The organism is Verminephrobacter eiseniae EF01-2 (assembly GCF_000015565.1).
In the GTDB taxonomy this organism is placed as follows: Bacteria; Pseudomonadota; Gammaproteobacteria; order Burkholderiales; family Burkholderiaceae_C; genus Acidovorax; species Acidovorax eiseniae.
The window spans coordinates 1,586,662-1,644,332 of sequence record NC_008786.1 but is presented as its reverse complement, the minus strand read 5'-3'; the positions used below and the strand labels follow the sequence as shown (position 1 = coordinate 1,644,332).

At 61.7% G+C, this 57,671-nt stretch carries 39 protein-coding genes, 3 pseudogenes and 2 CRISPR repeat arrays (2 of these 44 only partly in view); of the genes and pseudogenes, 22 read left to right on the top strand and 20 right to left on the bottom strand.

Annotation, left to right across the window (positions count from 1 at the left end; all coding sequences use genetic code 11):
• The 3 genes from VEIS_RS07155 to otsB all read left to right on the top strand — a co-directional run.
• Window positions 1-455 carry the 3' portion of a glutathione S-transferase family protein gene (locus VEIS_RS07155; protein WP_011809237.1) on the top strand. 235 nt of this gene lie to the left of the window's left edge, so only the last 455 of its 690 coding nucleotides appear in the window; its start codon lies beyond the left edge, outside the window; its stop codon occupies window positions 453-455.
• A gap of 9 nt (window positions 456-464) precedes the next feature.
• Window positions 465-1,706, top strand: coding sequence for a multifunctional CCA addition/repair protein (locus VEIS_RS07150; RefSeq protein ID WP_011809236.1), 1,242 nt, complete (start codon window positions 465-467; stop codon window positions 1,704-1,706).
• Between the two features lie 119 nt (window positions 1,707-1,825).
• Entirely contained in the window at window positions 1,826-2,563 is a 738-nt protein-coding gene (gene otsB / locus VEIS_RS07145; protein WP_011809235.1) for a trehalose-phosphatase, read from the top strand.
• A gap of 230 nt (window positions 2,564-2,793) precedes the next feature.
• Here otsB and VEIS_RS25755 read toward each other — a convergent pair whose 3' ends face one another.
• The 3 genes from VEIS_RS25755 to VEIS_RS07135 form a co-directional block, all read right to left on the bottom strand.
• On the bottom strand, window positions 2,794-2,952 hold the full coding sequence (locus VEIS_RS25755; RefSeq protein WP_157048429.1) for a hypothetical protein: 159 nt from the start codon (window positions 2,950-2,952) through the stop codon (window positions 2,794-2,796).
• Between the two features lie 132 nt (window positions 2,953-3,084).
• Window positions 3,085-3,279, bottom strand: coding sequence for a DUF2905 domain-containing protein (locus tag VEIS_RS07140; RefSeq protein WP_041949873.1), 195 nt, complete (start codon window positions 3,277-3,279; stop codon window positions 3,085-3,087).
• A 238-nt stretch (window positions 3,280-3,517) separates the two neighbouring features.
• Complete coding sequence (locus VEIS_RS07135) at window positions 3,518-4,636, bottom strand: class I SAM-dependent methyltransferase (RefSeq protein WP_041949872.1); 1,119 nt, start codon at window positions 4,634-4,636, stop codon at window positions 3,518-3,520.
• Between the two features lie 11 nt (window positions 4,637-4,647).
• Here VEIS_RS07135 and VEIS_RS07130 point away from each other — a divergent pair, with 11 nt between their 5' ends.
• The 12 genes from VEIS_RS07130 (at window position 4,648) to VEIS_RS31520 (ending at window position 33,056) form a co-directional block, all read left to right on the top strand.
• Window positions 4,648-5,520, top strand: coding sequence for an SDR family oxidoreductase (locus VEIS_RS07130; protein ID WP_011809232.1), 873 nt, complete (start codon window positions 4,648-4,650; stop codon window positions 5,518-5,520).
• 3 nt (window positions 5,521-5,523) lie between these two features.
• On the top strand, window positions 5,524-5,895 hold the full coding sequence (locus tag VEIS_RS07125) for a dihydroneopterin aldolase (RefSeq protein WP_011809231.1): 372 nt from the start codon (window positions 5,524-5,526) through the stop codon (window positions 5,893-5,895).
• Between the two features lie 4 nt (window positions 5,896-5,899).
• Entirely contained in the window at window positions 5,900-6,850 is a 951-nt protein-coding gene (ttcA, locus tag VEIS_RS07120) for a tRNA 2-thiocytidine(32) synthetase TtcA (RefSeq protein WP_011809230.1), read from the top strand.
• 57 nt (window positions 6,851-6,907) lie between these two features.
• A complete protein-coding gene (locus tag VEIS_RS07115) occupies window positions 6,908-7,516 on the top strand; it encodes a DUF4136 domain-containing protein (protein WP_011809229.1) in 609 nt (202 codons plus the stop codon).
• A 10-nt stretch (window positions 7,517-7,526) separates the two neighbouring features.
• On the top strand, window positions 7,527-8,165 hold the full coding sequence (locus VEIS_RS07110; RefSeq protein WP_011809228.1) for a histidine phosphatase family protein: 639 nt from the start codon (window positions 7,527-7,529) through the stop codon (window positions 8,163-8,165).
• Window positions 8,166-8,311: 146 nt separating this feature from the next.
• Window positions 8,312-9,301, top strand: a complete 990-nt coding sequence (gene cas1f, locus VEIS_RS07105) for a type I-F CRISPR-associated endonuclease Cas1f (protein ID WP_011809227.1) — start codon at window positions 8,312-8,314, stop codon at window positions 9,299-9,301.
• Window positions 9,298-12,801, top strand: a complete 3,504-nt coding sequence (gene cas3f, locus VEIS_RS07100; protein WP_011809226.1) for a type I-F CRISPR-associated helicase Cas3f — start codon at window positions 9,298-9,300, stop codon at window positions 12,799-12,801. Before cas1f ends, cas3f begins: the two co-directional genes overlap by 4 nt.
• Window positions 12,802-12,903: 102 nt before the next feature.
• Entirely contained in the window at window positions 12,904-14,256 is a 1,353-nt protein-coding gene (gene csy1, locus VEIS_RS07095; protein WP_011809225.1) for a type I-F CRISPR-associated protein Csy1, read from the top strand.
• Entirely contained in the window at window positions 14,256-15,299 is a 1,044-nt protein-coding gene (gene csy2, locus VEIS_RS07090; protein WP_011809224.1) for a type I-F CRISPR-associated protein Csy2, read from the top strand. The genes csy1 and csy2 overlap by 1 nt, the downstream gene beginning before the upstream one ends.
• Window positions 15,300-15,352: 53 nt before the next feature.
• Entirely contained in the window at window positions 15,353-16,375 is a 1,023-nt protein-coding gene (gene csy3, locus VEIS_RS07085) for a type I-F CRISPR-associated protein Csy3 (protein WP_011809223.1), read from the top strand.
• Window positions 16,376-16,383: 8 nt separating this feature from the next.
• The gene (gene cas6f / locus VEIS_RS07080; RefSeq protein ID WP_011809222.1) at window positions 16,384-16,956 is read left to right on the top strand and encodes a type I-F CRISPR-associated endoribonuclease Cas6/Csy4; all 573 of its coding nucleotides are present in this window, start codon (window positions 16,384-16,386) and stop codon (window positions 16,954-16,956) included.
• A 129-nt stretch (window positions 16,957-17,085) separates the two neighbouring features.
• A CRISPR array of direct repeats spans window positions 17,086-32,034; the repeat unit is 28 nt; unit sequence GTTCACTGCCGGATAGGCAGCTCAGAAA.
• 85 nt (window positions 32,035-32,119) lie between these two features.
• A protein-coding gene (locus tag VEIS_RS31520; protein WP_407831813.1) for an IS630 family transposase occupies window positions 32,120-33,056 on the top strand; the annotation gives its coding sequence in 2 pieces (ribosomal slippage) (window positions 32,120-32,446 and window positions 32,448-33,056; 936 coding nt in all).
• A gap of 30 nt (window positions 33,057-33,086) precedes the next feature.
• Window positions 33,087-35,759: direct repeats of the CRISPR family, unit length 28 nt; unit sequence GTTCACTGCCGGATAGGCAGCTCAGAAA.
• A gap of 34 nt (window positions 35,760-35,793) precedes the next feature.
• Here the strand turns inward: VEIS_RS31520 and VEIS_RS25745 are convergent.
• The 16 genes and pseudogenes from VEIS_RS25745 to rpsB all read right to left on the bottom strand — a co-directional run.
• Window positions 35,794-36,558: pseudogene (locus tag VEIS_RS25745) on the bottom strand (TrmH family RNA methyltransferase); the annotation flags it as partial.
• A complete protein-coding gene (gene rnhB / locus VEIS_RS07070) occupies window positions 36,555-37,184 on the bottom strand; it encodes a ribonuclease HII (RefSeq protein ID WP_011809220.1) in 630 nt (209 codons plus the stop codon). The gene rnhB and the pseudogene VEIS_RS25745, both read right to left, overlap by 4 nt.
• Window positions 37,156-38,313 (bottom strand): lipid-A-disaccharide synthase, encoded by a 1,158-nt coding sequence (gene lpxB / locus VEIS_RS07065; protein WP_041949870.1) that lies wholly within the window; start codon window positions 38,311-38,313, stop codon window positions 37,156-37,158. The genes rnhB and lpxB overlap by 29 nt, the downstream gene beginning before the upstream one ends.
• 21 nt (window positions 38,314-38,334) lie before the next feature.
• Window positions 38,335-39,123 carry an acyl-ACP--UDP-N-acetylglucosamine O-acyltransferase gene (lpxA, locus tag VEIS_RS07060; RefSeq protein WP_011809218.1) on the bottom strand — a complete coding sequence of 263 codons (789 nt, stop codon included), beginning with the start codon at window positions 39,121-39,123 and terminating at the stop codon, window positions 38,335-38,337.
• A gap of 15 nt (window positions 39,124-39,138) precedes the next feature.
• Window positions 39,139-39,594: a 3-hydroxyacyl-ACP dehydratase FabZ gene (gene fabZ, locus VEIS_RS07055; RefSeq protein ID WP_011809217.1), complete on the bottom strand. Its 456-nt coding sequence runs from the start codon at window positions 39,592-39,594 to the stop codon at window positions 39,139-39,141.
• 16 nt (window positions 39,595-39,610) lie between these two features.
• A complete protein-coding gene (lpxD, locus tag VEIS_RS07050) occupies window positions 39,611-40,591 on the bottom strand; it encodes a UDP-3-O-(3-hydroxymyristoyl)glucosamine N-acyltransferase (RefSeq protein WP_011809216.1) in 981 nt (326 codons plus the stop codon).
• Window positions 40,592-40,627: 36 nt separating this feature from the next.
• A complete protein-coding gene (locus VEIS_RS07045) occupies window positions 40,628-41,182 on the bottom strand; it encodes an OmpH family outer membrane protein (RefSeq protein ID WP_011809215.1) in 555 nt (184 codons plus the stop codon).
• Entirely contained in the window at window positions 41,182-43,479 is a 2,298-nt protein-coding gene (gene bamA, locus VEIS_RS07040) for an outer membrane protein assembly factor BamA (RefSeq protein ID WP_011809214.1), read from the bottom strand. The genes VEIS_RS07045 and bamA overlap by 1 nt, the downstream gene beginning before the upstream one ends.
• Before the next feature lie 57 nt (window positions 43,480-43,536).
• Window positions 43,537-44,916 carry an RIP metalloprotease RseP gene (gene rseP, locus VEIS_RS07035; protein ID WP_011809213.1) on the bottom strand — a complete coding sequence of 460 codons (1,380 nt, stop codon included), beginning with the start codon at window positions 44,914-44,916 and terminating at the stop codon, window positions 43,537-43,539.
• A 29-nt stretch (window positions 44,917-44,945) separates the two neighbouring features.
• Window positions 44,946-46,130 (bottom strand): 1-deoxy-D-xylulose-5-phosphate reductoisomerase, encoded by a 1,185-nt coding sequence (gene ispC, locus VEIS_RS07030; protein WP_011809212.1) that lies wholly within the window; start codon window positions 46,128-46,130, stop codon window positions 44,946-44,948.
• Complete coding sequence (locus VEIS_RS07025; RefSeq protein WP_011809211.1) at window positions 46,127-46,978, bottom strand: phosphatidate cytidylyltransferase; 852 nt, start codon at window positions 46,976-46,978, stop codon at window positions 46,127-46,129. Before VEIS_RS07025 ends, ispC begins: the two co-directional genes overlap by 4 nt.
• A 9-nt stretch (window positions 46,979-46,987) precedes the next feature.
• Window positions 46,988-47,719: a polyprenyl diphosphate synthase gene (gene uppS, locus VEIS_RS07020; RefSeq protein ID WP_011809210.1), complete on the bottom strand. Its 732-nt coding sequence runs from the start codon at window positions 47,717-47,719 to the stop codon at window positions 46,988-46,990.
• A 12-nt stretch (window positions 47,720-47,731) separates the two neighbouring features.
• Window positions 47,732-48,292: a ribosome recycling factor gene (gene frr / locus VEIS_RS07015; protein ID WP_011809209.1), complete on the bottom strand. Its 561-nt coding sequence runs from the start codon at window positions 48,290-48,292 to the stop codon at window positions 47,732-47,734.
• A gap of 33 nt (window positions 48,293-48,325) precedes the next feature.
• On the bottom strand, window positions 48,326-49,048 hold the full coding sequence (pyrH, locus tag VEIS_RS07010) for a UMP kinase (protein WP_011809208.1): 723 nt from the start codon (window positions 49,046-49,048) through the stop codon (window positions 48,326-48,328).
• Window positions 49,049-49,129: 81 nt separating this feature from the next.
• The gene (tsf, locus tag VEIS_RS07005; RefSeq protein ID WP_011809207.1) at window positions 49,130-50,056 is read right to left on the bottom strand and encodes a translation elongation factor Ts; all 927 of its coding nucleotides are present in this window, start codon (window positions 50,054-50,056) and stop codon (window positions 49,130-49,132) included.
• Window positions 50,057-50,177: 121 nt separating this feature from the next.
• The gene (rpsB, locus tag VEIS_RS07000; protein WP_011809206.1) at window positions 50,178-50,930 is read right to left on the bottom strand and encodes a 30S ribosomal protein S2; all 753 of its coding nucleotides are present in this window, start codon (window positions 50,928-50,930) and stop codon (window positions 50,178-50,180) included.
• A gap of 326 nt (window positions 50,931-51,256) precedes the next feature.
• Here rpsB and VEIS_RS06995 point away from each other — a divergent pair, with 326 nt between their 5' ends.
• The 3 genes and pseudogenes from VEIS_RS06995 to VEIS_RS06985 all read left to right on the top strand — a co-directional run.
• Window positions 51,257-52,630: an amidase gene (locus VEIS_RS06995; RefSeq protein WP_011809205.1), complete on the top strand. Its 1,374-nt coding sequence runs from the start codon at window positions 51,257-51,259 to the stop codon at window positions 52,628-52,630.
• Window positions 52,627-53,568 (top strand): LysR family transcriptional regulator, encoded by a 942-nt coding sequence (locus VEIS_RS06990; protein ID WP_011809204.1) that lies wholly within the window; start codon window positions 52,627-52,629, stop codon window positions 53,566-53,568. Before VEIS_RS06995 ends, VEIS_RS06990 begins: the two co-directional genes overlap by 4 nt.
• Before the next feature lie 123 nt (window positions 53,569-53,691).
• Window positions 53,692-54,030, top strand: a pseudogene (locus tag VEIS_RS06985) (RraA family protein); the annotation flags it as partial.
• Between the two features lie 13 nt (window positions 54,031-54,043).
• Here VEIS_RS06985 and VEIS_RS31515 read toward each other — a convergent pair.
• Window positions 54,044-54,980 (bottom strand): IS630 family transposase gene (locus tag VEIS_RS31515; RefSeq protein WP_407831813.1). Its coding sequence is split into 2 segments (ribosomal slippage): window positions 54,044-54,652 and window positions 54,654-54,980, totalling 936 coding nucleotides; the frame shifts between segments, so codons are not numbered across the junction.
• Window positions 54,981-55,048: 68 nt separating this feature from the next.
• On the opposite strand from VEIS_RS31515, the pseudogene VEIS_RS06975 reads away from it, so the two are divergent.
• The 4 genes and pseudogenes from VEIS_RS06975 to VEIS_RS06960 all read left to right on the top strand — a co-directional run.
• A pseudogene (locus tag VEIS_RS06975) lies at window positions 55,049-55,387 on the top strand (RraA family protein); the annotation flags it as partial.
• Window positions 55,388-55,460: 73 nt separating this feature from the next.
• Window positions 55,461-56,354, top strand: coding sequence for an NAD(P)-dependent oxidoreductase (locus VEIS_RS06970; protein WP_011809201.1), 894 nt, complete (start codon window positions 55,461-55,463; stop codon window positions 56,352-56,354).
• Between the two features lie 108 nt (window positions 56,355-56,462).
• The gene (locus tag VEIS_RS06965) at window positions 56,463-57,044 is read left to right on the top strand and encodes an amino acid synthesis family protein (RefSeq protein WP_011809200.1); all 582 of its coding nucleotides are present in this window, start codon (window positions 56,463-56,465) and stop codon (window positions 57,042-57,044) included.
• Between the two features lie 79 nt (window positions 57,045-57,123).
• Window positions 57,124-57,671, top strand: the 5' portion of a protein-coding gene (locus tag VEIS_RS06960; protein WP_232287870.1) for a tripartite tricarboxylate transporter substrate binding protein. It continues 439 nt past the right edge of the window; the window shows 548 of its 987 coding nt (coding positions 1-548); its start codon is at window positions 57,124-57,126; its stop codon lies off the right edge, out of view.

Sequence of the window (57,671 nt, the reverse complement as noted above, 5' to 3'; positions counted from 1 at the left end):
CAGAAACCCATGCCGACAAGCGACTGTGGCCCGGCGACCCCCACCAGCGCGCCCGGGCCCGCAGCATCTGCGCCGAAATGCACAGCGGCTTCACGGCGCTGCGCAGACACTGCCCGATGAACATCGAAGCCCGCCTGGCCGACACCGGCGCCCTGATCTGGCGCGACCAGGCTGCGGTGCGCTCCGACATGCAGCGCCTCGTGCAGATGTGGAGCGCGCTGCTGCAAGAGCATGGCGGGCCCCTGCTGTTTGGCGCGTTCTCGATCGCCGACGCCTACTTCGCCCCCATGTGCATGCGCCTGGCCAGCTACGCCCTGCCCGTGCCGCCGCCGATCGCCGACTATGTGCAGCGCGTGCAGGCATTGCCCGGCGTGCGGGCCTGGATCGACGGGGCGCTGGCCGAGAAGGACTTCCGCGATTTCGAGGAGCCTTACCGTCTGCGCCCCATCCCCTGAACGACCGGCATGCAGATCTACATGGTCGGAGGCGCCGTGCGCGACCGGCTGCTGGGTCGCCCGGTGCATGACCGCGACTGGGTGGTGGTGGGCGCAACACCCGAGCAGATGCGCGCGCAGGGCTATCTGCCCGTGGGGCGCGACTTTCCGGTCTTTCTGCACCCGGCAACGCGCGAGGAATACGCGCTGGCCCGCACCGAGCGCAAGAGTGGGCGCGGCTACCGGGGCTTCGTGGTGCACAGCGCGCCCGAGGTGACGCTGCAAGAAGACCTGTCGCGCCGCGACCTGACCATCAATGCCATCGCCACCAGCGCCGATGCATCCGGCGCCGGATGCCTCATCGACCCCCATCACGGCGCCCGGGACATCGCCGCGCGCGTGCTGCGCCATGTCAGCACTGCGTTCCGCGAAGACCCGGTGCGCATCCTGCGCGTGGCGCGCTTTGCCGCGCGCTTGCCCGATTTCACCGTGGCGCCCGAGACCCTGCAACTGATGCGCGAGATGGTCGCGCATGGCGAGACCGACCACCTGGTGGCCGAGCGCGTATGGCAGGAACTCGCGCGCGGGCTGATGGCCGAAAAGCCCTCGCGCATGTTCGAGGTGCTGCGCGCATGCGGCGCGCTCGAGCGGCTGCTGCCCGAGGTGGAGCGCCTGTGGGGCGTGCCCCAGAGCGCCGAGCACCACCCCGAGATCGACACCGGCGCACACCTGCTGCTGGTGCTGGACATGGCCGCGCGGCTGCAAGCCCCGCTGGCCGTGCGCTTTGCCTGCCTGGCGCATGACCTGGGCAAAGGCAGCACGCCCGCCGACATGCTGCCGCGCCATATCGGCCATGAGACGCGCGGCGCCGAACTGCTCAAACACCTGGCCGAGCGGCTGCGCGTGCCCGCAGACTGCCGCGCAACCGCCGACAAGGTGGCGCGCGAGCATGGCCACATCCATTGCAGCAACGCGCTGTCTGCCGCAGCGCTGGTGCGCCTGCTGGAGCGCTGCGATGCGCTGCGCCTGCCACAGCGCTTTGCCGACATCCTGCTGGCCTGCGAATGCGATGCGCGCGGGCGGCTCGGGTTTGCCGAATCGGCCTACCCGCAGCGCCCGCGCCTGACCGCCGCGCTGGCAGCAGCGCAATCCGTGCACAGCAGCGCCATTGCCGCGCAGGCCGCCGCCCGGGGCCTGGCCGGCCCGCAGGTCGGGGCGCTGATCCGCCAGGCGCGGGTGGCAGCGGTGGCGCAGTGGCTCGCCAGCCAATGACACCGCCACTGCCACTGCCACTGTCACTGTCAACACCAACACCAACACCAACACCAACATCAACATCAACATCAACATCAACACCACCGCCAGGCCGCCAGCGGCCTGGCGCCTGCCCGATGCCACAACTCCCACCTCTGACGAGCAGCCACGCGCTCTTTCTCGACTTCGACGGCACGCTCGCCGAACTGGCGCCGCGCCCCGATGCGGTGACCGTGGCCGCCGGGCTGATCGCCACCCTGTCAGCGCTGCACACCCATCTGGGCGGCGCGCTGGCCATCGTGACCGGGCGGCCCGAAGCCGACATCGATCATTTCCTGGCCCCGCTGCGTCTGCCGCTGGCCAGCGAGCATGGGGCCCAATACCGCCTGGCGCACCGCTGCCAGCCGGCCATTGCGCCACCCGGTCTGGCGTCCGTCGTGCGCGCCGCGCGCGAACTCGCGGTGCAGCATGACGGGCTGCTGCTGGAGCACAAAAACGCCGGCCTGGTGCTGCACTACCGGCAGGCGCCGCACCTGGAGCGCCTGTGCCATGACACCCTGGCGCGCGCGATACAGGCCGCCCAAGACCTGGAACTGCAACCGGGCAAATGCATGCTTGAAGTCAAACCCCGGGGCGTGCACAAAGGCCGGGCGATCACCGACTTCATGGCCTGGCCGCCGTTTGCCGGCCGCATGCCGGTGTTTGCCGGCGACGACCTCGCCGATGAAGCCGGCTTTGCCGCCGTACAGGCGCTGGGCGGCTGGGGCATCAAGATGGGCGCAGGAACCAGCATCGCGCAGCACCGCTGCATGACACCCGCTGCATTGCGCGGCTGGCTGTCGGCAGCGCGCAGCCACTGGGAGCGCGCCATCTGACGCCCGCGCAATGCGGCCCTGATGATGCCCCCGATGCCCTCGATGCCGTTGATGCCCGGCGCCGATGATGGCGCGCCGGGCCGCCGGGCCGTCGTCTCCCGCCGCTTGGCCGCAGCCAACCCGCAGCAAGCGGTTCGGCCGTGGCGCTGCGCCAGACCGATGGCCTGTGAACAGGGGCACTACAAGCACTACAGGCACTGCAATACCGCGTACAAAACGCTAGTGTCGCGTCACCGATCAGATGTCGTAGGCTGCGCGCAGCCATCGGAGCGCAGCGCAAGGCGCATCGCGCAGCCCATACCGAGCGTATTGGCAAGCGATGCAACGCCGCGATGCGCTTCGATGGCCAGCGCGGACCGACAGATGATCGGTGACGCGACGCCAGCCACACCACCGCCAACGGGGGATCATCCGCAAGCACGATCAGCACTGACGGCGCTGCACGATGCCGGCCCCGAGAGCCGGCCTGCGCCAGCGGGATCTGATGCCGATGGCCCCACTGGCCAGGTCCGGCATCAGGCTCAAAGCCATTTCGCCAACCCGCCGACCAGCAAACTCAGCAGCAAGGTGGATGCAAGCGGTATCTGCCACTCCCGCCCCAGCCAACGAAACCGCAGGTCTCCCGGCAACCGCCCGAACCCCAGGCGCCGCAGCAGCGGTGACAACCAGCCGATCAGCATCAGCGCCAAGAAGGTGACAAGCAGCCAGCGAATCATGGCCCCAGTGTAGGTGACCCCGCGCGCACGCAAGTACGGTCTGCGCTGGTGCGCTGGCGGGCCGCATGGATTGCCGCTACCACCACCGGCGGCGACCAGCATCGGACGTGCGGTCTTTGGTCTTGGACCTTTGACCTTGGGCGCGAACGGCCCTGACCCAAGCCCGCCCTTTGCGCTGCGGCGTTGCGCTGGCCGGTGTTGCCAGTGCGCGGCGATTCGGCGCAGCGCCGACCCCTCGTCACAGCCGGTGCGACCGGTCGCCGCGCACAAAGCCCAGCGGCTCCCAGGGCTGGCCTGCGCCCAGGGCCAGCACCTTGAACAGTTCGCCCATCTCATGCTCCAGCACCAGCAAGGCCGCGGGCGCGCGTTCTGCCTGTGGCCGCAGTTCCATTTTTGCCAGCAAGCCACAGTTGAGCAAAAAATGCGCCTGCGTGGTGTAGCCCAGCACATGCAGCCCGGCCTCCTGCGCGGTCAGCGCCAGCGCGCTGAAGTTGACGTGGGCCGTGATGTCCTTGCGGCCCAGCGCCAGCAGCGGGTCGCTATCGACCAGATGGCCCTGGTGGCACATCACGGTGCCCATATGGCGCTGGGGGTGGTAGTACTCGCTGGCGCCAAAGCCGTAGTCGAGCAAGAACACCGCGCCCCGCTCGAGCCGATCGGCCAGCGTGCGGATGAAGCCTTCGCCCTGGGTGTGGATTTCGGTCAGGTAGTCCTGCGGGCCTGCGATCCCGACCGGCGGGCGCAGCCCGGTGGGGCGGTCGGCCCAGGCCAGCGCGCCGTCAGCGCCCAGCGCCACGCCGCGCTCATGCCATACGCCGCCTTGCTCACCACCATGGCGGGCCAGCAGTTGCACCGGCATCGCGTCGAGCACCTCGTTGGCCAGCACCACGCCGCTGAACTTCTCGGGCAGCGCATCCACCCAGCGCAGTTTGTGCGCATGGGCCGCCAGCCGCGTTTGCTGGCGCGCGCGCAGATGGCCCGACAGATCGACGATGGTGTAGCGCTGCACCCGCGCGCCCAAGGCATCGAGCAGTTGCAGCGCCAGCGCGCCCGAGCCGGCGCCAAACTCCCACAGTTGCTGCGTGCCCGTGGCTTGCAGCGCCTGCTCCAGTTGCACGGCCAGCGTCTGGCCGAACAAGGGGGTCAGCTCGGGCGCGGTCACGAAGTCGCTGCCCGATGCGGGACTGCTGCCGAACTTGGCGCTGTCATTGGCGTAGTAGCCCAGGCCCGGGGTGTACAAGGCCAGTTCCATGAAGCGGTCGAAGCCGATCCAGCCACCCGCTGCGGCAATGGCCTGGCGGATATGCTGCTGCAGGGCGGTCGTTAAACTGTCAGGTCCTTGGCTCACGGCCTGCATTGTCCTCCCAGATGTCCTGTCCACCTGATTCACCCGCCGCGGTCTCTGCAATAGGCGCAGGTCAGGTGGACACGTCCTGCCCACCCGATTCACCCGCCGCCAGCACCCTGGCCGCCAAGGGGCGCACGGTGCTGGTCACCGGCGCCGCCCGGCGCCTGGGCCGCAGCATGGCGCTGGCGCTGGCGGCCGCCGGCTGGCAAGTGGCTGTGCACTACCGCTCGTCCGCCCAGGAGGCTACGGAAACAGTGGCTGAATGTGAAGGTCTTTCCGGCGCCAGCGCGTCATTTCGTGCAGATTTTCAGGACGAGGCAGCGGTGCGCGCGCTGGTGCCCCGGGTGGTCCGGCATTTCGGCCGGCTCGACGCGCTGGTCAACAGCGCCTCGGTCTTCGAGCATGACAGCGCCGCCAGCTTTGGCTTTGCCGCGCTGGAAAAACACCTGCGCAGCAACACCGGCGCGCCCGTGCTGCTGGCCCAGGCCCTGCACCAGCACATCCTGGCGCGCGCCGCCGCAGACGAGCAGGCGCAAGGCGTCGTGGTCAATCTGCTGGACCAAAAGCTCTGGAACACCAACCCCGACTTCATCAGCTACACCCTGTCCAAGGCCGCGCTCGAAGCCGCCGGCAACATGCTGGCGCTGGCCCTGGCACCGCGCGTGCGCGTGGTCGGCGTGGCCCCGGGCCTGACGCTCACCAGCGCGCTGCTCAGCGCGCAGAAGTTTGCGCAATTGCACCGGCTCAGCCCGCTGGGCCGCTCCTCGACCCCCGACGACGTGGCCGCAGCGGTGCTGTTCGCGCTGGAAAACCGCTCCATCACCGGCACCACGCTGCTGGTCGATGGCGGCCAGCATCTGATGCGCTTCGAGCGTGATTTTTCGATGATGTAACCCATGAACCACGCCGCAGGCACCCAGATCCTCACGCTCACCGGGTTGCGCTTCAACGCCAACCTGGGCATTCTCGATCGCGAAAAAGCGGCGCCCCAGCCGATCCGGATCGATGCCGAACTGAGCCTGGGCCTGCAACCCCTGGCCCCGCGCGACGACGACATCGGCCATGTGCTCGACTACCGCCGCGTGCGCCAGATCATCATTGACGAATGCACGTCCGGGCATGTCAACCTGCTCGAAAGCCTGATCGGCCAACTGGCCAACCGCCTGATGCAACTGCCCGGCGTGCGCGGCGTGCGCGTCAAACTGGCCAAGCTGGAGATTTTTGACGACTGCGAAGTGGCCATTCGCGTCGAGACAGGACAGTGGTGAACCCATGGGCGCAGTGATCGACGACTCCATGCCAGGCCCGGGGGCCGACGCAACCGGCACCGGCCCATCCGACGCCAGGACCGAACGCGAAACCCGCAAACTCGAAAAGCGCCTGTGCCGCGCAGTGGGCAAGGCCATCGACGACTTCCACATGATCGAAGCCGGCGACAAAGTCATGGTTTGCATGTCCGGCGGCAAGGACAGCTACACGCTGCTGGACATCCTGCTCAAGCTGCGCGCCCGCGCGCCCATCGCCTTCGACCTGGTGGCGGTGAACCTGGACCAAAAGCAACCGGGCTTTCCCGCGCATGTGCTGCCCGGGTACCTGGCCAGCGCCGGCGTGCCGTACCACATCGAAACCGAAGACACCTACGGCATCGTCAAAAGGCTGATCCCCGAAGGCAAGACCACCTGCAGCCTGTGCAGCCGCCTGCGCCGAGGCATTTTGTACCGCGTGGCCAGCGAACTCGGCTGCACCAAGATCGCACTGGGCCACCACCGCGACGACATCCTGCAAACGCTGCTGCTGAACATGTTCTTCGGCGGCAAGATGAAAAGCATGCCGCCCAAACTGGTCAGCGACGACGGCCAACATGTGGTGATCCGCCCGCTGGCCTACGTGGCCGAAAAAGACACGGCCCGCTGGGCGGCCCAGCGCAACTTCCCCATCATCGCCTGCAACCTGTGCGGCAGCCAGCAGAACCTGCAACGCCAGCAGGTCGGCCAAATGCTGCGCGAATGGGAGAAAAAACTCCCCGGCCGGGTGGAAAACATGTTCAACGCGCTGCAAAACATCGTGCCCTCGCACCTGCTCGACGCCCGCCTGTACGACTTCAAAAACGCCAGGGCCACGGGCCTGGCCAGCGCGGACGGCGACAAGGCATTCGACCCGCAAGAGCTTGCAACCCCGGCGGAACAAGTGGTGCAAATCGTGCCAACGCGGCGGTCGTCGTGAACCACGGACGGTCTGCAGCACTCACACGGGGACCACTTCTCAGGGAGCACCCTTGCCATGCTGCGCCGATCCACTCTCCCCTTCGCCCTGCTCCTGGGCCTTGCCGCCGCCCTCGCAGGCTGCAGCAGCACACGCCTGGTCGATGGCCAGGTACAAAGCTTTTCCACATTGGCAGCCATGCCCGCGCCGGCCACCTACCGCATCGAGCGCCTGCCCTCGCAGCAAACCCCCGCGTTCGACACACTCGCCGCGCTGGCCGAGCAGTCACTGGCGCGCGCGGGCCTGCAACGCGACGACGCAGCGCCCCGGCTGCTGGTGCAAATCGGCATACAGGCCGACAGCGTGCCGCGCTACGACTCCTTGCGCGGCCCCGGTTTTTACGGCTTTTACGGCCCGCCGCCCTGGGCCTGGCGTGACGGCTGGGGCCTGCACGGCTTTTGGCGCATGGCCGAACCCACACCGCTGTACCGCCGCGCAGTAAGCCTGGTGTTGCGCGATGCCACCACGCAGGCCATCGTCTACGAAACCTCGGCCGTGCATGAAGACACATGGGTCAGCGACCCTGCCGTCTACGGCGTGCTGTTCGACGCCGCACTGAACGGCTTTCCCCAACCCCCCGGTGGCGCGCGCCAAGTGCGCCTGCCGCTGACGCCAACCACCCCCTGACGCCGCCCACATGCAAGCCACCCACATCGTTGCCATCCGCCACGGCGAAACCGCCTGGAACGTGGACACCCGCATCCAGGGCCACCTGGACATCCCGCTGAACGACACCGGCCTGTGGCAGGCCGAGCAACTGGCGCGCGCCCTGGCCGGTGAACCGATAGCCGCCATCTACACCAGCGACCTGCAACGGGCACATGCCACAGCGCAGGCCGTGGCACGGGCCACCGGCGCACCACTGACCGCCGAACCCGGGCTGCGCGAGCGCAGCTTCGGCCGTTTCCAGGGCCGCACCTTCGCGCAGATCGAAGCCGAGCTACCCGCCGACGCGCTGCGCTGGCGCAAGCGCGACCCGCACTATGCGCCCGAGGGCGGCGAGTCACTGCTGACGCTGCACGCGCGCATCGAACGCACCATCGCCACCTTGGCGCAGCCGCACCTGGACGAACAAATCGTGCTGGTGGCCCACGGCGGCGTGCTCGACGCACTCTACCGCCTGGCCACCCGCCAGGACATACAAGCGCCCCGCACCTGGCAACTGTCCAACGCCGCCATCAACCGCCTGCTATGGACCCCCGACGGCCTGAACCTGATCGGCTGGGCCGACACCCGGCACCTGGATGACGCAGTGCGCGATGAACCCAATGCCTGAGGTCTTCAAGACCATCGCCGAACGGCCAGGTGGGCTTGCGCGGCGCACTTCCTGATCGGCCCTGCCCTGCGCTGCCACACATGACGCCATGGGCGACAAACACTGTATGATCATACAGTTGTCCGCCGCACCCCCGCCCCGACGCCATGGACCCCATCGTCTCCTCTGACCTGAAAACCATCCTCCACTCCAAGCGCGCCAACCTCTACTATCTGGAACATTGCCGTGTGCTCGTCAATGGCGGGCGGGTGGAGTATGTGACGGATGCGGGCAAGCGCAGTCTGTACTGGAACATTCCCATCGCCAACACCACCAGCATCCTGCTGGGCACGGGCACCTCCGTCACTCAGGCGGCCATGCGCGAGTTGGCCAAGGCCGGGGTGCTGGTCGGGTTTGCCGGCGGTGGCGGCACGCCCTTGTTCAGTGCCAATGAGGTGGATATCGAGGTGGCGTGGTTCGCCCCGCAATCGGAATACCGGCCTACCGAATATCTGCAAGCCTGGGTGCGCTTCTGGTTTGATGATGCGTTGCGCCTCATGGCGGCCAAAGCCTTGCAGACGCAGCGCTTGCAGCGGCTGCACTCGCAATGGACGGCGCGGCCGTTGCGCGATGCCGGCTTTGTCGTCGATGCGCAGCGTCTGCACGAACTGGTCGCGCAGTTCACCCGGCAGATTGCCATGGCGCCCGATGTCACCGCCTTGCTCACCGACGAGGCGCGGCTGACCAAGGCCCTTTTCAAACTGGCCGTCGAGGCCACCGGCTACGGCGAGTTCACCCGCACCAAGCGCGGCGCCGGCACAGACCCCGCCAACCGTTTTCTCGACCATGGCAATTACCTGGCTTATGGGCTGGGGGCCACGGCCACCTGGGTGTTGGGGCTGCCGCACGGCTTGGCGGTGCTGCATGGAAAAACGCGCCGCGGCGGCCTCGTCTTCGATGCCGCTGATTTGGTCAAGGATGCTGCCATCCTGCCGCAGTCCTTTCTTTCTGCCATGCGGGGCGATGACGAACGGCAGTTTCGACAGCACTGCATCCAGACGCTTGCCAGCAGCGAGTCGCTGGACTTCATGATCGACATGCTCAAGACCATTGCGCTGGATACCGCGCAGCACACCGCGCAAGGTGCGACGCAATGAATGTGCTGTTCGTCTCGCAATGCAGCAAACGCGCCTTGACGGAAACCCGCCGCATCCTCGATCAGTTTGCCGAGCGGCACGGCGACCGCACTTGGCAAACCCCGATCACCGCCCATGGGCTGGACACGGTGCGCAGGCTGCTGCGCAAGACGGCGCGCAAAAACACGGCGGTTGCCTGCCACTGGATTCGCGGCAAGAACCACAGCGAACTACTGTGGGTCGTGGGCGATGGCCGGCAGTTCAATACCGAGGGTGCCGTGCCCACCAACACCACCACCAACGACATACTGCGCGCCGAGGATGAGAACACTTGGCACCACCTGCCGCTGATGTCGGCGCTGACCGCCCTGGCGGCGCTGATGCACGATTTGGGCAAGGCCACGCAAGCGTTTCAGGAGCGGCTGCACAACCCTGGCCGCAGCGAGCGCAACCACTACCGGCACGAATGGGTGTCGGTGCGCCTGTTCCAGGCCTTTGTCGGCAAGGATGACGATGCGACCTGGCTGGCCCGCCTGGCCGACGGCGACGGTCTGGATGGCGCCGCGTTTGCCGCCCAGTGGCTGGATCACTCCGGCGGGCGCTTGCTGCGGGATGGTCTGGATGTTGAGACGGCGAAGGCGTGCCCGCCTTTTGCGCAACTCCCACCGCTCGCGCAGGCCGTGGCATGGCTGGTGCTCACGCACCATCGCCTGCCCTGTCAGCCAGTCAGAAGCAAACACAGTGCGTCCGACGATGACACGCCCGGTGCGAAATGGCGTCGCTTTGGCGCATGCCCCTCGTCCGTCAACATCGGTGCGTTGGAGAACTTGCTGGCCCGAATCGACGCCGACTGGAACGAGCCACGCGAAAACCTGGCGCTCGCGCAGATAAAAGCCTACTGGCACTTCCCGCATGGCCTGCCCGTGGCCCTGCCGCCCTGGCGCAAGCAAGCTGCGCGTTACGCCCGCAAACTGCAAGCGCTGGCCACGGCTGGCGCTGCCCCCTGCGCGCTGCACGACCCGTTCACCATGCATGTCTCGCGCCTGTGCCTGATGCTGGCCGACCATCATTACTCCAGCATCGATATCAATGACGAGGCGCGCCGCGCGCCGTACCTCAATGAGAGCTACCCGCTGTATGCCAACACCCGCGAGGGCAAGCCCAACCAAACCCTGGACGAACACCTGCTCGGCGTGCAAGCCCATGCAACGCTGATTACCCGCTCCCTGCCCACGCTGGCGCGCAGCCTGCCGGCGCTGCAAAACCACCGCCGCCTGAAAAAGCGCAGCAGCGACCCCCGCTTCCAGTGGCAAGACAAGGCCGCCGACCTGGCCGCCAGCGTGCGCCACCGGGCCGAGACCCAAGGCGCCTTCATCGTCAACATGGCCTCCACCGGCTGCGGCAAGACGCTGGGCAATGCGCGCATCATGAATGCCCTGTCCGACCCGGCCACCGGCCTGCGCTGCGCCTTCGCCATCGGCCTGCGCACGCTCACCCTGCAAACCGGCCGCAGCTTTCGAGACGAATTGGGGCTATCGGACGAGCAACTCGCCATCAGAGTCGGCGGCAGCGCCAGCCGCGCACTGTTTGACTATTGGGAGCAGCAGGCCGAAGCCACCGGCTCTGCCTCGCACCAGGCGCTGCTGGACGAAGACGGGCAGGTGCTATTCGAGGGCAATGACCAGCACCCGCTGCTGCAACGCCTGACCAGCGACCCGCAAGTACGCAGCCTGCTGACCGCGCCCGTGCTGGCCTGCACCGTAGACCACCTGACCCCCGCCACGGAAAGCCTGCGCGGCGGCCGCCAGATCGCACCCATGCTGCGCCTGATGAGCGGCGACCTGGTGCTCGACGAGCCGGACGACTTCGACATGGCCGACCTGCCCGCGCTGACCCGCCTGGTGCATTGGGCCGGGCTGCTGGGCGCGCGCCTGCTGCTGTCATCGGCCACGCTGCCGCCCGCGCTGGTCCAGGGCCTGTACCTGGCCTACCGGGACGGACGCCAGGCTTTCCAGCGCCACCGCAGCCAGCGCCCCGACGAGCCAGTCAACATCTGCTGCCTGTGGATCGACGAATTCCACCAGAGCGCCCAGGACTGCCCGGACAAGGAAGCCTTCCGCAGCGCCCACGCCAGCTTCGTCGACAAGCGCCTGGCCCAATTGGCCAAAACCGAAGTGCGCCGCCTTGCCCGCATCGTCGCGCTACCTGAAGAATGGCGCGGGATGGACGAAGCCGGTCGGCGCAAGGATTTCGCCCGTCTTGCGCTGGAGTGCGCATGGACACTGCACCAAGACCCACAAAACCACAGCATCGACTGCGCCAACGGCAAGCCGGAGAAGCGGATCAGCCTGGGCCTGATCCGCATGGCCAACATCGGCCCGCTGTTTGACGTGGCACAGGCCATGTACCGGCAAGGCGCGCCCGCGCCGGGTGTGCGCGTGCACCTGTGCGTGTACCACTCGCAGTTTCCCATGCTGGTGCGCTCGGCCATGGAACAACAACTCGACGCCCTGCTCGACCGCCGCCCGAAGCCGGACGGCACAGACCCGGTGCTGGGCCGGTCTGCGATGCGCGCACTGCTGGACAAGCATCCCGAACCAGACCAGTTATTCATCGTGCTCGGCAGCCCGGTCACCGAAGTCGGGCGCGACCATGACTACGACTGGGCCGTGGTGGAACCCTCGTCGATGCGCTCGCTGATACAACTGGCAGGCCGTGTGCGCCGCCACCGCCCTGGGGCTGTCAGTGCGGTGAATATGCAGGTGCTGGACAGTAATCTGCGCCATTACGAGCGCAAGCATTCTGGTGAGGCGGCGTTTTGCTGGCCGGGGTTTGAGATGGAGCGCGTCGATCCCAGGGCAGACAAACCAACCGGACAGGGGCCGCACGAATCAGGCTGGCTCTTTCACTTGGAACAGCATGAATTGATCCCGTTGCTGGAGTTGCCGAATCCGGAAATTTTCCGCATCGACGCCAGCCCCCGTATCTCTGCCGCTGAGAAGCTCAAGCCAAGACAAAGGTGGATTGATCTGGAGCATGCCCGCATGCGCGACACCATGCTGGTCCGATCAAAAACCAACGAGTTCTTCACGCCCGTGAAACGCAATGCAACGCTGCATTGGAGCGGCGACCGCTATTTGTGGCTCACGGGATTGCTGCCCCAGTTCCAGCGCTTTCGTGATGATTCGGCAGCGCCACGGGTGGATGTGGCCTGGTTGCCGGATGAGGACAACGAAAACCGCTTGATTCTGCACATGATCAAAGATGACCACAACAGAGAAGGAAAACTCTATGTGGAGGCAGAAACAAGGCTGGAAAGACTGGAGATTCCCATGGGATCAGGCATTGGCCCATGGCTGCAAATCTGTCTGTTGGACGAGTTGGCGGCCTTGGCCGATTCCAAGGGAATGTCATTGCGCAAGTGCGCGGAAAGATTTGCCGTAGCCAGCTTGCCCAGACACAACGAGCACTTGGGGTGGTACCATCACGATGTTCTGGGTTTTGCCAAGCAGAAAAAATAATCAGATTGGTATCTTGCATCAGACAGTTTCACAATATATAATCAAGTCATTCTTCGTAAAGAGGTTGATAATTTTCACAATCACCAAAAAAGAAAGAACTTCATGGCAAAGACCGACACCCCATCGCATGACAGCTTCAAAGCGGCAGTGCAAGCGTTCCTTCAGGAGCGCTTGGAGGCAAAGCTCGACAAGCTCAAGGATGACGACCCCAAGCGCGAGGAAGAGCGCAACAAATACCGGCCAACGGTCTGGATTGAAGATGCTGCGCGGCGCGTGCAGCAAATCCAGGCTGTCACCCATTCCCTCAAACCCATCCATCCCGACGCCAGAGGCACCAATCTGTATGTGGAGCCGGATAGCCTGCCCATGCTGACCGAGTTGGGCAGCCACGCACTGGGCAAAGACTTTGCACCTGATGTAACAGGCAATGCAGCAGCGTTGGACGTGTACAAATTCCTGAAACTGCAAGTGGGCGAACGCAGCCTGCTCACCGCCTTGCAGGAAGAAGACCCGGCGGCCATGCAGGTGCTGCATGACGACGCGGCGCAAGCCAAGGCATTGCGCGACAAGTTGGTCGGCTTGACGCAGCCCGGTTCTGGCGGAGCCAGTTCGCACAGCCGGGCCAAGCAGTTGTATTGGCTGACCGGCAGCGATGCTGCTGCCGACGACGACTACGAACTACTGGCCCCCTTGTTTGCCACGTCGCTGGCCCACCGCGTATATGCCGATGTGCAAGAGGTCCGCTTTGGCGAAGCCAACAAGGCCGCTCGTCAGGCATGGCGCGAACGCAAGGCGCATGACGGCGTGTTGGTGGACTATCCCGGGCTAGCCATGCAAAAGATGGGCGGAACAAAGCCACAAAACATCAGCCAATTGAATAGTGAGCGCGGCGGGGTGAACTATTTGCTGGCCTCGTTGCCGCCCATTTGGAAGGTGACCGAGCGGCGCCTGCCGGTCAATACCGACTCGGTGTTCAAGCACCTGTACCCGCAGCGGCCCGACGTACAAAAAACAGTGCGTGAATTGCGCCGCTTCCTGGAAGAAGACCCCGAGCCGAACCTGGCTACACGCGAACGCCGCGCAGCCTATGTCGAAACGCTGGTGAATGAACTGCTCAATCTGGCAGGCGAGTTGCAACAAGGCTTGCCTGCAGGCTGGACGCTGAACGACAAGCGTTTCCAGCAATTGGCGCCTGTGGAACAACTGTGGCTGGACCCACGGCGCGCCACACTGCCCGATGAGGACGACTTTGCCAAAGAATGGTTATGGCAGGACTGGCCCGCCGCCATCGCCAAGCGCTTTGGCAACTGGCTCAACGACAAACTGGCAGGCCGACTGCTGGTAGGCGATGTCGAGGCCCGCGAATGGCAGCGTGCGCTGATCGGTGAGGACGATGGCTGGCGCGAAGCGCTGACCGAACAACGCAAACACATTCATCAACAAAGGGGCCAGTGATGACAACACCTCCACCCAAAGCCATCCTGGTTCTGCCGCATCTGCGCGTGCAAAACGCCAACGCCATCTCCAGCCCGCTGACCCACGGTTTCCCATCCATCACCGCCTTCATGGGCCTCATGTGGGCGCTGGAGCGCAAACTGGCGCAAGAGAAGATTGCGCTGCACTTGCAAGCCGTGGGCGTGATCTGCCACCACCATCAGGAGCAGGTGACACAAGGCTTTGTGCGCACCTTCAACCTGACCCGTAATCCGGTGGATGAACATGGCGACACTGCCGCCATCGTGGAAGAAGGGCGCATCCACCTCGACATCACACTGCTCTTCGTCGTGACTGAAAAGCGCACGGCGGGCGAATCAGCGCGCTTGGGCAATGAAGAGCAGATGCAGGAATGGGCCAGTGCCGCAGGCGCCATCCTCGCGCAAATGCGTGTGGCCGGCGGCACGCTGCTGCCATCACGCCCGGCACCCGGCAAACGCCGACGGCCCTGGATGGCCATGCTGGACGAGGAAGGTCAAGCACGAGCCAAGCAATTTCGCCTGTGGCGTCGCCAATGGTTGCCTGGTTTTGCCCTCGTCGGGCGGGACCATCTCTTATCTGACCGCCTAGCCGCGCTGCGCGTGACAAAACCCGAAACGACACTGCTCGATGCTTGGCTGCATGCGGCGCGTCGCAACCGCCAGCCAGTGCCGCCCAAGGAAGGCGAAGTCATCCCCGCAGACCAACTCTGGGAAGACCCGTGGCGCAGAAAAGGCGGCGGCTGGACGGTGCCTATCCCCGTGGGATATGCCGCCCTCGCACCCGGCCATCAGGCAGGCACGGTGCAAAACGCCCGCGACATGAGCACGCCGTTGCGCTTTGTGGAATCAGTCTATTCATTTGGCGAGTGGATCAGCCCCCACCGCTTAAGCCAGCCTGAAGAACTGTGGTGGTATCCCGAGTCCGACCAAGCCAAGGGCTTGTACCGCTGCCGCAACGGTCATGCGACCGCCTCTGAAAACAACAACCAGGACTGGGACATCGACAGTGATGACGACTATTGAGCCCCGCCTCCCACCATTTACACCCCACCATTCACCACATAAGGATTGAAACCATGTCAAACAACCTCAAGACCGCCTCTGTTCTGGCTTTCGAGCGCAAGCTGGACCCCTCTGACGCCACCCTCCACGCCGGGAACTGGGATAACCGCAACAATACGTCCGGTTGGAATGCCGTCAGCATTCGCCCCAAGTCCGTGCGCGGCACCATCTCCAACCGCCTCAAAACCAAGGACCAGGATCCCGCAAAACTGGACGCCGCCATTGAAAACCCCAACCTGCAGACGGTGGATGTAGCCATGCTGCCGTCCGGCGCGGACACCTTGAAAATCCAGTTCACGCTGCGCGTATTGGCTGGCACAGGCACACCGTCGGCCTGCAACAACGCCGAATACCAAGCCAAGTTGAAGCACACGGTGCAAGGCTATGTAGCAAAAGAAGGTTTTACCGAACTGGCCAAGCGCTATGCCGCAAACTTGGCCAATGGCCGCTTCTTGTGGCGCAATCGCCTTGGCGCAGAAAACGTGCAGGTGGAAGTGGCACTGCTCCAGGATGGCAAGGAAGAGCAATCCTGGTCCTTTGATGCCCTGACACTTGATCTGCGCAAGCCGGATGTCACCAATGACGACGTTCTCGCCTTGGGCGCCGTGATCGCCAGCGGTCTGGCGGGCGAGCGCCGTGTGCTGCTGCAAGTGACCGCTTTTGTGCGCCAGGGTGCCGGGCAAGAAGTATTCCCATCGCAGGAACTGATCCTTGACAAAGGCAGCAACGGCAAAAGCAAGACGCTCTATCACGTCAACGGCGTGGCCGCCATCCACTCCCAAAAAATCGGCAACGCCTTGCGCACCATCGACACTTGGTACGAAGGCGCCAGCGACCTGGATTTGGGACCCATTGCCGTGGAGCCCTACGGCTCGGTCACGACGCAAGGCAAAGCCTATCGCCAGCCCAAGCAGAAACAGGACTTCTACACCTTGCTGGACAACTGGTTGCTCAAAGACCAGGAGCCACCCATGGAACAGCAGCACTTCGTCATGGCCGTGCTGATCCGTGGCGGTGTGTTTGGCGATGCGAGTTGAGCTTAGCCATGAGCACACACTACATTGACATCACACTGCGACCGGACCCGGAGTTCAGCCCCGCGCATCTGCTCAATGCCCTGCACGCCCAACTGCACCTCGCCTTGGTGCAACTGGGCACGGGCGATGTAGGGGTGAGCTTTCCCGGCTTCATCCTCCGGGGAGAGCACTCACACCTGGGCACCACACTGCGACTGCACGGCGCTACGTCCGCGCTGCAACGCCTGCAAGCCTTGTCGTGGCTGCGCGGCATGCGCGACCATGTAAAGACCAGCGAAGTGGCACCCGTTCCCACACACACGCAGCACCGCGTAGTGCGCCGCGTGCAAGCCAAAAGCAGCCCCGAACGCTCGCGCCGACGCCTGATGCGCCGCCTTGAAATCGACGAAGCCCAGGCGCTCCAGCGAATTCCAGACCAAGAAGGACGGCGATTGGCATTGCCCTATCTGCGCTTGCAAAGCGCCAGCAAAGGGCAAGTCTTCCGCCTGTTCATCGAACACGGCCCCTTGCTGGACACGCCATCCCCGGGCAGCTTCGGCACCTACGGCCTCAGCACACAAGCCACGATCCCGTGGTTTTGACCCTTTTTTCCTGCGTGTGCCAGTTTTCCAATAAAATCAACGACTTGCAGGTTCCCCTCAGAAATGGGGGCGCCGGGAAGCGTCTGTTTTTTTGTTTGAGAATCAATGGGTTATGGTGGTTTTGGGATAGTTCACTGCCGGATAGGCAGCTCAGAAACGCGCAGCAGATTTCTCCAGCCGCTTTGGCATGTTCACTGCCGGATAGGCAGCTCAGAAATTATAATAGAATGTCCTGATAATGATAATCGGGTTCACTGCCGGATAGGCAGCTCAGAAAATAATCTCCGCCGCTGATCAATGAATATCCGCGTTCACTGCCGGATAGGCAGCTCAGAAATCGTTGGAAAGCCAGGGCAAGATTGCCGCACGGTTCACTGCCGGATAGGCAGCTCAGAAATTTGCCGATAGATTGCTGCGCAGATTGCGAATGTTCACTGCCGGATAGGCAGCTCAGAAATAGGGTCAGGGTCAGGGTCAGGGTCAGGGCTGCGTTCACTGCCGGATAGGCAGCTCAGAAAACTCAGCGAAGAAAATGCGCGTGATTTTATCGGTTCACTGCCGGATAGGCAGCTCAGAAACGCGCAGGGCGGGCTGGATGTCATGTCATGTCGTTCACTGCCGGATAGGCAGCTCAGAAAAGGTGCCGTGGCCGGGGATGCGGCCCACGGTTGTTCACTGCCGGATAGGCAGCTCAGAAACTATAGACGTGACGTTTTTGGGGTGCTACAGTGTTCACTGCCGGATAGGCAGCTCAGAAAACCCGGCGGCGGTGGAAACGTGGCGTACATTCGTTCACTGCCGGATAGGCAGCTCAGAAATTGATACGATCTACGCCTTTCAACGAAGGAACGTTCACTGCCGGATAGGCAGCTCAGAAACCTCGAAGCCGGCGATGAAAAGGCCGGCCGAAGGTTCACTGCCGGATAGGCAGCTCAGAAAAGGGGAAAATCATGCTCACTAATCAAGAAATCGTTCACTGCCGGATAGGCAGCTCAGAAATTCGTTGTCGCTGAAGTGATCTTCATAATACGTGTTCACTGCCGGATAGGCAGCTCAGAAAGTGCCGAACCCCAGGGCCAAGCCCATCGCCATGTTCACTGCCGGATAGGCAGCTCAGAAAACAGGATGATCACTTAGGAAAGCCTAGCAAAACGTTCACTGCCGGATAGGCAGCTCAGAAATTCACGTACACCCACCGCCCGAACTGCCCCGCGTTCACTGCCGGATAGGCAGCTCAGAAAAACGAGGCCCGGCACGCTAGGGCCATTTGCAGCGTTCACTGCCGGATAGGCAGCTCAGAAAATTGCCGGGCCGAAGCCCGGCATTATCTCATAGTTCACTGCCGGATAGGCAGCTCAGAAAACCGCGTCGGTGGCGCGCCGGGGGTTCCAACTGTTCACTGCCGGATAGGCAGCTCAGAAAGCGTTGAGCATGCGCACCAAGGTCGACCGGCAGTTCACTGCCGGATAGGCAGCTCAGAAAAGGGCATCGGTGCAGCGCGCGGCATCGGTGCGGTTCACTGCCGGATAGGCAGCTCAGAAACCATCCGCCGCCGCCTCTGATCGAGCCGTTGCGTTCACTGCCGGATAGGCAGCTCAGAAAAAACGTGCCCGCTTTGCAAAAAGCGCCGCCGGCGTTCACTGCCGGATAGGCAGCTCAGAAAACTATCGCTAGCCCCCGGCGGTCATGCCAGATGTTCACTGCCGGATAGGCAGCTCAGAAAGATCGCAATTCTTGCAGCGCAAGATCATCCCAGTTCACTGCCGGATAGGCAGCTCAGAAAGATAGCTTTCGATAGCGAAGCTGTCATTAATCGTTCACTGCCGGATAGGCAGCTCAGAAACGCGCATTCATATAAAGAAACGCTCGGCTGCGTGTTCACTGCCGGATAGGCAGCTCAGAAATGCACGCACGCACGCACGCACGCACGTGAGCGCACGGTTCACTGCCGGATAGGCAGCTCAGAAATACGATCTGCTGTCAGACTAGCACGAATCATCGTTCACTGCCGGATAGGCAGCTCAGAAAGATGCATGTGCTTGTGTCGATATTATCAGTTAGTTCACTGCCGGATAGGCAGCTCAGAAACATGCGCCGCCCGCCGATGCGGCCCTTAGCGCGTTCACTGCCGGATAGGCAGCTCAGAAAAAAATCCCGTCGAGAAAGAAGATACAGACTGCGTTCACTGCCGGATAGGCAGCTCAGAAACCGGCAGTGGCGGCTACTGCATGGCACATATTGGTTCACTGCCGGATAGGCAGCTCAGAAATCGTTGCGTGCAGCACGTACGTGACTGATGCCGTTCACTGCCGGATAGGCAGCTCAGAAAAAGTATTCAGCTTGTCGAATATTGCAATCAAGGTTCACTGCCGGATAGGCAGCTCAGAAAACCGCGTCGGTGGCGCGCCGGGGGTTCCAACTGTTCACTGCCGGATAGGCAGCTCAGAAAATCTTCATGGCCGAAAAGATCACTTTGATATTGTTCACTGCCGGATAGGCAGCTCAGAAAGAACTCGGGTTCGATGCGGAATGGGGCTGTCTGTTCACTGCCGGATAGGCAGCTCAGAAACTGGTGCTGAACGAGGCCCGCAAAAACCGGCCAGTTCACTGCCGGATAGGCAGCTCAGAAAATTCGTCGTCTCCGTATTTCCATTTGAAAACTGTTCACTGCCGGATAGGCAGCTCAGAAATCGGCGCAGCGCGCGGCCTCGGTGCGTGCAGCGTTCACTGCCGGATAGGCAGCTCAGAAAGAACCGAATGCGGGTTGAGGCCCGCATTCTGGGTTCACTGCCGGATAGGCAGCTCAGAAAAGATCGTGAATGCATCAGACTGCGCGCCAGTGGTTCACTGCCGGATAGGCAGCTCAGAAATCTTTGCCCACGAACTGGGCAATCCAGATCGTGTTCACTGCCGGATAGGCAGCTCAGAAAGCGATGGCGATGGGCTTGGCCCTGGGGTTCGGCGTTCACTGCCGGATAGGCAGCTCAGAAAAATTTGGGATGACGTGCGGACTTTTGACGGAAGTTCACTGCCGGATAGGCAGCTCAGAAAAGCCTGCGCGGTACAGAATTGACCAATATATCGTTCACTGCCGGATAGGCAGCTCAGAAAACTGATACGCGACGAAGTAGAAATCGCAGCCGGGTTCACTGCCGGATAGGCAGCTCAGAAAGGTCAGATGCGTGATCGGACAATTGCCGGCCTGTTCACTGCCGGATAGGCAGCTCAGAAAACAACGCGGGGCACGCCGTAGTACTTGCTGGCGTTCACTGCCGGATAGGCAGCTCAGAAAAGCTGCATATCTCTGTGACTTTCGCGCAGCGCGTTCACTGCCGGATAGGCAGCTCAGAAAAACATGGCGGTTTGGCCGATTTCAACGTAAAAGTTCACTGCCGGATAGGCAGCTCAGAAATTCTCATGATGTGCGATGTGGCATCTGCTGCAGTTCACTGCCGGATAGGCAGCTCAGAAATCACGATGGGGAAACGCAAGACCGGTTGCACGGTTCACTGCCGGATAGGCAGCTCAGAAAACGTCGGGCCGCAGCTAGCGGGCGGCGAGCAGGTTCACTGCCGGATAGGCAGCTCAGAAAATCGCGGGTGATTATGGGATAAGCCCTGATTTGTTCACTGCCGGATAGGCAGCTCAGAAACGGTACCGAGCCACCTGCGCGGCGGTGGTCGCCGTTCACTGCCGGATAGGCAGCTCAGAAAATCTGCACCTGGTATTGAAGCGGCAGGTCACTGTTCACTGCCGGATAGGCAGCTCAGAAAATCCGAGCAGGTCGGCAGAAAGAATGCCTCCAGTTCACTGCCGGATAGGCAGCTCAGAAATGCGCCGCCCGCCGATGCGGCCCTGGGCGCGCGTTCACTGCCGGATAGGCAGCTCAGAAAACCGCCCGACAGAGCGAACAGCGTTGCTTATTGTTCACTGCCGGATAGGCAGCTCAGAAAGATGCCCTGGCGCTGCTGGGCAGCAAATGGCGGTTCACTGCCGGATAGGCAGCTCAGAAAACTTTGTACGAATCGAAATCCGCATTTTCCCCGTTCACTGCCGGATAGGCAGCTCAGAAAGCTCACATATTCGCTCATGATTTTACTCCTTCGTTCACTGCCGGATAGGCAGCTCAGAAACGATGCTGACCCGCTGCGGGTCGCTGCGGCTTGTTCACTGCCGGATAGGCAGCTCAGAAACTGGCGGAAAAGGCTGATCGGCATGTGATCGACGTTCACTGCCGGATAGGCAGCTCAGAAAAAGCGTTTGGGTATACGGCGAATCGGCTTGGTGTTCACTGCCGGATAGGCAGCTCAGAAACTCGATCAACGCAAGCCCGACCTGAATCACCGCGTTCACTGCCGGATAGGCAGCTCAGAAAAATGATGCGGGCCATGTGTTTCCACAGCCCGCGTTCACTGCCGGATAGGCAGCTCAGAAATCCTTGGCGGCAAGCGCCGCGCGGGCATCATTGTTCACTGCCGGATAGGCAGCTCAGAAAGAATGCGGGTTGCGGCCCGCATTCTGGACGATGTTCACTGCCGGATAGGCAGCTCAGAAAACGCATATCGCGACGCTGTCGCGAAACACATTGTTCACTGCCGGATAGGCAGCTCAGAAATTGACCTTGACCTGCATCTGCACGTGCGTGCGGTTCACTGCCGGATAGGCAGCTCAGAAAGGTTGCCGCGCCAGCGCCTTTGCAGCAGCCCGGTTCACTGCCGGATAGGCAGCTCAGAAAGCCCCGTCAAAATGCGAAGCGTGCCAGCATTCGTTCACTGCCGGATAGGCAGCTCAGAAAGCAAGCCCCTAAAGTGTAAAACTTCGCAACCTGTTCACTGCCGGATAGGCAGCTCAGAAATTGTCGCTGAAGATTATGCCGATGGCGCGGGCGTTCACTGCCGGATAGGCAGCTCAGAAAATACATGTCCCGGTGGACTTGCAAGCCCCGGGGTTCACTGCCGGATAGGCAGCTCAGAAACTATGGCGTGGACAATGAATACGCCCGGGCTAGTTCACTGCCGGATAGGCAGCTCAGAAATTCGCGAATCAGATTCTGCGTGCTTACCCGCCGTTCACTGCCGGATAGGCAGCTCAGAAACGCGGCATAATCTTCAGCGACGAGTCGCAGCGGTTCACTGCCGGATAGGCAGCTCAGAAAAAGACGCATACTGTCGTCGTCTTTTGACACTTGTTCACTGCCGGATAGGCAGCTCAGAAAGATCAAGACGAGCGCAACAGCAAGAACCGGCGGTTCACTGCCGGATAGGCAGCTCAGAAAATATCCAAAGCCCACGCGATTATGAGTAGCACGTTCACTGCCGGATAGGCAGCTCAGAAAGGCCCTTCTACCTGCCACGGGCCGCTAGAAAGGTTCACTGCCGGATAGGCAGCTCAGAAAGCTCATGGCGACCTGGTCAGCGATTGCGCACCGTTCACTGCCGGATAGGCAGCTCAGAAAACCAGCGGCGCCCATTCAGCGCCCAGCAGCGCGTTCACTGCCGGATAGGCAGCTCAGAAAGCGCACCGCGCATGCCGCGAGGCCGTCGCCGCGTTCACTGCCGGATAGGCAGCTCAGAAATATCCGCCCGGTGTATGGGGGAATATGGCGTAGTTCACTGCCGGATAGGCAGCTCAGAAATCGTCGCTGAAGATTATGCCGATGGCGCGGGCGTTCACTGCCGGATAGGCAGCTCAGAAAGAATGAATACGGCTGATATATGAGTGATATACGTTCACTGCCGGATAGGCAGCTCAGAAATTCCTACGGCCTCCTGGCGGCGATAGGGCCGTGTTCACTGCCGGATAGGCAGCTCAGAAAACAGGATGATCACTTCGGAAAGCCTAGTAAAAGTTCACTGCCGGATAGGCAGCTCAGAAAAGATTTCGATTCGTACAAAGTAGTCTGTAGAAGTTCACTGCCGGATAGGCAGCTCAGAAAAGATTACAAGCGTGTCGCCTTCTTTCAATTCCGTTCACTGCCGGATAGGCAGCTCAGAAACAGGCGGCGCTGCGCGACGATCTTGCGCGCAGCGTTCACTGCCGGATAGGCAGCTCAGAAAGGGGTGCTGTCTTCAAACGACGGGGAGGTGCCGTTCACTGCCGGATAGGCAGCTCAGAAAACATACCCAAACGCTTGGCTCTAACACATCCCGTTCACTGCCGGATAGGCAGCTCAGAAAAGCAGCAGCACGGCGCGGCAGCTTGCCGGTCAGTTCACTGCCGGATAGGCAGCTCAGAAAAGCTTGCACGTCGGTCAGCTCATCGCGCAGCTGTTCACTGCCGGATAGGCAGCTCAGAAACTATAGACATGACGTTTTTGGGAGTGCTACATGTTCACTGCCGGATAGGCAGCTCAGAAATTGATTCTTTCGAGGTTACCAATGAATTTTTGCGTTCACTGCCGGATAGGCAGCTCAGAAAGGTGTCCAGACCGCTGACCAGGCGCGGCAGCTGTTCACTGCCGGATAGGCAGCTCAGAAAAGGCGGCGCTGCGCTGACCCTGACCCTGACCCGTTCACTGCCGGATAGGCAGCTCAGAAAGAAATTGCTGCTAGTTCATAATGACATGACATGTTCACTGCCGGATAGGCAGCTCAGAAAAAGCGTTTGGGTATTCGGCGAACCGGCTTGGTGTTCACTGCCGGATAGGCAGCTCAGAAAGTACGCGCCAATTTCTGTAGTTTCTGTGTATGGTTCACTGCCGGATAGGCAGCTCAGAAAACAACGGAGCGGCGGAAAAGTATAAACGAGAGGTTCACTGCCGGATAGGCAGCTCAGAAAGATGCAGGTGCTGGTGTCGATATTCTCAGTTAGTTCACTGCCGGATAGGCAGCTCAGAAAAAGCGTTTGGGTATTCGGCGAACCGGCTTGGTGTTCACTGCCGGATAGGCAGCTCAGAAATCATTCATGACCATGCGCCGCCCGCCGATGCGGTTCACTGCCGGATAGGCAGCTCAGAAAACCGACCCCTTCAAAAGAATCAACATCGGCACGTTCACTGCCGGATAGGCAGCTCAGAAATGACCCGGGGCCGGGGCCGGGGCCGGGGCCGGGGGATGGTTCACTGCCGGATAGGCAGCTCAGAAACGGAGGCCGGCTCGGGTTGGTTAGTTGGCTGTGTTCACTGCCGGATAGGCAGCTCAGAAAACACGGCCCGGGCGATGCCGGGGAATGGCGGCGTTCACTGCCGGATAGGCAGCTCAGAAAGCACCCGCAGGCACCAGGTGGGATCACCAACAGTTCACTGCCGGATAGGCAGCTCAGAAATCTTTCAACCGCCTTCCGCGCGCGGAGACATTGTTCACTGCCGGATAGGCAGCTCAGAAATGCCCTGCCGCGCCAGAAGGCCCTAGAAGGCCGTTCACTGCCGGATAGGCAGCTCAGAAACTGCACGCTCCCGACTTTGCTGCGCGTGCTGATGTTCACTGCCGGATAGGCAGCTCAGAAAGGTTTTTGCGCTACTGCTCATTCTGCGCTTAGTGTTCACTGCCGGATAGGCAGCTCAGAAAACTACTCGCTTCGACAAACAAGCGAACAATCGGTTCACTGCCGGATAGGCAGCTCAGAAAAGAAGCGCAAAAACCTGCACCGTCATCGCAATGTTCACTGCCGGATAGGCAGCTCAGAAAGCGACGCAGATACATACAGGCCGGGCGTATTAGTTCACTGCCGGATAGGCAGCTCAGAAACGGCGCTCGACAAAATGTGGGACGATTATCTGGTTCACTGCCGGATAGGCAGCTCAGAAAAGCCCCCGCTTTCTGCCGCAGCGAATATAGCCGTTCACTGCCGGATAGGCAGCTCAGAAACCGGCGCGGCGGTTATTGCTGATAATCTGCAAGTTCACTGCCGGATAGGCAGCTCAGAAAATCATGAACCGCACCGACCCCTTCGAAAGAATGTTCACTGCCGGATAGGCAGCTCAGAAAGAACGGTCGAAAGCGGCGCTACGGCCTTCCTAGTTCACTGCCGGATAGGCAGCTCAGAAACGATGAGCGCGGGAAGTGTCAAGAGCCGCCGGGTTCACTGCCGGATAGGCAGCTCAGAAAGACGCGGCCCTGGGCGCGCGCAGCGGCCAGGCGTTCACTGCCGGATAGGCAGCTCAGAAACCTAAATTTTCGATTGATCAACACGTCAATCGGTTCACTGCCGGATAGGCAGCTCAGAAATGGCGGAGGTGGAAACGTGGCGTACATTCAAAGTTCACTGCCGGATAGGCAGCTCAGAAAAGATTACGAGCGTGTCGCCTTCTTTCAATTCCGTTCACTGCCGGATAGGCAGCTCAGAAAGCGATGTCGGTGTAGGTGCGATTGACCCTGCCGTTCACTGCCGGATAGGCAGCTCAGAAAATGCGCCGCCCGCCGACGCGGCCCTGGGCGCGGTTCACTGCCGGATAGGCAGCTCAGAAAGATGGTTACTAGTGGCATGTCATGCCCCTTGCGTTCACTGCCGGATAGGCAGCTCAGAAACGGGTGCGCGTCCCTCATAATAGCGGCGCGATAGTTCACTGCCGGATAGGCAGCTCAGAAAAACGAGATTGTGAGTAGCCCGGTGGCGGGACTGTTCACTGCCGGATAGGCAGCTCAGAAACTACGGCGGACGGGGTGGCGCAAGGCGCATTTGTTCACTGCCGGATAGGCAGCTCAGAAATGATGGCCTTCCCTGGCCTTCTAGGGCCTTCTGTTCACTGCCGGATAGGCAGCTCAGAAAAAGCGAAAATGCTTGAATATGCCCACCGATTAGTTCACTGCCGGATAGGCAGCTCAGAAATACCTGGAGCGCCGGCCTTGCCGCTTCCCGAGGTTCACTGCCGGATAGGCAGCTCAGAAATACTAGGGGAAAACCCGGTGCAGGGAAAACCCGTTCACTGCCGGATAGGCAGCTCAGAAAAGTATGAGCGCGAAGGGATAGACGCCCATCGAGTTCACTGCCGGATAGGCAGCTCAGAAAGTCATCGTGATCTTCACGCAACATAATCAGCTGTTCACTGCCGGATAGGCAGCTCAGAAAAGTTTCTGAATACCAGAATTTGTACATGATTATGTTCACTGCCGGATAGGCAGCTCAGAAATGATCACGCATGACGACGATGGTATGATGCTGGTTCACTGCCGGATAGGCAGCTCAGAAACACGCCTGCATCAGATTCTGAAGGTCGATCACAGTTCACTGCCGGATAGGCAGCTCAGAAAAGCCCGCGCACTGGGCGCCCCTTCACGTACACGTTCACTGCCGGATAGGCAGCTCAGAAAATCATATGAGAGACGGATTATACGGGTTTACCGTTCACTGCCGGATAGGCAGCTCAGAAAGTCCCGAAGTCTTGGAGCAAGGCCAAGCAACTGTTCACTGCCGGATAGGCAGCTCAGAAAGGTCTTCGGGTCGACGTACTTGGGCGCGACCTTGTTCACTGCCGGATAGGCAGCTCAGAAATGAAACCGCCGCCTACGAGCGCCTGGTGGCGGGTTCACTGCCGGATAGGCAGCTCAGAAATGCCCGTAGGCCGGATGTCGCCTTCGACGGCCGTTCACTGCCGGATAGGCAGCTCAGAAAGTTGGCAGCAGATTCTATTGTGTGGTATTGACGTTCACTGCCGGATAGGCAGCTCAGAAAGCGCTTGATCAGCATCGTTTTTATCAACGGACGTTCACTGCCGGATAGGCAGCTCAGAAAATGCCGTGGCACGATCACGCCCCTGACGCTGCGTTCACTGCCGGATAGGCAGCTCAGAAAAGAACCGAAACATAATCAATCTCCGGCTTCGTGTTCACTGCCGGATAGGCAGCTCAGAAAATCAGACTACTATCCCCTACCTTCGCCCTGATGTTCACTGCCGGATAGGCAGCTCAGAAAGCAACATAATCAGATCGCTTCCGCTGTTCGCTTGTTCACTGCCGGATAGGCAGCTCAGAAAGCTGCCGCGCATGTGCTTGCAGATAATCTGCGGTTCACTGCCGGATAGGCAGCTCAGAAAGCGCTCATCGAGAGCGCTGCGCTGGCGCTTGAGTTCACTGCCGGATAGGCAGCTCAGAAAAGAAAGCCAGGCAAGGCCATCAGACTACTATCGTTCACTGCCGGATAGGCAGCTCAGAAACCGACGGCCCCAGTTTCACTGCATCAGAAAGTGTTCACTGCCGGATAGGCAGCTCAGAAAGAGATGCAGCACGATTCGCCGGTCACCGCAAAGTTCACTGCCGGATAGGCAGCTCAGAAATGCGCGCAGGCGCTGCGTGAGCGGGAATCTGAGTTCACTGCCGGATAGGCAGCTCAGAAAGTGGCGCCAAAGTTGGTGCTGCCGGCGCCGCCGTGTTCACTGCCGGATAGGCAGCTCAGAAAGGCGTGCATCACCATTGCCGCCGGCACCACGCGTTCACTGCCGGATAGGCAGCTCAGAAAAGGGAAATGCTGGCGAGCGGCGCGACACTGAAGTTCACTGCCGGATAGGCAGCTCAGAAAATGCAGGTGCTGGTGTCGATATTCTCAGTGAGAGTTCACTGCCGGATAGGCAGCTCAGAAAGAATGAATACGGCTGATATATGAGTGATATACGTTCACTGCCGGATAGGCAGCTCAGAAAAGCCCGCTGCGCGACGATCTTGCGCGCAGCCCGTTCACTGCCGGATAGGCAGCTCAGAAACTCGATCAACGCAAGCCCGTCCTGCATCACCGGTTCACTGCCGGATAGGCAGCTCAGAAAAGGTCGAGCCGGTCGTAGCCCTGGTCGTTGTTGTTCACTGCCGGATAGGCAGCTCAGAAAATCTGCTTGTAGCCGTCGTCGCGCTCGGCGCGGTTCACTGCCGGATAGGCAGCTCAGAAAGCTCAGTCACGTTTTGTACACGCCAGTATCCAGTTCACTGCCGGATAGGCAGCTCAGAAAATCATATGAGGGACGGATTATACGGGTTTACCGTTCACTGCCGGATAGGCAGCTCAGAAAGCGTGCGATCTGTTCTTCATTCATGACCATGCGTTCACTGCCGGATAGGCAGCTCAGAAAGTCCAGGTGGCGCCGGTCTTCGGGTCGACGTAGTTCACTGCCGGATAGGCAGCTCAGAAAATTCCGAATCGCCGCAAACTATTACCTCCGGCGTTCACTGCCGGATAGGCAGCTCAGAAAGTAGGAAGGCCGTAGCGCGGCTTTCGACCATTGTTCACTGCCGGATAGGCAGCTCAGAAAGGCTACTTGATAATGAAACTTTTGGAGAAAATGTTCACTGCCGGATAGGCAGCTCAGAAAAATTTGAAAGCCCCCGCCTCCGGTGTACCGCAGTTCACTGCCGGATAGGCAGCTCAGAAAGAGTGAATTTCTTGTCGAGCAAGATCATCCCAGTTCACTGCCGGATAGGCAGCTCAGAAAGAACCGAATGCGGGTTGAGGCCCGCATTCTGGGTTCACTGCCGGATAGGCAGCTCAGAAAATCCGGGAATCTTGATCTTTTCTCCGTCGATTGTTCACTGCCGGATAGGCAGCTCAGAAAGACCAGCTGACGGGGTCTGCTAAGTCATTGATGTTCACTGCCGGATAGGCAGCTCAGAAAGAATCGAAGACATCCACGGCGCAGGTATGTGAGTTCACTGCCGGATAGGCAGCTCAGAAACGCAAGAGTGGACGGCGTTGCTTATTTGAGGTGTTCACTGCCGGATAGGCAGCTCAGAAAAATCCTTTGGTTATTCGAACAATATCGTCCAGGTTCACTGCCGGATAGGCAGCTCAGAAAATATTCAGCCCAGGACGGTCCAGCTTCGTGCCGTTCACTGCCGGATAGGCAGCTCAGAAAACTGCCGCTGTCGATCTGTCAAACCGTGGGCCGTTCACTGCCGGATAGGCAGCTCAGAAAGGGTCGGTCTCGTCAGTCGCGTGAATGCAGAAGTTCACTGCCGGATAGGCAGCTCAGAAATGAATGGTCGAAAGCCGCGCTACGGCCTTCCTGTTCACTGCCGGATAGGCAGCTCAGAAAATAGTCTCCGCCGCTGATCAATGCATATCCGCGTTCACTGCCGGATAGGCAGCTCAGAAAATCCTGGAATCTTGATCTTTTCTCCGTCGATTGTTCACTGCCGGATAGGCAGCTCAGAAACACCAGGTGGCGCTGCGCGACGATCTTGCGCGGTTCACTGCCGGATAGGCAGCTCAGAAAAATGCCCAATTTAGTCGCCATTGAAGCGATAATGTTCACTGCCGGATAGGCAGCTCAGAAATCGAAAGAATCAAGGCACCAAAGTGCATCATTGTTCACTGCCGGATAGGCAGCTCAGAAAGTCCGGGGCCTTGCACGCGAATTCGGATTTCGGTTCACTGCCGGATAGGCAGCTCAGAAAATATTGACATTTTGGCGGCAAAAATTGGTTGCGTTCACTGCCGGATAGGCAGCTCAGAAAAATACCAGACGCGAAACGCTCTCCTGAAACAAGTTCACTGCCGGATAGGCAGCTCAGAAAGAAGCGGACGATGAACCGCTGCTGCTCAGCACGTTCACTGCCGGATAGGCAGCTCAGAAAATGTCATCAGGGTTTCTACTTAGATTCGGCAAGTTCACTGCCGGATAGGCAGCTCAGAAACTCCTGGCGGCGATAGGGCCGTGATGCCAAGTGTTCACTGCCGGATAGGCAGCTCAGAAATAGCGGATTCGCTGGAAAGAGAAAAAAAGATCGTTCACTGCCGGATAGGCAGCTCAGAAAGAACCGAATGCGGGTTGAGGCCCGCATTCTGGTTCACTGCCGGATAGGCAGCTCAGAAATAAAAAAAGTTGGTTTCGATTGATCAACACGTGTTCACTGCCGGATAGGCAGCTCAGAAAACTGGGTGAAATGCAAAGTGATCGGGTTTTGGGTTCACTGCCGGATAGGCAGCTCAGAAAATATTCAGACCAGGACGGTCCATCTTCGTGCCGTTCACTGCCGGATAGGCAGCTCAGAAAGCGTACGATCTGTTCTTCATTCATGACCATGCGTTCACTGCCGGATAGGCAGCTCAGAAACGGCGCGCTCACGTGCGTGCACGTGCGTGTGCGTTCACTGCCGGATAGGCAGCTCAGAAAACCAAAAACGTCATGTCTATAGGGTTTCTACTGTTCACTGCCGGATAGGCAGCTCAGAAAGAAAAAGAAACTTCCGACAATTCGCGAAATAAGTTCACTGCCGGATAGGCAGCTCAGAAAGAACCGAATGCGGGTTGAGGCCCGCATTCTGGGTTCACTGCCGGATAGGCAGCTCAGAAACCCTCCCGCAAGAGTGGACAGCGTTGCTTATTGTTCACTGCCGGATAGGCAGCTCAGAAAGAAACGCGGGGGTCGCTGTCGTACATGCTCATGGTTCACTGCCGGATAGGCAGCTCAGAAAACGCGCACGCATCCACGCCCATCCGCTGGCGTGTTCACTGCCGGATAGGCAGCTCAGAAAGTTGCTTTCAGTGTCGCGCCGCTCGCCAGCATTGTTCACTGCCGGATAGGCAGCTCAGAAAGGGTTCGTCATGGGCTTTGGTGTGTCCTGGTTGTTCACTGCCGGATAGGCAGCTCAGAAAATCGCGGCCGTGGATGCCGTGCAGCGCTTCTAGTTCACTGCCGGATAGGCAGCTCAGAAAGAGCAAGATCATCCCAGTTCAGCAACAACCCTGTTCACTGCCGGATAGGCAGCTCAGAAAATTTTTGGGAGATTGACATGAATGTTATCTACGTTCACTGCCGGATAGGCAGCTCAGAAAACACGCTCGTAATCTGGAAACTCGACCGGCTCGTTCACTGCCGGATAGGCAGCTCAGAAACACCAGGTGGCGCTGCGCGACGATCTTGCGCGGTTCACTGCCGGATAGGCAGCTCAGAAAGCGTGCGATCTGTTCTTCATTCATGACCATGCGTTCACTGCCGGATAGGCAGCTCAGAAATTTGTTTGTCGATTGATCAACACGTCAATCAAGTTCACTGCCGGATAGGCAGCTCAGAAATGCAGGGCCGCTGTCGCTGCGCATATTGATGAGTTCACTGCCGGATAGGCAGCTCAGAAAATCATCGCTGCTTCGCAACGTGCGGCATCGGTGTTCACTGCCGGATAGGCAGCTCAGAAACGTCACCGGATACAGTTCGACGCCGGTGATTTGTTCACTGCCGGATAGGCAGCTCAGAAATTCGGCCATGATGGCGCGCAGCGTGGCGTTCATGTTCACTGCCGGATAGGCAGCTCAGAAATTGACGAAAAGGACGTTATTCAAGTACGAATCGTTCACTGCCGGATAGGCAGCTCAGAAAAAAACCCACAGATTATCTGCAAGAACGTGCGCGTTCACTGCCGGATAGGCAGCTCAGAAAGGCAGGGCAGGTAGGCGCGAGACACGTACTGCGTTCACTGCCGGATAGGCAGCTCAGAAAACCCCAATCCCTTGATCAGCCCAACCGAGGAAGTTCACTGCCGGATAGGCAGCTCAGAAAAAGCCAAGATTGCGGCTCGCCCAGCGGCCAGTGTTCACTGCCGGATAGGCAGCTCAGAAACCAAAAGTGTAAAACTTTGTATCCTGCCATGTGTTCACTGCCGGATAGGCAGCTCAGAAAGAGTACGCGCAGATTATCAGCAAGCACGTGCGCGTTCACTGCCGGATAGGCAGCTCAGAAAGCGGCACTGTCTTTCGCTTGTTCGTCGAATCTGTTCACTGCCGGATAGGCAGCTCAGAAAATGCTGGTTCGCCAACAACCCATACACTCGGCGTTCACTGCCGGATAGGCAGCTCAGAAAGAGCAAATCACCGGCGTCGAACTGTATCCGGTGTTCACTGCCGGATAGGCAGCTCAGAAATGTCCCGTCTTTCGATAGATTATCGCTCAACAGTTCACTGCCGGATAGGCAGCTCAGAAAATGGTAATGATACCTGAATCTGCTCAGGAATAGGTTCACTGCCGGATAGGCAGCTCAGAAATTCGGAAAGATGGTCGCCAACAGCGATTTTGCGTTCACTGCCGGATAGGCAGCTCAGAAAAGCCCGCGCACTGGGCGCCCCTTCACATTCACGTTCACTGCCGGATAGGCAGCTCAGAAAATATCTGACGGATCAGGGCGCGGCATTCAGTCGTTCACTGCCGGATAGGCAGCTCAGAAATGCACAGCGGGCTTTAGAGCATATTTGACTTAAAACCAAACAATTCATGATATGATGCGGCGTCTTTTTTCTGAAGGAGTATGCAATGCAAGCGTATTCGCAGGATTTGCGAGATAGGGTGCTGAAGGCGATAGAACAAGGAGATCGTCCTACCGATATTGCCAAGCGTTTTGAAGTCAGTCGAGTATGGGTGTACCAAGTCAAGACGCGTCTTGAAGAAGGTATTCGACATAGTTTCCAGATTGGCGGACATCGGAAATCTTGCCTTGCTCCAGTGGAGCCTATGTTGCGGGAATGGATTAAAGACAGAGCGGATTTGACACTGCGCGAGATGTGCGAACGGCTGGCCGAGCATGGGATAACGATCAAAGCCCCAGCCCTATGGCACCAACTGAATAAATGGGGTTTGAGCTTTAAAAAAAACTCTGCACGCCAGCGAGCAAGAGCGTAAGGATGTGCAAGCGGATCGGGTTGCATGGAAGGAAAGCCAGCCAGCACTTGACGCAACAAAGCTTGTGTTCCTTGATGAGACGGGCACATCCACCAACATGACCCGCACACGAGGCCGTTCGCCGAAGGGACAGCGTTGCATAGCCAGTGTTCCACATGGTCACCGGAAAATCACCACCTTCATTGCCGGCTTGCGGGTAAACGCCGTGACCGCCCCAATGGTCTTGGATGGCCCTATGGATGGCGAAGCATTCCTGGCCTATATACAGCAATTTCTGTGTCCTACGCTGCACCCTGGTGATATCGTGATCGCTGATAATTTGTCCAGCCATAAAGTCTCTGGTGTGCGTGAGGCCATTGAGGGGGTTGGTGCAACATTGCGTTATCTTCCGCCTTACTCACCAGATTTGAACCCTATCGAAAAATTCTTTTCCAAACTGAAAGCCCTGCTCAGGCAAGCTGAACAGCGTACTGTCGATGGACTTTGGAATACCATCGGGCACCTGCTTGATTGTTTTACACCACAGGAATTGTCCAACTACTTTTCATCTTCTGGATATGTTTCTACTTAAATCAAAAATTCTCTAGTATCCCCCCGGGCAGGTTCACTGCCGGATAGGCAGCTCAGAAAAGGAAAGATTGATGATGATATCCCCCTCATGGGTTCACTGCCGGATAGGCAGCTCAGAAAGATACCGTCGTTGCGCACGTCGGGAAAGAAGCGTTCACTGCCGGATAGGCAGCTCAGAAAAAACAGGAACAGGAACAGGAATCAGAACAGCCGTTCACTGCCGGATAGGCAGCTCAGAAATTGATGATGTTGTCCAGATCTGGCCTGCCCGTGTTCACTGCCGGATAGGCAGCTCAGAAACGTCGCCTGGCTTGCTCAAGCGCCGCCGTTCGGTTCACTGCCGGATAGGCAGCTCAGAAAAATCGGCTGGTCGATCGAGAAAAAACGGGACTGTTCACTGCCGGATAGGCAGCTCAGAAAATGGCTTCGTAGTGCAGCACGTAGTTCAGGCCGTTCACTGCCGGATAGGCAGCTCAGAAACAATCCCCAAAGCGTTCCAGAATCCCGGCATCGTTCACTGCCGGATAGGCAGCTCAGAAAGGATGAATCGTGCCGTGTGCGCACTGTGTGGGGTTCACTGCCGGATAGGCAGCTCAGAAAAATGAAGTTGGGAGCCACGGTGCTTTCCTTCGCGTTCACTGCCGGATAGGCAGCTCAGAAAAAGCAAGAACAGGAATTGTGGTTGGAGAGGCTGTTCACTGCCGGATAGGCAGCTCAGAAAATTACAGCACCAATGGGCGGATATGTTATCTCGTTCACTGCCGGATAGGCAGCTCAGAAAAATCACCTGATGAACCCGATGTTTGACGATTAGTTCACTGCCGGATAGGCAGCTCAGAAATGCCCCGGATATCTGCGACCGCAATGGCGACCGTTCACTGCCGGATAGGCAGCTCAGAAAACGCCAACAAAGTGCCCGGCGCCGCGTCAGAGTTCACTGCCGGATAGGCAGCTCAGAAAAATTTGCTTTCCGGATCGTCCCGCACCCGCAAGTTCACTGCCGGATAGGCAGCTCAGAAAGAAAAGACGCACGCTACTTGATCACGCACGATGTTCACTGCCGGATAGGCAGCTCAGAAAAATTGGGGGATATGTTATCTCCACAATCTCCAGTTCACTGCCGGATAGGCAGCTCAGAAAATCGGGAACGCAGCAGCAGGGCGCGCACAATAGTTCACTGCCGGATAGGCAGCTCAGAAAACACGGCCCGGACGATGCCGGGATGGCGGCTAGTTCACTGCCGGATAGGCAGCTCAGAAAACCAAGCGATACTTCGGGGTATCGATATCGACGTTCACTGCCGGATAGGCAGCTCAGAAAGTTCAAAGTCAGCGGCGACCGGATTTCCCTGTGTTCACTGCCGGATAGGCAGCTCAGAAACGGGTGTATGGGGAAACATGGCGTACATTCAAGGTTCACTGCCGGATAGGCAGCTCAGAAAAATTACCACCTAGGGCCAGTAACACGTCCGGCGTTCACTGCCGGATAGGCAGCTCAGAAAAACCTAGGAACCGTTATGAACGTAATCCACGCGTTCACTGCCGGATAGGCAGCTCAGAAAAGTCTGGTGCTTACGGGTGCGGGATGACCCGGGTTCACTGCCGGATAGGCAGCTCAGAAAGATGAAGTTTGGAGACACGATGCTTTCCTTTGGTTCACTGCCGGATAGGCAGCTCAGAAACGGACGATCTACGTGCCCTGATGTGTGCAGGCGTTCACTGCCGGATAGGCAGCTCAGAAAGTATGGCGTGGCGTGAAGCATCAAGCCGTCGGGTTCACTGCCGGATAGGCAGCTCAGAAAATCATGAACGTCATTCACGCAATCACCGAAGCGTTCACTGCCGGATAGGCAGCTCAGAAATTCAAAAGAATCAACATCGGCACGGCGCCGTCGTTCACTGCCGGATAGGCAGCTCAGAAAAAGCAAGTGCACGCTGCCGGCCCTGATTCGTATGTTCACTGCCGGATAGGCAGCTCAGAAAACGGTGGTTCCTTTGCGCTGCGTGCAAAATGCGTTCACTGCCGGATAGGCAGCTCAGAAAGTAGTTGCCCGATGCGAAGCGCCCGGGCGTGTAGTTCACTGCCGGATAGGCAGCTCAGAAAGATTCCAGGCTCTCCAGCGTGCGCTTGCCTTTGTTCACTGCCGGATAGGCAGCTCAGAAATGACGGCGCCGGAATACTTCGGCCCGATCGTGGTTCACTGCCGGATAGGCAGCTCAGAAAGAGGAGGCTGCGCGGTTGCAGGCCGCCGAAGCGTTCACTGCCGGATAGGTAGCTCAGAAAAGGATGTACCGGGCGTAATACGCGCCGTCCAAGTTCACTGCCGGATAGGCAGCTCAGAAAGCGTAGACGGCAAGATGAGCAAGGCCGGCGGCGTTCACTGCCGGATAGGCAGCTCAGAAAGAGTGGTGCAGCGTTGCGCGCGCGCAGTGGATGTTCACTGCCGGATAGGCAGCTCAGAAATTTTCACGCGCCAATCGGCGGCCGATGGTCGCGTTCACTGCCGGATAGGCAGCTCAGAAAGTCAGTGGCGCATTGGGGGACGCCATGCAACCGTTCACTGCCGGATAGGCAGCTCAGAAACGCGTACCGATGATGAAGTAGGCACAGCGCTAAGTTCACTGCCGAATAGGCAGTTCAGAAATTTTCAAAAGATACCTTGCCGCATTTCAACTCGCTCACCGCCGAACAGGCAACTCAGAAACCCCCTCCATGCCCTCGCCAGCACCTGCGGCCAGCGCGCTGCTGGCGTGCAGGCAGATGGCCGCTGCTGCTGCGACGTTCAGCGACTCCTGGCCTCCGGGCTGGGCGATGCGGATGCGTAGTGCGGCCTTGGCGGTCAGCGCGGGGGTTACGCCTTGTCCTTCATGGCCCATGATCCAGGCGCAGGGCCAGGGCAATGTGGCGCGGTGCAGGTATTCGCCGGCATGTGGACTGGTCACGAGCATGGGCAGTTGCAGCGCCTGCAGTTCTGCCGGCCCGGCGGCCTCGATCAGATTCAGCGCGAAATGTGCGCCCATCCCGGCGCGCAGCACTTTCGGCGACCAGAGTGCGGCGCTGCCTTTGAGTGCCAGCACCTGCCGGAATCCGAAGGCTGCTGCACTGCGCAGGATCGAGCCCATGTTGCCGGCATCCTGCACCCGGTCCAGTACCACGGTGGCGGCGCCCGGTTGCAGGCTGGCGGGCGCGGGCAGGTCCAGAATGAAGCCCATGCGCGCAGGCGATTCCAGGGCGCTGATGCCGGCAAACAGTGGCTCGGCAAGAACCATTATCTTGCTTGCGTCCTGCGCATATTCGGCCTGTGCCTGCGGCCAGAAAGACTCGGCAAATACGGCGATCGATGGGCGCAGTTGGCGCGCCAGTGCCGCGCGGCACAGGTGCTCGCCTTCCAGCCACAGCCGGCCCTGTCTGCGGTAGGCGGTGCTGTCTTGGGCCAGCCGGCGCAGTTCCTTGACGAAGGCGTTGTCGCGCGCGTGGATGGTGCTCACGGGGGCGGCGCTCATCGGCAAGCCCCGGGCAGGCTTCGGGCTACCGGGGCGAACGAGCGCCGGTGGTGGATGCAGGCGCCATGCGCGCGCAGTGCCGCCAGGTGCATGGCCGTGCCATAGCCTTTGTGCCCGGCAAAGCCGTATTGCGGAAACTCCGCGTGCACCTGCACGCACCAGTGGTCGCGCTGCACCTTGGCAAGGATCGAGGCCGCCGAGATGGCGGGCTGCAGCGCGTCGCCTTTGACGATGGCTTGCGCCGGTATGTCGAGCCGGGGCAGGCGGTTGCCATCGACCAGCACCAGCGCCGGCCTGAGCCGCAGGCCCTGCACGGCGCGGCGCATCGCCAGCAGCGTGGCTTGCAGGATGTTGAGCGCGTCGATCTCTTGCACGCTGGCCTGGGCAATGCTGTAGCACAGCGCCTTGGCCCGGATTTCGTCAAACAGCGATGCGCGCCTGGCCGGCGTGAGTTTTTTCGAGTCGGCCAGGCCCATGATCGGTTGCCGCTCGTCCAGCATGACGGCGGCGGCCATGACCGGCCCGGCCAGCGGGCCTCGGCCGGCCTCATCGACGCCGGCGACCAGGCCCGATGGATGCCAGGGCAGGCTGGCCGGTTCAGTGCGCGAGGATTGTCCGGAGCGCATCGGCGGCCAATTGCGGGGTGTTGCGCTGCAGGCTGTGGTGCAGCGCGGTAAAGCGTCGTTCCAGGGCGGTGATGGTTGGCGGATGCTGGCGCCGCGCGTCCAGCCAGTGCTGCGTGGCAGCGCACAGTGCCTGCGGCGTGGCGGCATCTTGCAGCAGTTCGGGCACCACGAATTCACGGCACAGGATGTTGGGCAGGCCCACCCAGGGCTGCAATTGCTGGCGGCGCATCAGCGACCAGTTCAACGGGTGCATGCGGTAAGCGATCACCATCGGGCGTTTGAACAGCGCGGCTTCGAGTGTGGCGGTGCCGCTGGCGATCAGCGTGGCATCGCAGGCCGCGAGCACGGTGTGCGACTGCCCGGCAATGATTTGTACCTGCTCGCCCATACCTGCGGCCTGGGCCGCCTGCACGATGCGCTCGCGCAGGGGTAGCACGGCGGGCACCAGCAATTTGAGCGCGGGCCGGGTTTGTCGCAGCAGCGCTGCGGCCTGGAAAAAGGGGCGGGCGAGGTACTCGATTTCCGAGGCCCGGCTGCCCGGCAAAATGGCCAGCACCTCGTCGTCCGCGCGCAGACCGAGCTGTGCGCGGGCTGCTGCGCGGTCAGGCTGCAGCGCAATCAGCGCCGCCAGCGGATGGCCGACATAGGTGGCGGCAATGCCATGCTGCGCCAGTAGCGCTGGCTCGAACGGGAAGATGCACAGCACATGGTCGGCGCTGCGACGGATCTGGCCGACCCGGTGGGCGCGCCAGGCCCAGATCGACGGGCACACGAAATGCACTGTCTTGACGCCGGCGGCACGCAAATCGGCTTCCAGGCCGAGGTTGAAATCGGGGGCGTCGATGCCGATGAACAGCGCAGGGCGGTGCGCGAGCAGGCGCCGGCGCAGTTGCCGGCGGATGCCGAGCAGTTCGCGCAGCCGGCGCAGCATTTGCATGCTGTAGCCATGCACGGCCAGCCGCTCGCTGGGCCACCAGGGCGTGAACCCGCGGCGCGCCATTTCGGGGCCTCCTATGCCGCAAAGCTCGATGCCCGGCCAATCGGCTTGCAGGCCGCCGATCAGCAGGGCGGCGAGCATGTCGCCCGATGCTTCACCGGCCACCATGGCGATGCGCAGGGGGGCTTGCATTGCCGGGTCCATGGCGCCACTTCAGCGCACGATGCCGCGCGTGCAGGCGGCGAGAAAGGCCCGCATCAGCGCCACATCGGCGGCGGCTTGCGGGTGCGCGGCTGGCAGTTCGGCCATGGCCTGGCACGCGGCCTCCAGGGTCAGGCCCTGGCGGTACAGCAGGCGGTACATTTGCTTGATGCCGGCCATGCGCGCGGCCGGAAAGCCGCGCCGGCGCAGCCCTTCCAGGTTCAGGCCGCGCACTGCCAGCGGGTTGCCATCGACCATCATGAACGGCGGCACGTCCTGCGCGATACGGCTGGCAAAACCGGCCATCGCATGCGCGCCGATCTTGACGAATTGGTGCACGCCGGTCAGGCCGCCGATGATGGCCAGGTCTGCCACCTGCACATGCCCGGCCAGCGTGGCGTTGTTTGCCAGGATGGTCTGGTTGCCGACCACGCAGTCGTGCGCGATATGCACATAGGCCATGATCCAGTTGTCGTCGCCTATGCTGGTCAGCCCCCGGTCCTGGACGGTGCCACGGTTGAAGGTGCAGAACTCGCGGATGGTGTTGCGCTGGCCGATGACCAACTGTGTAGGCTCGCCCGCGTACTTTTTGTCCTGCGGGGCGGCGCCCAGGCAAGCGAACGGGAAGATGCGGTTGTCTGCGCCCAGTGTGGTGCGCCCTTCGATCACGCAATGCGCGCCTACGCTGCAGCCGGGGCCGATCACTGCCTGCGGGCCGATCACGGCATATGGCCCGACGGTGACCGTCGGGTGCAGGCTGGCGCCATCCGCGACCAGGGCAGTGGGGTGGATGTTGCTCACGGCGGGGCGGTCTTTTCAGCTTCTGTCGGGCTCGCCGACGCTGCGCATGGTGCACATCAGTTCGGCCTCGCAGGCCACTTCGTCGCCCACGCTGGCCAGTCCTTTGAACTTCCAGATGCCGCCGCGCACGCGGTCTATCGTGATCGCCAGGATCAGCTGGTCGCCCGGCTCGACCGGGCGTTTGAAACGCGCGCCGTCGATGCCGACGAGGTAGTAGAGGTTGTTTTCGTCGGGCACCTTGCCCATGGCATCGAATGCCAGCAAGCCGGCGGCTTGGGCCAGCGCTTCCAGGATCAACACGCCGGGCATCACCGGACGGCCCGGGAAATGCCCCATGAAATAGGGCTCGTTGCAGGTGACGTTCTTGATCGCCTTGATGCGGGTGTTGCGCTCGAGCTCGATCACCTTGTCCACCAGCAAGAACGGGTAGCGGTGGGGCAGTTGCTTGACAATTGCGTGGATATCCATCATCGGGTCGTTCTTCCGTTCATGCTGCCTTGAGGGCCTGCTCCAGCGCCTTGATGCGTTCGCGCAAACTGTGCAGTTGTTTGAGTGTCGCCGCGTTTTTTTCCCAGCGCGCATTGTCGTCGATGGGGAACAGGCCGGTGTACTGCCCGGGCCGGGTCAGCGAGCGGGTGACGACCGTGGCCGCTGAAATATGCACATGGTCGGCCAGTTCCAGATGCCCGAGCACGATGGCTCCGCCGCCGATCGTGCAGTGCGCGCCTATGCGCGCACTGCCGGCCACGCCGACACAGCCGGCCAGCGCCGAGTGCTTGCCGATGCGCACGTTGTGGCCGATCTGTATCAGGTTGTCGAGCTTGACGCCGTCTTCGATCACGGTGTCTTGCAGCGTGCCACGGTCTATGCAGGTGTTGGCGCCGATCTCTACATCGTCGCCAATGCGCACGGCGCCGAGTTGCTCGATTTTGATCCACTGCCCGTCCTCGGGCGCAAAGCCAAAGCCGTCAGCGCCGACCACCACACCGGCGTGCAGCAGGCAGCGCGCGCCGATGCGGCAGTCCGCGCCCACGGTGACGCGCGCCTGGAGCCGGCTGCCGGCGCCGACCTGCGCACCCCGCTCAAGAATGCACAGCGGGCCGATGCTGGCCGTGGGATGGACCTGGGCCGTCGGATCGAGCACTGCACTGGCGTGCACGCCGGGCGCTGGCGCCGGCGCATGGTGCTGGCGCCATAGCTGCGTGGCGCGCGCGAAGTAGGCGTAGGGTTGCTCGGCCAGGATGCAGGCGCCGCGCGCCAGCGCCGCCGCGCGCAACGCCGGCGCCACAATGACGCAGGCCGCCCGGGAGGCGGCCAACTGCTGTTGGTAACGGGGATGGCTCAGGACGCTCAGGTCGCCCGGGCCAGCGGCTTGCAGCGGTGCGATGCGGCAGATCGGGGTGTCGCGCGAGCCTCCTTGCAGCGAGCCGCCGAGCGCATCGACGATCTGCCCGAGGAGCAGGCTCACGAGCCACCTGTGCTGCGCCGGCGCGGCGGGCCCGATTTACTTGGCGGCGTCTTTGGCACTGGTGCTGGCTGCGGCATTGAGTGCCTTGATCACCTTGTCGGTGATGTCGTGTTTGGGGTTGATGTAGACCGCCTCTTGCAGGATCACGTCGTACTTTTCCGACTCGGCCACCTGCTTGACGACCTTGTTGGCGCGTTCGAGCACTTGGGAGAGTTCTTCGTTCTTGCGCACGCTCAGGTCTTCCTGGAATTCACGGCGCTTGCGCTGGAAATCGCGGTCCTGATCGGCCAGTTGGCGCTGGCGCGCAGCGCGCTGGCTTTCGGCCAGCGTGGGCGCTTCGCGCTCGAACTTCTCGGTGGCGGTCTTGAGCGTGTTGCCCAACTCGATCAGATCCTTCTCGCGGCGGGAGAATTCCTGTTCCAGCTTGGCCTGCGCGGCCCGGGCGGTGTTGGCTTCCCGGAAGACTCTGTCGGTATTGACGAATCCGGCTCTGAACTCTTGCGCCTGTGCCTGCGCCGGTGCCGCAACGGCCAGCAGGCCGAGCAACAGGGCCAGGGGGAGATCGGGGAGATGGCGAGAAAGGGATTTCATTAGAAAGACGTTCCGATCTGGAATTGCAGTTTCTGGATTCTATCGCCGGGGAACTTGCGCACCGGTTGCGCAAACCCCAGCCGCAGCGGGCCGAGCACCGAAATCCAGCTCAGGCCCAGGCCCACCGAGGCACGCATTTCGCGCAAGCGGATGGTTTCGTTTTCCGCGTACACATTGCCCACATCGACAAAGCCGAACAGGCGCAGGGTCCGGTCGTTGCCCGCGCCCGGGAAGGGGGCCAGCAGTTCGGTATTGAGCGTGATTTTCTTCGGGCCGCCGAGCGAGGCGCCGGTCACATCGCGCGGCCCCAGGGTGCCTTGGTCGAAGCCGCGCACCGAGCCCAGGCCGCCCGAGTAGAAGTTCTTGAACACCGGGAACGGGCGCCCGTTCAGGCCCTTGCCCAGGCCGGCCTCGCCATTGAAGGCCACGGTAAAGCGCTTGTTCAGCGGCACGTATTGCTGGTATTGGTAGTTGGCGCGCAGGTAGCGCGCGTCTCCGGCCACCGACCACTCGGAGTTCAGGCGCTGGTAACGCCCGGCATTGGGCGCCAGCGCACTGTCGCGGTCGTCGCGCGACCAGCCCATCGTCAGCGGAGCCGCCAGGCTCGTGGCGCCGAACTTGTCGGCGTAGGACAGATAGCTGGCAGGGATGTTGGTGCCGGACTTGATCCGGGTCTGCTCCAGGCCGCCGCCGAAGAACACCGTATCGGTCTCGCTGAACGGCACGCCAAACCGCACCGAACTGCCGATGGTGATCAGGCGGTAGTTGCCGCCCTGGTCTTCGTAGGGCTTGTCGGTGCGGTAGTACAGATCGAAGGTGCGCGAAATCCCGTCGGGTGTGAAGTACGGGTTGGTGGTGCTGAACACCAGCGTGCGCCGGTACTTGCTGGTGTTGACTTCGACGCCCAGGTAGTTGCCGGTGCCAAAGATGTTCTCCTGTTTGAAGCCGAACGACAGCGAGAGCTTCTCGGCGCTGGAAAAGCCCACGCCCATTTGCAGCGCGCCCGTGGGCTTTTCGATCACGTTGATCACCAGGTCCACCTGGTCTGGCGCACCCGGCACTTCCTGCGTCTCGACGCTGACGCTGGTGAAAAAGCCCAGGCGGTCGACGCGGTCGCGCGACAGGCGGATTTTGTCGCCGTCGTACCAGGAGGCTTCGTACTGGCGGAATTCGCGGCGTATCACTTCATCGCGCGTGTGGTTGTTGCCGCTGACGTTGATGCGCCGCACATAGGCGCGGTGCGTCGGATCGGCCTGCAGCACGAAAACCACGCGATTGTTCTCGCGGTCGATTTCCGGCACGGCCTGGACCCGCGCAAAGGCGAATCCGAAGCGGGCAAAGTATTCGGAAAACGCCCGGATGGTCTCGGTCACCTGGTCGGCGTTGTACGGCTCGCCGGGACGGATGGTCACCAGCGACTTGAACTCGTCGTCGCGTTCGAGGTAGTTGCCTTCGAGCTTGACCCCCGACACCACATAGCGCTCGCCCTCGGTGACATTGACCGTGATCGAGATTTCCTGCCTGTCCGGCGAAATCGCGACCTGCGTGGAATCGATGCGGAACTCCAGATAGCCGCGTTGCAGGTAGTACGAGCGCAGGGTCTCCAGATCGGCATTGAGCTTGGCGCGCGAATAGCGGTCGGACTTGGTGTACCAGCTCAGCCAGCCGCCGGTGTCTTGGTCGAACAGGCCTTTGAGCGCCGATTCGCTGAACGCCTGGTTGCCCACGATGCGTAGTTCCCGGATGCGGGCCGGCTCGCCCTCGACCACCGTGAATGTCAGGTTCACGCGGTTGCGCTCGATCGGCGTCACCGTGGTCACCACCTCGGCGCCATACAGGCTGCGGTTGATGTACTGGCGCTTGAGCTCCTGCTCGGCGCGGTCGGTCAGCGCCTTGTCGTAGGGACGCCCGTCGGCCAGGCCGATATCGCGCATGGTCTTTTTCAGCGTGTCCTTGTCGAATTCGCGGGTTCCGGCAAAGTTCACGTCGGCAATCGTCGGGCGCTCCTGCACCACCACCACCAGCACATTGCCACTGGCTTGCAGCCGCACATCCGTGAACAGACCAAGCCCGAACAGCGCACGGATCGCGGCCGCCCCTTTCTCGTCGTCGTAGTCGTCGCCGACGCGCAGCGGCATCGAGGCGAACACGGTTCCGGGCTCGACCCGCTGCAAGCCTTCGACGCGGATGTCCTGCACCTTGAAAGGCTCCAGGGCCCAGGCCGCATGGGAGGCAAAAACCATGGCGGCAACGACCGATGCGGTGCGCAGGCCCAGGCGATCAATGAGTTTTGTCATGGCTGAAGCAGGCAGCGCGCTGGCAGGGCCGGCGCGGCAAAAAATGTGGGCCGAGGGTCAACCAAAGAAGATCCGGGTGACATCGTTGAACAGGGCGACGGACATCAGCAGCAGCAAAAAGACCGCGCCGCCACGGTGCAGGCGCTCCATCCATGCATCCGACACCCCCTTGCCCGTGACCGCCTCCCAAAGATAATACATCAGGTGCCCACCATCGAGGACCGGCAGCGGCAGCAGGTTCAGCACCCCCAGGCTGACGCTGATCAGCGCCAGGAAGATCAGGTACGGCGTCAGCCCCATGTCGGCCGAGCGGCCCGCGTAGTCGGCAATCGTCAGCGGCCCGCTCAGGTTCTTCAGCGAAGCCTCGCCGATCACCATGCGCCCCATCATGCGCAGCGTGAGCGCAGAGACATCCCAGGTCTTGACGAGGCCGGCCCAGGCGCCTTCGAGCAAGCCGTACTGGACCGTGACGAACTCGGACAGGGCGCCCACCTCGGCGCCGATGCGCCCGATCGAGGACTCGGCCGACCCCCCCGACTCCCGCACCACATCGGGTTGCACCGGCAGCGTCAGCACTTGCCCGGCGCGCTCGATGCGCCAGGTCTGGCTCCATGGCCCGGCGCCCCGAACGGAGTGCCGGATCAGTTCGCGCAACTGCTGACCGTCGACCACCTCGGTGCTGCCGACCTTGAGCACCACATCGCCCCGGCGCAGGCCCGCGCGCTCGGCCGCGCCCTGCGGCAGGATTTGCCCCAGCACCGGGCGCGTCCAGGGGCCGAGAATCCCGATCTCGCGAAACATCCGGGCATTGACCTGCCGGCTGTCGATCCCGGACATGTCCAGCAGCAGTTCCCGGTGCCCGTTGCCCTGCGCAGACTGCACATCCAGGCGCACGTTCTCCCCTTCGAGCGCGCCGCGCATCAGCAGCCAACGCAGGTCCTCGAACGAGCGCACCGCAATCCATTCTTGCGCGCCCAACGCGCCGCGCTCGACCAACTCCCCACCGCGCAGGCCCGCCGCCTGCGCCACCGAGCCGGCCACCGGACTGGCCAGCAGGGCGCGGGGCTGCTCCACCCCGTTCCAGTTGACGATGGAATACAGCAGCGCCGCCAGCAGCAGGTTGGCCACCGGCCCGGCCAGCGTGATCGCCACCCGCGAGCGCAGCGGCTGGCGGCCGAAGGCCAGATGGCGCTCCCCGGGCGGCACCGGCGCTTCGCGCTCGTCGAGCATGCGCACATAGCCCCCCAGCGGAAAGGCGCCGAGCACGAACTCGGTCGGCGAGCCTCGGGGCTGCCAGCGCAGCAAGGGAGGGCCAAAACCCACCGCGAAGCGCAGCACCTTGACACCGCAGGCCACGGCCATCCGGTAATGCCCGTATTCGTGCACGGCGATCAACAGGCCGATGGCCGCAGCAAAGGCAACGATGGTCAGCAGCATGGCGGTGGCTCCGTGGGGGATTACGACATTCACGACATTCGGCAATACCTGCCGGCGGCATGCTCGGCGGCATGGCGCGCCTGGCTGTCCAGGTCGAGCAGGGCTTGCAGCGAATCGGGCCGGCAGGGCGCTACCGCGTCCAGCGTGGCCAGATTGACCGCATGGATATGGTCGAAACGCAGTCGCCCGGACAAGAACGCCGCCACCGCCACCTCGTTGGCGGCGTTGAGCACGGCGGTCGTTCCCTCGACCGCCTTCAGCGCCTGCCAGGACAGATGCAGCCCCGGAAAGCGAACGGCATCGGCGGCCTCGAACGCGAGCGCCGACAGGGTCGAGAAATCGAGCGTTCTGGCGCCGCTGGCAATGCGCTCCGGCCAGGCCAGCCCGCAGGCGATCGGCACCCGCATGTCGGGTGTGCCGAGTTGGGCCAGAACCGATGCGTCCTTGAACTGCACCATCGAATGGATGATCTGCTGCGGATGGAGCACGACCTTGATCTGCTCCGGACGCAGGTCGAACAACCAGCGCGCCTCGATCACCTCCAGCGCCTTGTTCATCATCGTTGCCGAATCGACCGAAATCTTGCGCCCCATGGCAAAGTTCGGGTGCGCGCAGGCCTGGGCCGGCGTGATGTGCGCCAGCGTGGCCGGGTCGTGCTGGCGAAACGGCCCGCCCGAGGCGGTCAAGAGGATGCTGTCGACCCGCCCGGACCAGGTGGCCGGGTCCTCGGGCAGGCATTGGAAAATCGCCGAATGCTCGCTGTCGATGGGCAGCAGCCTGGCCCCGCCCTGGCGCACGGTCTGCATGAACAAGGCGCCGCCGACGACCAGCGCCTCCTTGTTGGCCAGCAGCAGCCGCTTGCCGGCACGGGCGGCCGCCAGGCAGGGCGCCAGCCCCGCCGCCCCGACGATGGCCGCCATCACGACATCCACATCGGCATGGGACGCTATTATTTCGAGGGCATCATGGGCAATGATCACTTGCGTCTGAATGTCGTTGGCCTTCAACTTCTCGGCCAGCGACCGGGCATGGGGCCGGCTGGCCATCACGGCGAACCGGGGGCCAAACTGCGCACATTGCGCCAGCAGCAGATCGACCTGGGTGGCAGCGCTGAGCGCAAACAGCTCGAACCGGTCGGGATGCCGGGCCACCACATCGAGCGTGCTGGTGCCTATGGAACCGGTGGAGCCCAGGACTGTGAGTCGTTGTTTCATGTCGTCAGACGGGTCAACATCATCGCCAGCGGCAGCGTAGGCAACAAGGCGTCGACCCGGTCGAGCACGCCGCCGTGACCGGGCAGCAGGCCGCTGCTGTCTTTCACGCCGGCGCTGCGTTTGATCAGCGACTCCAGCAGATCGCCCGCAACACCCATTGCGAGCATGAACAATGCCGCAAGCGCCAGGAACCACCAGCCCGGTTGCGCCATACGGGTGTAAAAGCTGGGCACTGCCGCCTGCCAATGGGCATCGGCCGCCACCCAGACCCAGGCCAGCAGCAGCACGCCCAGCGCAGCGCCCCACACGCCTTCCCAACTCTTGCCCGGGCTGATGGCCGGCGCCAGCCGGGCCCGGGCAAAGCGCAGACCCAAAGCCCGGCCCGCAAAATAGGCAAAGATATCAGCCACCCACACCAGCAGCAAGACGGACAACAAAAAATTGCTCCCGACATGCTGCGCCTGCACCACCGCCAGCCAGGCCAGCCACAAGGCCAGCACCCCGGCCACCCGGCGCGCAGCGGCAGGAATGCGCGCCCAGGCCGGCACACCGGCGCGCAGCAGCCAGACGACGGCCAGCACCCACAGCCCGCCGCCCAGCAGCCAGAGCAGCGTCAACGCGCGCTCGACCAGGCCCAGCGCCCAAGAGGCGCCGCACAGCACGCTGCAGGCAGCGCCCAGCGCCCAGGAGCCGGCCTGGCCCAGGCCGCTCAGGCGCCCCCATTCCCAGGCCCCGGCAGCCACCAACGCCAGCACCAACAGCGCAAACGGTATGGTCGAGGGATACCACAGCGCCGGCAATACGATGGCCAGCAAGACAAGGGCGGTGACGACGCGCTGCGCAAGCATGGGGCCTTTTCAGACCGGCACCGGATCGGGATGCGCGGACAGGATTTGTGCGGAGGTTTTGCCAAAACGGCGCTCGCGGCCGCAGAACGCGGCAATCGCCCCGTCCAGTGCCGACTCGTCGAAGTCCGGCCACAGCCGGTCGCTGAAAAACAGTTCGGAGTATGCGGCCTGCCAGAGCAAAAAATTGCTGATCCGCATTTCGCCCCCGGTGCGGATCAGCAGGTCCGGGTCCGGCACATGGGCCAGCCCGAGCGCGCCGTGCAGGCTGGCCTCGGTGATCGGTTCGCCACGGGCCGCCAGCGCCGCCGCCGCCTGGGCAATGTCCCAGCGGCCGCCATAGTTGAAGCACACATTGAGCACCAGGCGGGCGTTGGCCGCCGTCGCGGCCTCGGCCTGCGCCAGGTCGGCGCGCACCTTGGGCGCCAGGTCGGCGCGCGCGCCAACAAAATACAAGCGCACGCCGTCTTTTTGCAGTTGCGGCACCTCGCGCGCCAGCGCCAGCGCCAGCAGTTCCAGCAGGCCCGAGACCTCATCGGCCGGCCGATTCCAGTTTTCGGAAGAAAACGCAAAAACGGTCAGCACCGCCACCCCGCGCTGCACGCAGGCGCGGGCGCAGCGGCGCAGCGCCTCGACCCCCTGCTGGTGCCCCGCCAGGCGCGGCAACAAGCGGCGCGTGGCCCAGCGGCCATTGCCGTCCATGACGATGGCAATGTGGTGTGGAACCACCTGCGGGTCAGACATATGCCGGGCCGCTCAAAGCGCCATGATTTCCTGCTCTTTGGCCGCCACCAGCGCATCGATCTCGGCGATATGTTTGTCGGTGAATTTCTGCACCTCGGTCTCGGCGCGCTTTTGCTCGTCTTCCGAGGCCAGCTTGTCCTTGACCAGTTTCTTGATGGACTCGTTGGCATCGCGGCGCAGGTTGCGCACGGCGATCTTGGCGCTCTCGCCCTCGTTGCGCGCCAGCTTGGTCATCTCCTTGCGGCGCTCCTGGCTCATCGGCGGCATCGGCACGCGGATCAGATCGCCCATGGCCGCCGGGTTCAGGCCCAGGTCGCTGTCGCGGATGGCCTTTTCGATCTTCGCTCCCATGCCCTTTTCCCAGGGCTGCACGCTGATGGTGCGCGCGTCGATCAGCGCCACATTCGCCACCTGGCTCAGCGGCACAAGGGCGCCGTAGTAGTCGACCTGCACCGCATCGAGCAAAGCCGGATTGGCACGGCCCGTGCGAATCTTCTGCAGGTTGTTCCTGAACGCCGCGATGGACTGGTCCATCCTGGTCGCCGCATGTTTCCTGATCTCGGCAATCGTCATGTTTTCTCCTCGGGGGCCGGCCCGCAGCCATCGTCAGACGTAAACCAGCGTACCTTCGTCTTCGCCCATCACCACGCGCTTGAAGGCGCCATGCTTGATGATGGAGAACACCCGCACCGGCAGCCTCTGGTCGCGGCACAGCGCAAACGCGGTCGCATCCATGATGCCCAGATTGCGCGCCATCGCCTCGTCGAAACTGAGCTTGGCATAGCGCGTGGCCGTGGGATCCTTCTGGGGGTCGGCAGTATAAACGCCGTCCACCTTGGTGGCCTTGAGCACCACCTCGGCGCCGATTTCGGCGCCGCGCAGCGCGGCGGCGGTATCGGTGGTGAAGAACGGATTGCCGGTGCCGGCCGCAAAAATGACCACCTTGCCTTCTTCCAGATACTGCAGGGCCTTGGGCCGCACATAGGGCTCGACCACCTGCTCGATGGCAATGGCCGACATCACGCGCGCCACCAGCGCTTGCTTGTTCATCGCGTCGGCCAGCGCCAGCGCGTTCATCACGGTGGCCAGCATGCCCATGTAGTCGGCCGTGGCACGATCCATGCCGACCGCGCCACCGGCCACGCCCCGGAAGATATTGCCCCCGCCGATCACCACCGCCACCTGCACCCCCAGGCGCGTCACTTCGGCGATCTCCTGCACCATGCGAACGATGGTGGCGTGGTTGATGCCAAACGCGTCAGAGCCCATCAGCGCCTCGCCCGACAGCTTGAGCAGGATGCGCTTGTGGGCTGGTGCAGCATGGGACATGGGGACTCTCCGGTGACAGGGCAGGCAGGGACATGACGATCGGGCAGCGGCTTTCGCTCGAGTGGCGGCAGCAACTTTCGATCAGGTGACGGCAGCTTTCGCTGCGGCCACCTGGGCCGCCACTTCGGCAGCGAAGTCGTCGACCTTCTTTTCCATGCCTTCGCCCACGACATAGAGTGCGAAGCCCTTGACCGTGGTGCCGGCAGCCTTGAGCACCTGCTCTACGGTCTGCTTGTCGTTCTTCACGAAAGCCTGGTTGAACAGCGCGACATCCTTGAGGTACTTGTGCACCGCGCCTTCGATGCGCTTGGCCACGATGTCGTCGGATTGCACGGGTCGGCCCTCGGCTTCGGCACGGGCCTTGTCTTCGGCGGCCTTGGCCGCCGCCACCGAACGCTCTGCGGCGATCAGTTCGGCGGGCACTCCGGCGCTGCTCAGGGCCACGGGCTTCATCGCCGCGATGTGCATGGCCACGTCCTTGGCCACGGTGGCGTCGCCGTCGAACTCGACCACCACCCCGATGCGGGTGCCGTGCAGGTACGAGACCAGCCGGTGGCCGGCGCCAAAATACCTGAAGCGGCGCAAGACCATGTTCTCGCCGATCTTGCCGATCAGGCCCTTGCGCACGTCTTCGAGCGTGGGGCCGAAGCCGTCTTGCTCGTAAGCCAGCGCCCCCAGCGCAGCGATGTCTGCCGGCTGGTGCCTGGCCACCAGTTCGGCCGCAGCCCGGGCCAGTTGCAGGAAACTGTCGTTCTTGCTGACGAAATCGGTTTCGCTGTTGACCTCGATCAGCGCCCCCCGGGTGCCGTCGATATGGCAAGCCACCACGCCTTCGGCGGTGATGCGCGCTGCCGCCTTGCCGGCCTTGGTGCCGAGCTTGATGCGCAGCAACTCCTCGGCCTTGGCCATGTCGCCGCCGGCTTCGGTCAGCGCTTTCTTGCATTCCATCATCGGGGCGTCGGTCTTGCCGCGCAGTTCGGCAACCATGCTTGCGGTAATTGCAGCCATCTGTCTTCCTTCCGGGTTCAGTTCAATCGGGTATTGCGGCTAAAAAAAGGGGGCTCACCCGGGGCCCCGCTTTGGTTCGCGCCTGGCGCTCGGCCCGGGTTCGCACGCAGCGCTCAGACCATCAGGGCGCAGACTCATCGACCTCGACGAACTCGTCCGAGCTCTCGGGAGCCACCGCTTTGACCACTTCGTTGATGGCGTTGGCACGGCCTTCGATGATCGCGTCGGCGATGCCGCGGGCGTACAGCGCCACGGCCTTGGCCGAGTCGTCGTTGCCGGGGATCACATAGTCGATGCCTTCGGGCGAATGGTTGGTGTCGACCACACCGATCAGCGCAATGCCCAGTTTCTTGGCTTCGGCCACGGCGATCTTGTGGAAACCCACGTCGATGACGAAGATCGCGTTGGGCAATGCGCTCATGTCCTGTATGCCGCCGATGTCTTTTTCGAGCTTGTCGATTTCGCGCGAGAAGGTCAGTTGCTCTTTCTTGCTCAGGCTGTCGAGCCCCGCTTCCTGCTGGGCCTTCATGTCCTTGAGCCGCTTGATCGAGGTCTTGACGGTCTTGAAGTTGGTCAGCATGCCGCCGAGCCAGCGCTGGTCGACGAAAGGCATGCCGGCGCGCAACGCCTCGGTGGCCAGGATTTCACGGGCCTGGCGCTTGGTGCCGACCATCAAAATCGTGCCACGGTTGGCCGCCAGTTGCCGGACGAACTTCTGGGCTTGCTGGAACAGTGGCAGCGACTTTTCCAGGTTGATGATGTGGATCTTGTTGCGGTGGCCGAAGATATAGGGGGCCATCTTGGGGTTCCAGAAGCGGGTTTGGTGACCGAAGTGGACACCGGCTTCCAGCATTTCGCGCATGCTGACGGACATGAAAATACTCCATAGGTTGGGTCTGAAATCCAGCCCCAATCATTGCGCCGCCGTTGCTACGAAGGACGCAACACCTGGACAGGGCCGGTTTGCGATTGTTTTGCCGCAGCCGCGTGTACACTCGTTCGGTCGCTGCGTGCCGATGCAATGGCAATGGCTGGCTTGGTCGTCGCGTGACGATGCCAACCCACCGCCCACTCACACCGACTTGCACGGCCTGGCTGACTGCCGCGCCTGGCCTCCCCTGGGGAAATCCCTGGGGGCTGGGGCGGCGCGCGGCGCGTTGCGGCCCTCGGCAAAACCTGACGATTCTAGCACCACAGACCATGCTCGCCGACCTCACCGCCACCCGCGAACGCCTGCAAAGCGGCGCCACCACGGCGCCCGCCGAACTCGAGCGCTGCATTGCCGCCGCGCAGGCCCCGGCCAACCACCACAGCTTTGTCCGCACCACCTTCGATCAGGCGCGCAGCGCGGCGGCGCAGCCCGGCCAGGCGCGGCTGGCGCTGGCCGGACTGGCGGTATCGGTCAAAGACCTGTTCGACATCGCCGGGCAAACCACGTCGGCCGGATCGACCGCGCTGGCCGATGCCCCGCCCGCCGCACGAGACTGCGTGGCGGTGGCCAGGCTGCGGGCAGCGGGCGCCAGCATCATCGGGCGCAGCAACATGACCGAGTTCGCTTGCTCCGGCGTGGGGGTGAATCCGCATTTCGGCACGCCAGCCGCCTGGGACGCCCGCTCTGGCGCGCTGCCGGGCGCGCCCCGTGTGCCGGGCGGCTCCTCCAGCGGCGCCGGGGTCTCGGTGGCCACCGGGGCCGCGTTCATCGGGTTGGGCTCGGACACCGGCGGATCGATACGGATTCCGGCCGCGCTCAACGGCATCGTGGGCTTCAAGAACACGGCCCGGCTGGTGCCCACCACCGGCGCCATTCCGCTGTCCCACAGCCTGGACACGGCCTGCGCGCTGACCCGCAGCGTGCGCGACGCCATCGTGGCGCACGAGGTGCTGGCCGCGCGCCACGTCGCGCGCAGCCAGGCGCCACTGTCCGAATACCGGCTGGCGCTGGTGTCCACCTGGTTCCTCGACGACATGGACGCCACCGTGGCCCGCGCATTCGAGCGCAGCATCGCCACGCTGCGCCAGGCCGGCGCCCGGATCGCGCACATCGCGCCGCCGGCCATGCAGGCAGCGCCGGCCTACGGCTTTCCCGCCCCCGAGGGCTATGCCTGGCACCGCGCGCTGTTGCAGCGCACAGGCGCCCGCTACGACCCCCGAGTGCGCGCCCGCATCGAAAAAGGCGCCAGCATGATGGCCTGGGAATACATCGAACTGCTGCAGGCACGCCAGCACTGGATCGAGCGCATGCACGCCGAACTGCGCGACTACGACGCGCTGCTGTCGCCCACCGTGCCCATCGTCGCGCCCGCCATCGCCGATGTGGCCCCCGCCGATGGCCTCGATGCAGCGCAAGACGCCGCGCGCGATGCCGAGTTCTTGCGCGTCAACAGCCTGCTGCTGCGCAACACCAGCATCATCAACCTGCTCGACGGCTGTGCCTTGTCCCTGCCCTGCCATCAGCCCGGCGAACTGCCGGTCGGCCTGATGGTCTGGCATGGCGCGCTCAAAGATGACCAAGTGCTCAATGCGGCCCTGCAAATCGAGCAAGCGCTGCAAAAAGAGGCGCGCAACAATACATGAGATTCAGACTACGCCAGATGGAGGTGTTCCGCGCCGTCATGCTCACTGGCTCCATCAACGGTGCGGCCAAGCTTCTGTTCATTTCGCAGCCGGCTGTCAGCCGCATTGTGTCCCATACGGAGCACACGCTCGGACTGGCGCTGTTCAACCGTATCAAGGGCAAGCTCGTGCCCACGCCCGAGGGCGATGCGCTGTTCCGGGAGGTCGACGAGCTCTATCAGCAGGCACTGCGGGTCGATGATTTTGCCCGCGGTCTGGCGCAAGGCCCGCCTGGCACGCTCAACATCGCGTCGAGCCCGTGCCTGAGTCGCGGCCTGATTCCGCAAGCCATCACGCGCTTCGTGTGGCGATACCCCAATATCCGCGTGAACTACCACACCACGCTGCTCAATAGCATGGCGCAGGAAGTGCTGAGCAACCAAGTTGACTTGGCCATCTCGGTGCTGCCGTTGGCGCACCCCAACCTGACGATGCAGCCCTTCGCGGAAGGCCGAATGGTGTGCGTGGTTCCGTTCGGTCACGAGCTGGCGCAATTGGCGACGGTGTCGATCGCCGATCTGGCGCGTTACACGTTGATCGTCCACCATCCGACGATCCCGTTCGGCCAGTTGGTGTCGGCTGCCTTTCGAAAAGCCGGCGTGACGCTCGAGTCGCGCATCGATATCCACCAGACCGATGTGGCGTGCTCACTGGTGCGCTCGGGAGCGGGGATCGCCATGGTCGACCAGTTCACGGTTGAGGGCATCGCCTGGACGGACCTGCAGGTGCTGCCCCTCGCCGACGAGATCCGGCTGGTGCCAAGCATCGTGCGTTCGGTGTTTGACACGCGCAAGACGCATGCGGACAAGTTCATCGAGCTGCTGCTGGAGTCGGTTGCCGACCGGCAAAACGGTCTCCAGACCGCCACGCGCCCGAGTGCAGGTAAACCCGGAAATTAACCTCAGGCTATATCCCGCAGCACATACAGCATAGGTGCTTTTACAGCCTGCTGTCTTACATTGCGTTCCCCCGCCTCCGCACAATGTGGATTCGGGTATTCACAACAAGACACGGCAGGCACCATGAGTCAGATCCAGATATTCAAGAGGCGTCGGCAGGTTTCCGCCGATCTGGTGGCGCGCTTGCGGGGCATCCCTGTGGCGAACATCAGTGACTGCATGATGCGCATCACGGCCGCCGGCCCGCGCCTGCGTCCCATGCACGCTGGCGATGCGCTCGCAGGCCCCGCCTTCACGGTCAAGACCCGCCCTGGCGACAATCTGATGGCGCACAAAGCGCTTGACTTGGCACAGCCGGGCGACGTGATCGTGGTCGATGCCGGGGGCGATCTCACCAACGCCATCATGGGTGAGCTTATGACCGGCTACGCCGCCAGTCGCGGCATTGCCGGCATCGTCATAGAGCATTTTTGATTTAAGTAGAAACATATCCAGAAGATGAAAAGTAGTTGGACAATTCCTGTGGTGTAAAACAATCAAGCAGGTGCCCGATGGTATTCCAAAGTCCATCGACAGTACGCTGTTCAGCTTGCCTGAGCAGGGCTTTCAGTTTGGAAAAGAATTTTTCGATAGGGTTCAAATCTGGTGAGTAAGGCGGAAGATAACGCAATGTTGCACCAACCCCCTCAATGGCCTCACGCACACCAGAGACTTTATGGCTGGACAAATTATCAGCGATCACGATATCACCAGGGTGCAGCGTAGGACACAGAAATTGCTGTATATAGGCCAGGAATGCTTCGCCATCCATAGGGCCATCCAAGACCATTGGGGCGGTCACGGCGTTTACCCGCAAGCCGGCAATGAAGGTGGTGATTTTCCGGTGACCATGTGGAACACTGGCTATGCAACGCTGTCCCTTCGGCGAACGGCCTCGTGTGCGGGTCATGTTGGTGGATGTGCCCGTCTCATCAAGGAACACAAGCTTTGTTGCGTCAAGTGCTGGCTGGCTTTCCTTCCATGCAACCCGATCCGCTTGCACATCCTTACGCTCTTGCTCGCTGGCGTGCAGAGTTTTTTTTAAAGCTCAAACCCCATTTATTCAGTTGGTGCCATAGGGCTGGGGCTTTGATCGTTATCCCATGCTCGGCCAGCCGTTCGCACATCTCGCGCAGTGTCAAATCCGCTCTGTCTTTAATCCATTCCCGCAACATAGGCTCCACTGGAGCAAGGCAAGATTTCCGATGCCCGCCAATCTGGAAACTATGTCGAATACCTTCTTCAAGACGCGTCTTGACTTGGTACACCCATACTCGACTGACTTCAAAACGCTTGGCAATATCGGTAGGACGATCTCCTTGTTCTATCGCCTTCAGCACCCTATCTCGCAAATCCTGCGAATACGCTTGCATTGCATACTCCTTCAGAAAAAAGACGCCGCATCATATCATGAATTGTTTGGTTTTAAGTCAAATATGCTCTAAACGGCGCGATTCGCGACGCCGGCATGCTCCGCGCGTCACCCTTTCCGGTGTATGCGGCTGGCGTCACGCACCGTGGTCCTTACAAGGACGGGCCGGGCCAGATCAATGTGGCCATCGCCATCGACGGCATGGTCATTCAGCCCGGCGACCTGATCGTGGGCGACGCCGACGGTGTGCTCTGCGTACCGATCGACGAGGCCGAGGCGATCTGCGCTGCCGCGCGAGAAAAAAACGAGCAGGAAAAGCGCGTCATCGCCCACATCGCCTCCGGCACGCTCGATACGTCCTGGGTTGATGCCGCACTCAAACGCCTGGGCTTCGTTGCCGAACCATGAAGCGGCTGAGTCAACCCCGGCAAATTCGCTCGGCATGGCGGCCATCAGAGCATCACCTCGGAAGACATTGGACATGAAAATCGGACTCGTCGGACTGGGCAACATCGGCGTGCATCTCGGCACGCGCCTGCTGGCTGCAGGCCACGAACTGCTGGTTCATGACCGCAATGACACCATGCAGCAGCGCTTGGTCGCCAAGGGCGCTACAGGTGTCGGCAATGCGAAGGAACTGGCCTCGCAGACGGAGATCGTGCTGTTGTGTCTGCCGATGCCTCGGATCGTAGCTGACGTGGCTTCCGAAGTGGCACAAGGCTGTGCAGTGCGCATCGTGGTTGATCTGTCGACGACCGGTCCTTCGGTCACGAAGGAGGTCGAGGCACTGCTCAAGGCTCGTGACATCGCGCTCATCGGTGCGCCGGTGAGCGGCGGCACTGTCGCCGCTGAAAAAGGCACGCTGGCCGTGATGCCTGCAGGATCCGAGGCAGCGTACAGGGAAGTCGAAGCTCTGCTGCGTGTCATCGGCAAGAGCATCTTCTATCTGGGTGCCGATCCCAGCCTCGGCCAGACGATGAAGATCATCAACAACACGCTCTATGCCACCAGCATGGTGGCGAGCTGCGAAGCGTTGGTCTACGGCGTCAAGGCCGGACTGGATTCCAAGACCATGCTCGATGTCATCAACGTGTCCAGCGGCCGCTCTTTTGCCACGCTCGAGCGCATTCCACAGTGCGCGTTGGATCGCAGCTTTCCGATTCGCTTCACCACCGAATTGCTTCACAAGGACATCAAGATGTGCATCGACGAGGCCGAGAAGATCGGCGCACCGATGTTGGTGAGCCCGGCCGCCCGCCAGTTCCTCGCATTCGCCATCACCCAGGGCGATGCCCAGCAGGACAACGTGTACCCAATCCGGCACTTCGAAGGATGGGCTGGAGTCCAGTTCGGCGAGGCGGGTAACAAGGCTTGAGCGGCTTCAAAGACGTCGGCATGCAGCCTCTATGACGCAATGCAGGCGCATCACGAGCTTTCCTCTGTCTTGTTTTCTTCCCTCATCCATTTTCATCAGGAGTCCATGATGTCCCTCATCAAGATCCGAAAAAAACTGCTCAACGTCGAATCCATCTATCACGAAAGTGGTCCGGCGCGCGCCGAGCCGATCAAGATGGGCTGCATTGCTGTGGTGATCCACAACCCCTACGCAGGCCGCTACGTCGAGGACCTCTCAGGTCTGGTGAAAGACGCTACGGCGATGGCCGAGATACTGGTTCCTGAACTGCTGGCGGCCCTCGGTGGTGCGGACAAGATTCAGGCCTACGGCAAGGGGGCCATCGTTGGCCTGAATGGTGAACTCGAACACGGCGCGATCTGGCATGAATCTGGAGGCTGGCCGATGCGCGCCAACCTCCCACTCGCCAAATCGATCGTGCCGGCCGCCAAGGTCGTGGCCTCGGCCGGCACCCGCCTTCAGATCCCGCTGCACCACATCGAAGCCTGCTATGTACGCAGTCATTTCAGCACCATGGATGTCGGCGCCATCGACAGCCCGCGCCCGGACGAATTGCTGTACGCCTTGGTGATGTCGACCGGCAGCCGCGTGCACGAGCGCCTGGGGGGACTGCGCGCGGAGAACGTCACCGTCAAGGACGGCCAGCGCTAAAACGGCGCGCCCGTTGCACCACGCGGAGCGACCCTCCGCGCAAGAAGACGGCACGCCGGGCGGGCGTGCTTCCCCCAACTTGAAAATTAGAGACAAGGCCATGACAAACACACACTTCCCCAAGGCGTTGCTGGCCTTCGCACTCGTGCTGGCCGGCTTCGTAGCCCGCGCCGATTGGCCCGAGCGAACCATCACCCTCGTGGTGCCTCTTGCGGCGGGGGGCAGCACCGACATCACGGCTCGTTTGGTCGCCGAGAAGTTCGCGGGCGAACTCGGCCAGACCGTGGTCGTCGATAACCGTCCCGGCGCTGGCGGCAACATCGGTGGCGCCTATGTCGCCAAGGCGCCGCCGGATGGCTACACACTGCTGATGTCGACCAGCACCATCGCCACCAACGTGACGCTCTACAAGAACATGGGCTTCGACCTGCAGAAGGATCTGATCCCCGTCTCGCAAGTGGCGCTGATCCCGAACGTGCTGGTGGTCAACAACAACGTGCCGGTCAAGAATCTGCGGGAGTTTGTTGAATACGCTCGCCAGAAAAAGGGCGTTGTCAACTTCGGCTCTGCCGGCAATGGCACCTCGCAGCATCTGTCGGGCGCCTTGTTCAACAGCATGGCCCATGG

Bases quoted from the DNA above. Each gene is read 5' to 3' on its own strand.
- VEIS_RS07025 (WP_011809211.1), bottom strand. From the start codon at position 46,978: ATGCTTGCGCAGCGCGTCGTCACCGCCCTTGTCTTGCTGGCCATCGTA.
- frr (WP_011809209.1), bottom strand. From the start codon at position 48,292: ATGACGATTGCCGAGATCAGGAAACATGCGGCGACCAGGATGGACCAG.
- VEIS_RS06990 (WP_011809204.1), top strand. From the start codon at position 52,627: ATGAGATTCAGACTACGCCAGATGGAGGTGTTCCGCGCCGTCATGCTC.
- cas6f (WP_011809222.1), top strand. From the start codon at position 16,384: ATGAGCACACACTACATTGACATCACACTGCGACCGGACCCGGAGTTC.
- csy1 (WP_011809225.1), top strand. From the start codon at position 12,904: ATGGCAAAGACCGACACCCCATCGCATGACAGCTTCAAAGCGGCAGTG.
- rpsB (WP_011809206.1), bottom strand. From the start codon at position 50,930: ATGTCCGTCAGCATGCGCGAAATGCTGGAAGCCGGTGTCCACTTCGGT.
- rseP (WP_011809213.1), bottom strand. From the start codon at position 44,916: ATGCTGCTGACCATCGTTGCCTTTGCTGCGGCCATCGGCCTGTTGATC.
- VEIS_RS07045 (WP_011809215.1), bottom strand. From the start codon at position 41,182: ATGAAATCCCTTTCTCGCCATCTCCCCGATCTCCCCCTGGCCCTGTTG.
- VEIS_RS07135 (WP_041949872.1), bottom strand. From the start codon at position 4,636: ATGCAGGCCGTGAGCCAAGGACCTGACAGTTTAACGACCGCCCTGCAG.
- VEIS_RS07125 (WP_011809231.1), top strand. From the start codon at position 5,524: ATGAACCACGCCGCAGGCACCCAGATCCTCACGCTCACCGGGTTGCGC.
- VEIS_RS07110 (WP_011809228.1), top strand. From the start codon at position 7,527: ATGCAAGCCACCCACATCGTTGCCATCCGCCACGGCGAAACCGCCTGG.
- uppS (WP_011809210.1), bottom strand. From the start codon at position 47,719: ATGTCTGACCCGCAGGTGGTTCCACACCACATTGCCATCGTCATGGAC.
- VEIS_RS07150 (WP_011809236.1), top strand. From the start codon at position 465: ATGCAGATCTACATGGTCGGAGGCGCCGTGCGCGACCGGCTGCTGGGT.
- cas3f (WP_011809226.1), top strand. From the start codon at position 9,298: ATGAATGTGCTGTTCGTCTCGCAATGCAGCAAACGCGCCTTGACGGAA.
- VEIS_RS07115 (WP_011809229.1), top strand. From the start codon at position 6,908: ATGCTGCGCCGATCCACTCTCCCCTTCGCCCTGCTCCTGGGCCTTGCC.
- tsf (WP_011809207.1), bottom strand. From the start codon at position 50,056: ATGGCTGCAATTACCGCAAGCATGGTTGCCGAACTGCGCGGCAAGACC.
- VEIS_RS06995 (WP_011809205.1), top strand. From the start codon at position 51,257: ATGCTCGCCGACCTCACCGCCACCCGCGAACGCCTGCAAAGCGGCGCC.
- csy3 (WP_011809223.1), top strand. From the start codon at position 15,353: ATGTCAAACAACCTCAAGACCGCCTCTGTTCTGGCTTTCGAGCGCAAG.
- lpxB (WP_041949870.1), bottom strand. From the start codon at position 38,313: ATGCAAGCCCCCCTGCGCATCGCCATGGTGGCCGGTGAAGCATCGGGC.
- rnhB (WP_011809220.1), bottom strand. From the start codon at position 37,184: ATGCGCTCCGGACAATCCTCGCGCACTGAACCGGCCAGCCTGCCCTGG.
- bamA (WP_011809214.1), bottom strand. From the start codon at position 43,479: ATGACAAAACTCATTGATCGCCTGGGCCTGCGCACCGCATCGGTCGTT.
- ispC (WP_011809212.1), bottom strand. From the start codon at position 46,130: ATGAAACAACGACTCACAGTCCTGGGCTCCACCGGTTCCATAGGCACC.
- csy2 (WP_011809224.1), top strand. From the start codon at position 14,256: ATGACAACACCTCCACCCAAAGCCATCCTGGTTCTGCCGCATCTGCGC.
- ttcA (WP_011809230.1), top strand. From the start codon at position 5,900: ATGGGCGCAGTGATCGACGACTCCATGCCAGGCCCGGGGGCCGACGCA.
- VEIS_RS06965 (WP_011809200.1), top strand. From the start codon at position 56,463: ATGTCCCTCATCAAGATCCGAAAAAAACTGCTCAACGTCGAATCCATC.
- cas1f (WP_011809227.1), top strand. From the start codon at position 8,312: ATGGACCCCATCGTCTCCTCTGACCTGAAAACCATCCTCCACTCCAAG.
- fabZ (WP_011809217.1), bottom strand. From the start codon at position 39,594: ATGATGGATATCCACGCAATTGTCAAGCAACTGCCCCACCGCTACCCG.
- VEIS_RS07130 (WP_011809232.1), top strand. From the start codon at position 4,648: ATGTCCTGTCCACCTGATTCACCCGCCGCGGTCTCTGCAATAGGCGCA.
- VEIS_RS06970 (WP_011809201.1), top strand. From the start codon at position 55,461: ATGAAAATCGGACTCGTCGGACTGGGCAACATCGGCGTGCATCTCGGC.
- pyrH (WP_011809208.1), bottom strand. From the start codon at position 49,048: ATGTCCCATGCTGCACCAGCCCACAAGCGCATCCTGCTCAAGCTGTCG.
- VEIS_RS07140 (WP_041949873.1), bottom strand. From the start codon at position 3,279: ATGATTCGCTGGCTGCTTGTCACCTTCTTGGCGCTGATGCTGATCGGC.
- otsB (WP_011809235.1), top strand. From the start codon at position 1,826: ATGCCACAACTCCCACCTCTGACGAGCAGCCACGCGCTCTTTCTCGAC.